Genomic DNA, 56,830 nt, shown 5'->3' with positions numbered 1-56,830 from the left:
CGACGGCATCGGCCCGATGAAGCTCAAATCCGAGTTCGTCAGAAAAGTCTGAATCGGCTGTCATCCATCCCGCGCCAGCCGTGGGATGGAGCTTCACCCTCCCCGCTTTTGCCCCCAGCGAACCGCACAATAGCCAAACGCCAGCCGTCTTGACCTTACGCAATCTTTACCCGGAAAAATCCACAATCTGCCAATAGGCGCTTGCTATTTAGATAATAAGAATTATTCTCATCAAACACCTTCAATGGAGATGAGAACATGACTTATCTGATCGACGCCTGGCTGGATCGCCCACACCCTTACCTCAGAATCCTCCATCGGGAAACCGGTGAAGTCTGCGCGGTGCTTGAAGAAGAAGCCCTGCATGAGCTGCAAGAACAAGGGGATCTGGACGTCAGCGGCCTGAATTCCAGCGAGCCTTTGGTGCTCAAGGAGCTGGTGCGCAATCTGTTCCTGTTCTGCTATGCCCGGGCCTTGCGCCCGACCAGTGAGCTGCATCACAAGATCGAATTATGAAAATGCAATATGTCGGAGCGAGCCCTGTGGGAGCGGGCTTGCTCGCGAAGAGGCCATAACATTCAACATCATCGTTGAATGACACACCGCTTTCGCGAGCAAGCCCGCTCCCACATGCCGAGCCCGCTCCCACATGCCGAGCCCGCTCCAACAATGAGGTCTTACAGAACGTCCAGCAACTCGACGTCGAATACCAGAACGCTGTGCGGCGGGATGCTGCCAACGCCCTGAGCGCCGTAAGCCAGTTCGCTCGGCACGTACAGACGCCATTTGCTGCCGGCATTCATCAGTTGCAGAGCTTCGGTCCAGCCAGCGATCACGCCGCCAACCGGGAATTCTGCAGGCTGGCCACGCTCGTAGGAGCTGTCGAACACAGTGCCGTCGATCAGGGTGCCGTGGTAGTGGGTACGTACTTGGTCTTCACGGGTCGGCTTGGCGCCGTCGCCCTGGGTCAGCACTTCGAATTGCAGGCCGGAAGCCAGCGTGGTGATGCCGTCACGCTTGGCGTTTTCAGCCAGGAAAGCCAGGCCTTCACCAGCAGCGGCTTCAGCTTTGGCAGCGGCTTCGGCTTGCATGATCTCGCGGATAACCTTGAAGCTGGCGGACATTTCTTCCTGACCCACACGGCTTTCCTTGCCGGCGAACGCGTCGGTCAGACCAGCCAGGATCGCGTCCAGGCTAACGCCCGGTGGCGGGTTGTCGCGCAACTGGTCACCCAGCTGACGGCCGATGCCGTAGCTGACGCGGGTTTCGTCGGTGGACAGATTTACTTCGGACATGACACTGCTCCGCTGTGCGGACGGCCACAAGACTTGCCGTGCGTGCACAGCGCGTCCCGGCGCGCCCGGAACCAAAAGGGCGAGCAGACTAGCACAGATGCCCGGCGATGGCGCGCAAGGCCTACAGGGCTGAACGCCAGGCGAGCGGCACCTTCAGGCTTTCATCGATACTGCCGGCCAGGCCACACATTTCGTCATGGACCGAGGTGTGGACAAGGTTGAACGGTGTCTGCGGAAAGCCATGCAGCAAATCCCGCGCATGCTCCACTGAACGCAGCGTCAGCATGTTGCCCTTGAGATCACTCAACGGATACGCCGCCCCGTGCATCCGCGCCTCGAGCAGATAAATTCCGCCTTCCATGGAGATCAGGTTCAACTCATCGACTTTCCTGGCGATGGCAAACGCATTCAGCTCTTGCAGGTTCATGAACGCACCTCACGCAGTGACGAATCAGGACCTCTACAGGGATATGCCCGCGCGCACCAAAGTACAAGCCACAAACGACACCGCCCGTCTGTTTCGCAACAGACGGGCGGTGTTTTGGCATCGATCAACGGGTGATCAGTGTTTGGTGACCTTGTCCAGGTAACCCATGGCGAACGCCGAGATCACGAAGGTCATGTGGATGATCACGTACCACATCAAGTGCTCCGGATCGACGTTCTTGGCGTCCATGAAGATGCGCAGCAAGTGGATCGAGGAAATCGCCACGATCGAGGCCGCCACTTTCATCTTCAGCGACGAAGAATCCATGGTGCCCAGCCAGCTGAGCTTCTCCTTGCCCTCGTCGATGTCCAGTTGCGAAACGAAGTTCTCGTAACCGGAAATCATCACCATCACCAGCAAGCCGCCAACCAGCGCCATGTCGATCAGCGACAGCAGGACCAGAATCAGCTCCGACTCGGCCATGGCGAACACGTTGGGCAGGATATGAATGATTTCCTGGAAAAACTTCAGCGCCAGCGCCAACAGACCGAGCGAAAGGCCGATGTAGATCGGCGCCAACAGCCAGCGCGTGGCGTACATTGCATTTTCGATAAAGCGTTCCATTGAATCTCACACAGGGGGCTGGAAATGGCGGGAGTATACCAGCCCCCTGTGACCGCCAGAAACTGCCCGAAAATCCGCCACCTGCGCGTATGCCTGATTGTTTTCTGCTAGTGTCCAAATCATTGAAAGCCCAGTGACTGCAGACAGGACGTGTGGAAATGGATGTGCGATTATCGATAACGACGGCCGGAATTTGCCTTGCTCTGTTGATCAACGGTTGCTCGCCCGGCGACGACAAACACGCCACCAGCCTTGAAGAAAAAACCGCCAGGTTCGAACAGTCGCTGGATGCCATCACCGATTCAAAACTCAAGGACGCCGTCACCGAACTCGGCGGCTCACTGCTGTTGCTCGAACGCGCCCAGGTCAAACTCGACGACAATCCACCGCGCACCGAATACGGCGAAGACGCCCTCGCCGTGCTCAAGCACTACCCTGCCCCGCAGACACTGGTCGACACCTTCATCAATGGCCTGTTCGTGCTGCACAAGGACGCCAGTTCCGATTACCTCACCGATCTGCAACCGGTGTTCCCGTTCAACCTGAACATTCCCGGCGGCTTCCTGTTCCCCCATGGCGTGGAGTGGCAGTCGGTGACGTTGAGCAACAAACGCGTGATCGCCTATCAGCCGGAATGGTCGGAAACCGATCCGGGCATTCAGCTCAGCCCCTCCAGTTCCAACGTCACCAACCCCGATGATCTGACCGTGACCTACCCGTTCATTGACGGCCTCGACGTGGACAAGAAATCCCTGCCACAACCGGTCAGCCTGCAAGGCCAGATCGAAGTCATTGCGCCGCGCCGCCTGTACAGCTTCGACCTGACGCAAAAGGACGTCGGCCAGACCCGCAGCAATGACAACCTCAGCGTCAAACTGCTGAAGCTCGAAAACAACTACGCCGAAGTCGAATTCAGCAATAACCTGCCACTGGCTGCAGAAGTTGCAGAAACCCAGCTCAATCCGCTGATCGTCCAGGCCCGAGACAAGACCGGGCAATACCTGATACGCGCCGGCTCGATCAACGAAAGTCCGGAGCAAGTGGCCTTTTACGAAAAACAACTGGCCTACCTGCAACAGCAAAAGAGCTGGAGCGATACGCTGGAAAAGCAACTGACACAAGAACAGCAGGCATTCGAGGAACAGCACCCGCGTCGTTACAACAAGGTCTATTTCAATGGTCCGATCGACACGCTGGAAGTCAGCGTGCTCGATTTCTCCCAGGCGACCGTGACCCGTAAATCGCTGGACTTGCCGATTCGCACCTTCAACCCGCACACCACGCAGAAGGCCATCCAGCCGCTGGACCTGCCGGTGACGGTCTACGACGATCTGGCAGCCAGCTGGCTCAAGGGCGCGAGCCTGACCGAGGAGCAATTGAAGGCGGGCATTCGCATCCATCAATCCGTGGAAGAGCCGAGCGCTGCACGCATCGAGTTTTCCCATCGCCGTACGTTCAACGATGAATTACTGGGCGACGACTTCAGTCCGGGTGTCAGCCCTGTCACATTCTTCACCGAAAAACGCAGTGGCAAGCTTGATGAACCGATCGAACTGCCGCCCGAGGCGTACCAGGTCGACCCACTGCGGGCGACGATCACCTACGACCTGAACCTGTTCCCGGAAACCCCGGCGATCGCGGTCGGCTCAATGCCGTTGTTTCTCGCCACGGTGGCCAGACAGACGTATGACGCCAAATCACTGCCCAAAGGCTTGGAGATCAAGAACAACCAACTGGTGGTGGACCTGAAACTGTTTCCACCCAACGAGTGGCGTTTCTTCGTCAAGGATGACAGCGGCAACTACCTCAAGCAGATTCTCTCGGTCAGTCACGATGCGAGCACAGAAGGCCCGGCGCTGTTTGGCGTGCATTATTTCTATGGCCGCCCTAGCCACGTGGAAACCTATCAGCGCACCGACCTCGCCACCGTGCAATACGGCTTTGAGGTCAAACTCGACAAGGCGCCGGTGCCTGAGGCGACCCACTGAAAAGCAAGGACCGTGACAGCGCCTGCGAGGGCAGGCGCTAGTTGAGGCTGCGGCCACGACCGCCGTTGATCTGCCGCAGTTGGGCCTGCAGGTGCAGGCTCCAGATCTGCGGATCGTCGGCCAGTTCATAGCCATGCAACGTCAGGCTTTCGACGATGGTGTCGAGTATCGATTCGGCGGCGACCGGCCCATGAAACGGGCCTTGGGCCTTGATGGCGGAAGGTTGTTCACCGGCCATGCCGGCGGCGAAAAGCAGCGTCCACATGCCGTTATCGCCGGCCAACGGCTTGATGGCGCATTCGATACGGGTCACAAGACCCAGGCATTGACGGGTGAGGCAGAGGTTGCGCGACATGGCGGCGACCCTCGGTGAAGCCGGTATTCAGCCCCCACGGGAGGACTGGCTCGATCCAGTGATACTGTCGATATCCTTGAGCTGAGAATAGAAGAAAAGTTCGCTGCGCAAGCCGAATGAGACCAGCAGGCGCCGAATGGTCATTGTGTGAATATTGGCGCCAGAGTTGTGGCGATTTCCGATGGCGTCACACATAACAAATGTGGGAGCGGGCTTGCTCGCGAATGCGGTGTATCAGGCAACCTGTTTGTCGACTGATAAACCGCATTCGCGAGCAAGCCCGCTCCCACGGTTTTTCACCGCGTTTGAAGTTACGCCGGTTTGGCTTCCGCCAATGCTTCTTGTGCCAGTTCCTTCTCGGCATCCTTGAGATCTTCGTCACTGATCATCTCGGCGATGTCGCGCAAGCGCTCGACCACCCGAGCGTTGACGCTGCCCTCGGGGAATTCGCCGTCGGCATTCGGCTCACCGGCCGGTTCGCCCACCAGTAGACTCAACGCCTCGTCGGCCTGACGCACCGCGTAGACGTGGAATTGTCCGGCCCGCACCGCCGCCAGCACTTTTTCATCGAGCATCAGCGTAGCGACGTTGGCCTGCGGAATGATCGCGCCTTGCTCGCCGGTCAGCCCGCGTGCTTCGCAAAGACGGAAGAAGCCTTCGATCTTCTCGTTGACCCCGCCGACCGCCTGCACTTCGCCGAACTGGTTGATCGAGCCGGTGATGGCAAAACATTGCTTGAGCGGGGTTTTCGACAGCGCCGAAATCAACGTGCACGCCTCGCCCAGCGACGCGCTGTCGCCATCGACGTAACCGTACGACTGCTCCAGCGCGATGCTCGCGGAAATCGCCAGCGGGAATTCCTGGGCGTAACGGCTGCCCAGATACCCGGTGAGGATCATCACGCCTTTGGAGTGAATCGGCTGACCGAGGTTGACCTCACGTTCAATGTCGACAATGCCGCTGCCGCCCGGGTACACGGTGGCAGAGATCCGCGCCGGCACACCGAACGCCGAATCACCGACTTCAAGCACGGTCAAACCGTTGCACTTGCCGACCGCTGCGCCGTCGGTGTCGATCAGGATGATCCCGGCGAGCATGTCGTCGAGAATCCGCGCCGACACACGTCCCGTCCGTGTGGCCTTGGCTTTCAGCGCGCGTTCGATGTGCCCGGCGTCGGTCATTTCATCGCCGGCCAGATGACGGATGAAATCCGCTTCGCTGACCAGCTGAAACAGATCACCGATGCGCGCGGATAAACGTCCTTGGTGTTCGGCCAGTCGTGCGCTGTAAGTTGCCAGGCGCGCCACCGCATCGGCGGTCAGCGGCGCCATGCCTTCTTCCGACGTACGGGTTTTCAGCAGCTGGGCGAACTGTTCCAGGCTCTCGTCGACCATCGGGATGTCTTCGTCGAAGTCCACCAGAACGCGGAACATCTCCTGGAAGTCCGGATCAAGGTCTTGCAGGGTGTAGTACAGCGACCGCGCCCCGATGATGATGACTTTGACCTGCAACGGAATGTGCTGCGGGTTGAGGGTCACGGTGGCGAAACGGCCCATCTCGCCCAGCGGCGATTCCATTTTCAGCTTGCGCGATTGCAGGGCGCGTTTCAGCGCATCCCACACGAACGGCTCGCTGAGCATTTTCTCCGCTTCAAGAATCAGGAAACCGCCGTTGGCGCGGTGCAAGGCACCCGGGCGCAACTGACGATAGGTGGTGTAGAGCGCGCCCTGATCAGTGGTGTACTCGATGCGGCCGAAAAGGTTTTCGTACGTCGGGTGCGGTTCGAACACCACCGGCGCACCGCCGCTGGCCGGATGGCCGACCACCAGGCTTGGCGCGTATTGCTCTTCCAGCAGCTTGCGCGCAACGGCGTCAGTCTTGCTGTCGTCGACCAGTTGCTCGACCACGGTTTTCAGCAGGTACACCTGCATCGCTTGCAGGTAACCGCAGACGGCGGCGTTTTCCGCGTACTTTTCCGACAACGGTGACAGCAGCGGCTGCAAGGCCAGGGTGATGGTTTCTTCGTTGAGCGCACGCAGTTGGTTGTTCGACTCACGCTTCCACTGCGGCAGGCTGGCGAGTTCTTCGTTCAAACGCTCTTCGAGGCCGGAAATGTCATCGTGAAAGCGTTCACGATCGGCTTCCGGCAACTGGGCGAATTCCGCTTCGTCCAGCGCTTTGCCGTCGAGCATCGGCGTGAAGGCGATGTTGCTGCTGTCGCGGTACAGAGCGACGTCTTTTTCCAGGGCCAGACGCTCGATGATGTCGAGGGCCTTGTCGTAGCGCTGGTTGAACGCGCGGTCGATGGCGCTTTTCTTTTGCTGATAGGACGGGTGCTCGAACACGGCTGGAAACGTTGCCAGCAAGTTATCGATCAAACCGTTGATGTCACCGATAAAGGCGCCGGCAGTGCCTGACGGCAATTCCAGGGCGCGAGGTTCGCGCGGCTCATCGAAATTGTTGACGTAGACCCAGTCCGCCGGGGTCTGCAGGCGTTTGCCTTCGGCCTTCAAGTAGCGTTTGACGAACGAGAAACGGCCGGTGCCGGGCTCGCCCATGACGAATACGTTGTAACCGGGGCGTGGCATGGCCACACCGAACTGCAAGGCTTCGACCGCGCGTTCCTGGCCGAGCACACCGCGAAAGGGCTCCAGATCATTGGTGGTAGTGAAGCTGAACTGTTCAGCGGAAAACGGACGGGTCAGCGCTTCAGGCGCGAGACGCAAGCTGGCAGCAACAGGATCAGGCATCGGGCTTCCTTAACAATCAGGCGGGGCGGATAGCGGCATTCTGGCGCTGCCCGTGCCCCACTGGCAAGGCGCGCCACATGACAAAGCATAGACAACCGGCTGCCCATGTCCCGGCGCCCATGAAATCGGGGTTATCGCCAAATCTTTTGTAAAAACTCACGGAACCCCAGGAACGTGCCTAAACTCCAAACTGCGCGGCTGGAACTAATACTGGCCCACTGGCACCGTGAGGTGTCAGAACCCTGTCCATTGGTATGCACACAAAGAGAACAAAGCTATGAAACGGATTCTTCTCGGTACTCTCTTCACCGCTGTATCCATCAACGCAATGGCACAAGCTCCAGGTGGCCCTGATTGCGGTTGGGGCAACATGCTGTTCGAAGGTCAGCGTGGCACCCCTGCTCACTTCCTCGCTTCGACCACCAACGGCACGTCCGGTAACGCCACCTTCGGGATGACGTCCGGCACCAACGGCTGCTCGACCAATGCATCGCTGACCTACGGCGGCAAATCCTGGTTTGCCATGAATGGCATGATGAACGAGCTGTCCGAAGACATGGCCAAAGGCAACGGCGAAGCGCTGACGACTTATGCCGTGGTACTGGGCGTGGCGCCGGAAGATCGTGCGCACTTCGCGGCGGTGACTCACGAGCACTTCCAGCAAATCTTCAGCAAGGCTGACGTGACCGCTGAAGACGTGCATACCAACACCCTGGCCGTACTGAAATCGGACCCACGTCTGGCCAAGTACGCAACTCAGGCTTAAGCTCGACCCCACCCGCTTCCTTCGGGAAGCGGGTTTTGTTTTTTCGGCCCGCCCTCCTTGGGTCTTTATTTCTTTCCTGTTCAAGTTGCCGACTATGCTCAAACGCCTTGCCTGGCTGGCGCTCTGTGTCTGCGCCCCGCTGTCCGCCGCGCCTCACATCGATCCTCAACGTTTGCAGCAACTGGCCAACGACCGCTTCTGGATTTCCCTCGGTCACTACGAAACCGCCAAGCTTGGCGGCTGGCGCAGCTATGTCAGCGACAAGAAATTCTTTCTCGCGCCTGATGGCAATGAACATCCCGACCGCGAACTGGCGGCCACCGTGCAAGCGCTGTACGCCCCGGTCAGCCTCGGCGAGCAACACGCGCAATGCGTTTACCCGGCGCGCACCCGCTGGCTGAAAGCGCAGCTCAATCTCAGCGATCTGCCGGCACCGGCGTGCGCCGAATACAAGAAATGGTTCAAGGACGTCTCGCCGCACAGCGCAGTCATGATCTTCCCGGCAGCTTACTTGAACAGCCCGTCATCGATGTTCGGCCACACCCTGCTGCGCATTGATCAGGCCGATGTGCAGGCCGACAAGACCTCGCTGCTCAGTTACGCAATCAACTTCGGCGCCTACATCGAAGGCTCGGACAACAGCATTCTGTACGCCTGGAAAGGTTTGATGGGGGGTTATCCGGGGCTGTTCGCACTGGTGCCGTATCAGGAAAAGCTTTCCGAGTACCGCAGCCTGGAAAACCGCGATCTGTGGGAGTACCGACTTAATCTGACCCAGGAAGAAACCGCGCGCATGGTCGAGCATGTGTGGGAGCTGAAACAGATCCAGTTCGACTATTTCTTCTTTGACGAAAACTGCTCGTATCGCCTGCTCGAGTTGCTGCAGGTGGCACGGCCGAGCCTGCGCCTGACCGAGCAATTTCCGCTGACCGCCATTCCTACCGACACCGTCAAAGCGGTGAAAGAAGCCGGGCTGGTGGAAAGTATCGAATACCGCCCGTCCCGCGAGCGCGAACTGCTCAGCCGTGCCGAGCCGCTGAGCAGTGATGAACAGCAATGGGTGCTGAACGTCAGCGCCGATCAACAGCAGTTGCAGGCCCCCGTTTTCAAAGCAATGCCCCGTGACCGTCAAGCGTTGATCATCGACGCGGCGTATCGCCTGGAGCGCTACCGCGCCAACGGCCAGGAACGCGATCCGCAACGGGCGCAGCGCAGTTTCGAACTGCTGCGGGCGATCAACAAGAACCCGGCGCCGGAGCTGGAGATTCCGCAACCGGGCCTGCCGGAAGACGGCCACGAATCGCGCACCTGGCAGGCCGGCATCGGCACCCGTGGCGACCGTGCATTCGGTGAGTACGGCTTGCGCATGGCCTACCACGATCTCAATGACAACGCCGAGAGCTTCCCACTCGGCGCACAGATCGAAATCCTGCAGATGAAGTTGCGGCAGTACGAGGGCAATCACTGGCAGTTCCAACGGCTGGATCTGGCGACGATTCGCTCGCTGACACCGCGCAATGAGCTGCTGCAGCCGTTGTCATGGCAAGTCACAGGGGGCCTTGAGCGCGTACCGGGCAAGCATGATGACGAAACGCTGGTCAGCCACGTCAACGGTGGCGGTGGCGGCACGTGGGCGCTGGGTGACGATGTGCTGGGTTTTGCCCTCGGCACCGTGCGCGTTGAACACAACAATGATTTCGCGGAATTCGTGTCTCCGGCGGGCGGTTTCAATACCGGCGTGTTGTGGAAAAACCCGTTGGGCAATTTGAGCCTGGAAGCCAAGGGTGATTACTTCTTCAATGGTGAAGTGCGTCGTAGCCTGAGCCTGAATCAGCAGTGGGAGTTATCGCGCAACCTTGGTTTGCGCCTGAGTGCGCAGCGTGAGTTCAGCCACCTTGCCACGCCGGAAACGGAAGTCATGCTCGAAGTGAAGTGGTATCACTACTGATCCTGAACACAGCACAAAACCAATGTGGGAGCGAGCTTGCTCGCGAAAGCGGTGGGTCAGTCGATATTACAGTTGCCTGACACGACGCCTTCGCGAGCAAGCTCGCTCCCACAGTCGATTTGTGGGGGTAATGGATTTTTCACGGCGCTTCGACATCCGTCTCATGAATACGCTTCTAGACTTTCCCCATAAGCCGGACAACCGGCGCGGGAGAGTGCGATGTGGCGGTGTGCGGGTGTGCTGGGTGTTGTGCTGTTGCTGGGCGGTTGCCAGACCACCCACGAAGATCTGATCGCCAAGGGTTATCCACCGGCCTTCGCCGACGGCTTCGATGACGGTTGTGTCAGTGGTCGGCAGGCGGCTGGTTCGATCAGCGGCGAATTCCGCAAGAACGTGCCGCGCTATCTCAAGGACAAGCAATACGCCGAAGGCTGGACCGACGGCTTTCGCCAGTGTCAGGCGATGCTGGAAAACAAGGATCGCGAACAATATCGCAATGAACACTGGGACGAACGCGAACGCGCCTGGCAGCAGCAGAAAGATCAAGACGCCGGGCGGGCCTATCGCTCGCAATAGGTCGTTTCCAGACATCCAGTGAAACCAAATGCCTGCGAGCATGGCCCAAACCTCATACGAGGAGAACACCATGAGTCGCGCATTCGTCAACGAAGACAACGCCGCCGCACAAGCCGATCAGCCCGTCGAACGGCAAGTCAGCACGCAGCCCAATTACGTCACGCCGCAAGGGCTGGCGCAGTTGCAGGCGAAAGTCGCCGAACTGCAAACCCTGCATGCCGAACAATCGGCCAAAGGTGAACAGGCCGACAAGCAACGGCTGGCGGATCTGCAAAGGGATTTGCGGTATTTCAATCAACGCCTGAGCAGCGCACAAGTGAGCGCTCCAGCGACCGCCACCGACAAAGTGCAGATCGGCAGTTGGGTGACCTATGCCGACGAGCACAACACTGAACGACGGGTACAACTGGTCGGCGAAGATCAGGCCGATGCCGGCAAAGGCCTGATCAATTGGGGCTCACCGCTGGGCCGCGCCCTGCTCGGCGCGCGGCTCAACGACGAGGTGCTGTGGCAGCGCCCCGCCGGCGATCAGATGATTGAAGTGATCCGCATCGAACCGGCTTAAACCACGCCCTGCGCCAGCATCGCGTCGGCGACTTTGACGAAGCCGGCGATGTTCGCGCCTTTGACGTAATTGATCTGCCCGTTCTCTTCGCCGTAGTGCACGCAGGCGTGGTGGATCGACTGCATGATCGCGTGCAGCTTGCTGTCGACCTCGCCCGCCGTCCACAGCAGACGCATGGCGTTCTGTGACATCTCCAGACCGCTCACTGCCACGCCGCCGGCATTGGACGCCTTGCCCGGGGCGAAGAGAATGCCAGCCTCGATAAAGATATCCACAGCCTCCAGCGTAGTCGGCATGTTCGCACCCTCGGCCACGCACACGCAGCCATTGCGCAACAGCGTGCGCGCGGCTTCGGCGTCGAGTTCGTTCTGCGTCGCGCACGGCAGCGCGATGTCGCACGGCAACGACCATGGCCGTTGAGCGGCGCGGAATTCCAGGCCGAATGCCGTCGCCAATTCACTGATGCGCCCGCGTTTGACGTTTTTCAGTTCCAGCAGCGCCAGCCACTGTTCTTCACTCAGCCCGGTTTCGCAATACAACGTGCCTTCGGAGTCGGACAGGGAAATCACCTTGCCGCCCAAGTCCATCACCTTGCGCGCTGCGTATTGTGCGACGTTGCCGGATCCGGAGATCGCCACGCGCTTGCCTTCGACAGTCTGCTCGCGACGCTTGAGCATTTCCTCAGCGAAATACACGCAGCCGAAACCGGTGGCTTCCGGACGAATCAGGCTGCCGCCGTAGGTCATGCCTTTACCGGTCAGAACGCTGCTGAACTGGTTGCTCAGGCGCTTGTACTGGCCGAAGAGGAAACCGATCTCCCGCGCACCGACGCCGATGTCACCGGCCGGCACGTCAACATCAGCGCCGATATGGCGATACAACTCACTCATGAACGCCTGGCAAAAGCGCATGACTTCAGCATCGCTCTTGCCCTTCGGATCGAAGTCCGAGCCGCCCTTGCCGCCGCCCATGGGCAGCGAGGTCAGCGAGTTTTTGAAGGTCTGTTCGAAGGCGAGGAACTTCAGCACGCCCAGGTTCACCGAAGGATGGAAACGCAAGCCACCCTTGTACGGGCCGATGGCGCTGTTCATCTGGATACGGAAACCGCGGTTGACCTGGACTTTGCCCTGGTCGTCGACCCATGACACGCGGAACATCACCGTGCGCTCCGGCTCGCAAATACGTTCCAGAATCCCCGACGTCAGGTAATGCGGATTGGCTTCGAGAAACGGCCACAGGCTGCGCAGGACTTCTTCGACGGCCTGGTGGAATTCGGGTTGATCCGGGTCGCGTTTTTTCAGGCGGGCGAGGAAGGATTCGACGGATTCGGTCATGGGAAAAGTCTCGGCAAATTTATTGTCGTTGGAAGAGATTGGGCCGGACTGTAACAAACGAATTGCGCGCAGGAACAGAGCAAAATGTCGCAATTATGAAATTAAATGGTGCACAGGATATAAATTCGATGGGTTTTTGGAGGATTTTGCACCTGAATGGGGAGGAATGATCCAAGTAATGCACCAACAGTTATTCCGCTATCGCGAGCAGGCTCACTCCTACAGGGGGAACGCATTTCAAATGCAGGAGTGAGCCTGCTCGCGATGGCCACACCTCGGTCCCGCCGAAAAAAACCGGGCAAAAAAAACGGAGCCCGAAGGCTCCGTTCTTTTATGCAACCAACCCGAATCAGGCCAGTTTCTTGTGACGTACCCGATGTGGCTGGGCAGCCGCTTCGCCGAGACGCTTTTTACGATCCGCTTCGTACTCGGTGTAGTTGCCTTCGAAGAACACCGCTTGCGAGTCGTCTTCGTACGCCAGGATGTGGGTCGCGACGCGGTCCAGGAACCAGCGATCGTGAGAGATCACAATGGCGGCGCCCGGGAAGTCCAGCAGGGCTTCTTCCAGGGAACGCAGGGTTTCAACGTCGAGGTCGTTGGACGGTTCGTCGAGCAGCAGAACGTTGCCGCCCTCCTTCAGCGTCAGCGCCAGGTGCAGACGACCGCGCTCACCACCGGACAGGTCTTTGACGAACTTCTGCTGGTCGCCGCCCTTGAAGTTGAAGCGACCGACGTAGGTGCGCGACGGGATCTCGTAGTTGCCGATGCGGATCTGGTCGGAACCGTCGGAGATCTGCTGGAACACGGTCTTGCTGCCATCGAGGTCTTCGCGGCTCTGGTCAACGCAGGCCAGTTGCACGGTTTCGCCGACTTCGATGCTGCCCGAATCCGGGCTTTCCTTGCCCATCAGCATGCGGAACAGGGTCGATTTACCGGCACCGTTACCGCCGATCACGCCGACAATGGCGCCTTTCGGCATGGAGAACGACAGGTTGTCGATCAGCACGCGATCGCCATAGCCCTTGGTGACGTTCTTGAACTCAATGACCTTGTCGCCCAGGCGCGGACCGGCCGGGATGTAGATCTCGTTGGTTTCGCTGCGCTTCTGGAATTCCTGCGATTGCATTTCTTCGAAGCGTTGCAGACGAGCCTTGGATTTCGACTGACGGGCTTTCGCGCCTTTGCGCACCCACTCCAGTTCTTCTTTCATGGCTTTTTCGTGAGCCGACTGCTGCTTGGATTCAGCGGCCAGACGATCGGACTTGGCTTCGAGCCAACCCGAGTAGTTGCCTTCGTACGGAATGCCCGCGCCGCGGTCGAGTTCGAGAATCCAGCCGGCCACGTTGTCGAGGAAGTAACGGTCGTGCGTGATCGCTACCACGGTGCCCGGGAAGTCATGGAGGAAGTGCTCCAGCCACGCCACCGAATCGGCGTCCAGGTGGTTGGTCGGTTCGTCGAGCAGCAGCATGTCCGGCGCGGACAGCAGCAGACGGCACAGGGCCACACGACGTTTTTCACCACCGGACAGGTGTTCCACTTTTGCGTCCCAGGCCGGCAGACGCAGCGCATCGGCAGCGACTTCCAGTTGGCGCTCAAGGTTGTGACCATCGCTGGCCTGCAGGATCGCTTCGAGCTTGGCTTGCTCGGCGGCGAGCTTGTCGAAGTCGGCATCCGGATCGGCGTAAGCGGCGTAGACCTCGTCCAGACGCGCTTGCGCATCCTTGATCACGCTGACGGCTTCCTCGACCACTTCACGCACGGTCTTGGTCGGATCAAGTTGTGGCTCTTGCGGCAGATAACCGATGTTGAGGTCCGGCATCGGACGGGCTTCGCCCTCGAACTCGGTGTCGACGCCGGCCATGATTTTCAGCAGCGTGGACTTACCCGAACCGTTGAGGCCGAGTACGCCGATCTTGGCGCCGGGGAAGAAGGACAGCGAAATGTTTTTGAGAATTTCCCGCTTCGGCGGAACAACTTTGCCCAGCCGATGCATGGTGAAGACGTATTGAGCCATGGAGAACCTTGGGTCAGTGACAGATGAATGATTGCAGCGCAGGCGAAGCCCGGCCAGACCATGCGCGTCGTTCACTTGATGGTTATCAATGCGTGCGCGCTGAAAAAGTCTGAGTCTAGGAGCTGGAACGCTCCCGCGTAACCGGCAAAGCTACCTGAATGATGAAAGGCAGTCCAGCCGCGCGGGGCTGGCACTTCGCCACGACTCAAGGCATGCTAGCCGCCCTTTGGGCGTCCGGCTTATAGTGCACGTCGCGCCAGTCCAGCCAAATCGCAGGATCACAGCTTGTCCAATGTCTCTCCGCCAGCTTCTGTGAGCAGCACCCCACCGGCGCCCGGCTCGTCCCTGCGCGGTACATTAAAGGGTGCGCTGGCGACGCTCGTGCTTTTGTTGCTGGCGTTGCTGTTCTGGCAACTGCTCGATCAACTGCGCGAAACCCAGAAAAACCAGCGTCAATACACCATCGATTACACCGCCGACCTCGCCTCGCAGGTCAGCCTGAACATGGCGCTGAACGCGCAGATCGCCCTCAACCTGCTACCGATCGTCGAACAACCGCAATCAGCCGACGAACAGCAGGCGCTGCTGCGCAAGCTCCAGCAATCGCTGCCCGACCTGCGCAGTCTCGCCTTGCTCAGCCCGTCCGGGCGAGTGATCAGCGACAGCGCGGCCGACAGTCACGACGCCGGATACCTGACTGAACTGGTGCGCCGCAGTCGCGCCCAGGCGCATTATTTCAGCAATGCCGATGACGGCTCGGTGGTGCATCTGTTGCTGCATCAGGCCAGCGGCAGCACGCGCGGTTATTGGGCGTTGCGTCTGACGCCAACGTTCTTCGACTCGTTGACCAAGCAAAGCGAGACTGGCCTGCGCCCACTGTGGCTGGTGGAAAACCGCCTCAACCATCAGATCATCAGTCGCGACGAAGCGCAGTCCTCAGCCAGGCCCGGCGTCTTGAGTCCAGACGACATGGCCAACACGGTGTTGACCGTGCCGCTGAGCAGCAGCGACTGGCAATTGCGCGGGCTGTTCGACCGCCAGCGCGTGCTCGAAGAGTTGCTGCCGGCGTTTATCGGCAAATGCCTGTTGGGCCTGGCGTTCTCGATGCTGCCGGTGATCGCGCTGTTGAACATGCGTCGGCGCCAGCGCCAGTTGCATGAAGGTCGCCGCCGCTATCAGGACATTTTCGAAGGCACCGGGGTGGCGTTGTGCGTGCTGGACCTGTCCGGGCTGAAGCAGGTGTTCGACAAGGCGCAGATCCAGACCAGCGACCAGCTCAAGGCCTGGCTCGACCAACCGCAGCAGCGCCAGCAACTGCTGCAGGAATTGCGCGTCACTGAGGTCAACCAGGTCGCGCTGCAACTGCTCAACGTCAATTCCTGCGAGCACGCCTGGCATCTGTTGATCGACGGCCATCCACATCGCCAGTGCGCCATCGGCAATCAAGTGCTCGACGCTGTGCTGCAGCAACAAAAGCAGCTGGAACTGGAAATCAAACTGCCGGACATCAATGGCCGCGACCAGCACCTGTGGATGGTGTTGCGTCTGCCAACCGAGCAGCACGACTATAAAGCCGTGATTTTGAGCATCAACGACATCACCAGCCGCAAGCTGATCGAATTGTCGTTGCTCGAACGCGAAGGCTTCTGGTCGGACGTGGTGCGCACCGTGCCGGATCATCTATATGTGCAGGACGTAATCAGCCAGCGGATGATTTTCAGCAACCATCACCTCGGCCAGACCCTCGGTTACAACCGCACCGAACTGCACCAGATGGGCGAGTATTTCTGGGAAATCCTCCTGCACCCGGAAGATGCCGACTACTACCATCGCTCGCGGCAGTTGCAGCGCCACGCCGGTTACAGCCAGTTGTTGCAGTGCCAGTTGCGCTTCCGCCATCGCGACGGCAAGTGGCGGCGTTTCGATATTCGCGAACAGGCGCTGGCCCGCGACAAACACGATCAGGTCACGCGGATCATCGGCGTGGCCAAGGACATCACCGAACAGATCGAAGCCAGCGAATCCTTGCGTGACAGCGAACAGCGCTACCGCATGCTCGCCGAAAGCATCAGCGACGTGATTTTCTCCACCGACAGCAAACTCTCGCTGAACTACGTCAGCCCGTCGGTGCAGGCGGTGCTGGGTTACGACGCCGAGTGGATTTTCCAGAACGGCTGGCAATCGACCATCGCCAACCCGCAGCAACTGAGCGGCATCTACACGCTGATGGACCGGGTCAGCAAGGCGCTGGACAAACCCGAGCAATTGGCGGTGTTGCGCAATCAGGTGCAAACGCAACTGTTCCTGTTCGACTGCCTGCGCGCCGATGGCCGCAAAATCCCGATCGAGCTGCGTCTGGTGCTGGTATGGGACGAGCATGGTGCGTTTGAAGGCGTGCTCGGTGTCGGTCGTGACATCAGCCAGCAGCGCCGCGCCGAAAAAGACCTGCGCATGGCCGCTACGGTTTTCGAGCACTCGACGTCGGCGATTCTGATCACTGACCCGGCCGGTTACATCGTTCAGGCCAACGAAGCCTTCAGTCGCGTCAGCGGTTACGCGGTGAGCGAAGTGCTCGACCAGTTGCCGAACATGCTTACCGTCGATGAACAACAGGACGCGCACCTGCGCTACGTGCTCAAGCAATTGCATCAGCACAGCACCTGGGAAGGCGAAGTCTGGCTCAAGCGCCGTAACGGCGAGCATTACCCGGCGTGGGTCGGCATCACCGCCGTGCTCGACGACGAAGGCGATCTGGCCAGTTACGTGTGCTTCTTCAGTGACATCAGCGAACGTAAGGCCAGTGAGCAGCGGATTCACCGCCTCGCCTATTACGACGCCCTGACCCACCTGCCGAACCGCACGCTGTTCCAGGACCGTCTGCACACTGCGTTGCAAGCGGCCGAGCGGCAGAAGTCGTGGGTGGTGCTGATGTTCCTCGACCTCGACCGCTTCAAACCGATCAACGACTCCCTCGGTCACGCCGCCGGCGACCGCATGTTGAAAGACATGGCCACGCGCCTGCTGGCCTGCGTCGACGATGACGACACTGTGGCGCGCATGGGCGGCGACGAATTCACCTTGCTGCTGCAACATCGTTCCAGCCGCGAAATGGCGCTGAATCGGGCGATTCATGTCGCCGAACAGATCCTTGGCAGCCTGGTGCGACCGTTCGTGCTCGAAGGTCGCGAGTTCTTCGTCACTGCCAGTATCGGCATCGCCCTGAGTCCGCAGGACGGCAACGAACTCAGCCAGTTGATGAAGAACGCCGACACCGCGATGTACCACGCCAAAGAGCGCGGCAAGAACAACTTCCAGTTCTATCAGGCCGACATGAACGCCAGTGCGCTGGAACGTCTGGAGCTGGAAAGCGACTTGCGCCATGCCCTCGAGCAGAACGAATTCGTCCTGTATTACCAGCCGCAATTCAGCGGCGACGGCAAACGCCTGACCGGCGCCGAAGCGCTGTTGCGCTGGCGCCATCCGCGTCGTGGACTGGTGCCACCGGGGGATTTCATCCCGGTGCTGGAAGAGCTGGGGCTGGTAGTGGACGTCGGCGACTGGGTGATCAGCGAGGCGTGCCGTCAGTTGAAGACCTGGCACCAGAACCGCGTCCGCGTGCCGAAGGTTTCGGTAAACATCTCCGCGCGGCAATTCTCCGATGGCCAGCTCGGCACGCGGATCGCCACGATCCTGCGCGAAACCGGCCTGCCGCCGGCGTGCCTGGAGCTGGAGCTGACCGAAAGTATCCTGATGCGCGAAGTCAGCGAGGCGATGCAGATACTCGCCGGGCTGAAAAACCTTGGCCTGAGCATTGCGGTCGACGACTTCGGCACCGGTTATTCGTCGCTGAACTACCTCAAGCAATTCCCGATCGACGTGCTGAAAATCGACCGCACGTTCGTCGATGGCTTGCCGTCCGGTGAACAGGACGCGCAGATCGCCCGGGCGATCATCGCCATGGCGCACAGCCTGAATCTGGCGGTGATCGCCGAAGGCGTGGAAACCCATGAACAACTGGACTTCCTGCGCGAGCACGGTTGCGACGAAGTTCAGGGCTATCTGTTCGGACGGCCGATGCCGGCGAGCCGGTTTGAGGCGCAGTTCAGTAACGACGCGCTGTTCATGTTCGACTGAAGTGTTGCGGCGCTGCCCATGACGCCTTCGCGAGCAAGCCCGCTCCCACAGTTGACCGCATCTTTCCTGAAAGAACCGGTTTAACTGTGGGAGCGGGCTTGCTCGCGAAAGGGCCGGTACAGACGCCGGAAAAATCGGCGGTGCAGCCATCGACAGCAGGCTGGCTCCCACAGGGATTTGCCGTGGATCAGTATTCTCCGGTTGAAACGCAGCCATTGTGGGGGTCAGCAAAAGCACCGCACATCTGTCATGAACGCCACTTGTCTGCGACATGATGTCGTTTCATATGCCATCCAAAACCCATTGGGTTAGAATGCCCCCCTTTTCTGCCCCCGATCCTTGAGGACCGCCATGTTCAGCCGTGATTTGACTATTGCCAAGTACGACGCCGACCTTTTTGCCGCCATGGAGCAAGAAGCTCAGCGCCAGGAAGAACACATTGAGCTGATCGCTTCGGAAAACTACACCAGCCCAGCGGTGATGGAAGCTCAAGGCTCGGTCCTGACCAACAAGTACGCTGAAGGCTACCCAGGCAAGCGTTACTACGGTGGTTGCGAGTACGTTGACGTTGTTGAACAACTGGCCATCGACCGCGCCAAGGAACTGTTCGGCGCCGATTACGCCAACGTTCAGCCGCACGCCGGTTCGCAAGCCAACGCTGCTGTTTACCTGGCCCTGCTGCAAGGTGGCGACACCATTCTGGGCATGAGCCTGGCCCACGGTGGTCACCTGACTCACGGCGCCAGCGTTTCCTCCTCGGGCAAGCTGTACAACGCAGTGCAGTACGGCATCGACGCCAACGGCCTGATCGACTACGACGAAGTCGAGCGTCTGGCCGTTGAGCACAAGCCGAAAATGATCGTGGCCGGTTTCTCTGCCTACTCGCAGATTCTCGACTTCCCACGCTTCCGCGCCATCGCGGACAAAGTGGGCGCTTACCTGTTCGTCGATATGGCTCACGTGGCCGGTCTGGTTGCCGCAGGTGTCTACCCGAACCCGGTGCCGTTCGCTGACGTCGTGACCACCACCACCCACAAGACCCTGCGCGGTCCACGTGGCGGCCTGATCCTGGCGCGCGCCAACGCCGAGATCGAGAAGAAGCTCAACTCCGCGGTATTCCCGGGCGCCCAGGGTGGCCCGCTGGAGCACGTGATCGCCGCTAAAGCGATCTGCTTCAAGGAAGCGCTGCAGCCTGAATTCAAGGCCTATCAGGAACAAGTGGTGAAGAACGCCCAGGCCATGGCCGAAGTGTTCATCGCGCGCGGTTTCGACGTCGTCTCCGGCGGCACCAAGAACCACCTGTTCCTGCTGTCGCTGATCAAGCAGGACATCTCCGGTAAAGACGCCGACGCCGCGCTGGGCAAAGCGTTCATCACCGTGAACAAGAACTCCGTGCCAAACGATCCACGCTCGCCGTTCGTCACTTCCGGCCTGCGCTTCGGTACTCCGGCGGTGACCACTCGCGGCTTCAAAGAGGCAGAGTGCAAAGAGCTGGCCGGCTGGATCTGCGACATCCTGGCTGACCTGAACAACGAAGCGGTGATCGACGCCGTTCGTGAGAAAGTCAAAGCCATCTGCAAGAAACTGCCGGTGTACGGCGCTTAAGTGCGACGTTAAACCCGCAGCATGAAAAACCGGCCAAGTGATTGGCCGGTTTTTTTTCGACTGCATTTTTTTCAAACGCCTGAACCGCTCAAGAATGGGACTTGCTGCACAACTGGTCAGACCGGTCATGCCAATCGGTTATTTTCCACTTGCGATTCTGGAAAACCAACGCCTAGACTGCACCCGCACTGGACATACCGGTAAGACCACAATAATTAAGTCCTGAATCTGAGCGTGCAAGCGCCAGCAGCCAGGACACCGACCAGGATTCCTCCCATGCTCAGATGGTGCTCGCGTTCAATCTTCCTCCAAGTGGTTCTCGGACTGGTGCTCGGCATCGTCTGCGGGCTGACCCTTCCTGAATATTCGGCCCAGCTCAAACCGCTCGGCGACGGTTTCATCAAACTGATCAAGATGCTCATCGGCCTGATCGTGTTCTGCGTGGTGGTCAGCGGCATCAGCGGCGCGGGCGATCTGAAGAAGGTCGGGCGCATCGGCCTCAAATCGGTGATCTATTTCGAAGTGTTGACCACAATCGCTCTGGTGATCGGCCTGGTCTTCGCCTTCAGCACCGGCATTGGCAGCGGCGCGAATATCCATCTTGAGCAACTGTCCGCCGCCGACATGGGTGACATCGCCGAACGCGGCCAGCACATGCACACCACCACGCAATTCCTCATGGATCTGATCCCGACCTCGGTGATTGGCGCCTTCGCCGATAACAACATTTTGCAGGTGCTGCTGTTCTCGGTACTGTTCGGCAGCGCGTTGAATCTGGTCGGTGAAGCGGCTTCCGGGATCTCGCGCCTGATCAACGAATTGAGCCATGTGATCTTCCGGATCATGGGCATGATCGTGCGTCTGGCACCGATCGGTGTATTCGGCGCCATCGCCTTTACCACCAGCAAATATGGCCTCGATTCCCTGCAACACCTGGGCAGTCTGGTCGGTTTGTTCTACCTGACCTGTATCGCGTTCGTCAGCGTGATTCTCGGTCTGGTGATGCGTGCCTCCGGCCTGCGTATGTGGCCGCTGTTGAAGTATCTGCGCGAAGAACTGTTGATCGTCATGGGCACCGCATCGTCGGATGCTGTACTGCCACAGATCATGCGCAAACTCGAACACCTCGGTATCGGCAGCTCGACGGTCGGCCTGGTGATTCCCACCGGCTATTCGTTCAACCTCGACGGGTTCTCGATCTACCTGACGTTGGCCATCGTGTTCATTGCCAATGCCACCGGGACACCACTGGCCATGACCGATCTGCTGACGATTCTGCTGGTGTCGCTGATCACCTCCAAAGGCGCCCACGGCATTCCCGGTTCGGCACTGGTGATTCTGGCGGCCACGCTGACGGCGATTCCGGCGATCCCGGTGGTCGGCCTGGTGCTGGTACTGGCGGTGGACTGGTTCATGGGCATCGGCCGGGCGCTGACCAACCTGATCGGCAACTGCGTCGCCACGGTAGCGATCGCCCGTTGGGAAAAGGACATCGATGTGCAACGCGCCAACAAAGTACTCAGCGGTCAGCAGGGCTACACCTTTCAACCGCGTAAACCAGTAACTCCGGCGCACCAGCAGGAGTTCTGATTTCACCCCTGTAGGAGCTGCAGCAGGCTGCGATCCTTTGATCTCGCTTGCGCCGCTCCCAACGGGCTTACGGAGCAAGACCAGTGATTACCACATCAACCGTCGTCAACTCAGTCGTAGAAAAACTCCGCGCCGCATTGGCCCGTGGCCAGTGGCGCTCCGGCGAGATGCTGCCGGGCCAGCGTGAACTGGCCGAGCAACTGGGCATCAGCCGCCCGAGCCTGCGCGAAGCGGTGATCGTTCTGGAAACCCTCGGCCTGGTGCGCTCGATGCCAGGCAAAGGCGTAGTCGTCCTCGACGCGCAACTGACCGACAGCCAGAGCCACGACAGCGCAGTGGCCGGCGCCAGCCTCGAAGACGTCCTGCAACTGCGCTACACCCTTGAGCCGTTTATCGTCGGTCTGGTCGCGCAGTCGATCAGCAGCAAGGAAGTCGGCCAGTTGCGCCTGACCCTGATGGACATGCGCGAAGCCCTTGAAGCCGGCGACAGCGACGCCGGGGTCAGCGCCTACATCGCCTTCCACGAAGAGCTGTTCACCCTGACCTCCAATCCGATCTTTCAGAGTGTGGTGCAGCAGACCAGCAATGCCCTCAAGCAGAGCGCCGAGGTGCTGCGCAATTCCCCGGAACATCTGGCCGAACGGCTGGAAGAAAACGAAGCAGTGGTCCGCGCCATCCGCAGCAAGAACAGCGCTCAGGCCAGTGCCGAAATGCGTCGGCACATTTTGCGCGAAGGTCAGCGCATGGGCGTTGAGCTGAATATTCCGGAAGACAACTTGAGTCGCTGATCCAATGGGAGACCGGTCATGAACAGTTTCGCCTCACCGTCGCACACCCAACCGTCGACTGCGCCCCTGCCCTTCTCCCGCTTCCGCGCATCAGTCGAGGATCTGTATCCGCGACTGTTCGACGCGATTCTCGAACAGCGCATCGATTCGGCCAGCCGTTTTACCGAGGACAGCCTGAAAGACATGTTCGGCGCCAGCCGTGCCGATGTGCGCCGGGTGTTGACGCAGTTGTCTCTTGAACACGTCGTTGTGCTGCGCGCCAATCATCGCCCGCGTGTGGCGGCACCTGATCCGGAACAGACGCGGCAAACCCTGCATGCGCGGCGGCTGGCCGAAAATACATTGGTGCGATTGGTGTGTCAGCGTCCACAGGCAGAGGGTTTGAAACGCTTGCGCACGCTGATCGAACGCGAGCGACAAGCTGTCGAGCAGGGACGGCGTGGTGCGGCGATTCGCTTGTCCGGTGAGTTTCATCTGCACTTGGCGCAAATGGCGGGCAATGCACCGTTGGCGCATTTCCTCGGCAGTCTGGTGCCCCTGACGTCGCTGGCGATTGCACGAAGTGAATGCCAGACGCACAGCTGCTGCGCGTGGCAGGAGCATTTGGCGTTGGTCGAGGCGGTGGAGCGGGGCGATGCTGCCAAGGCCGGAATGTTGATGAACCGGCGTCTAAATCATCTTGAGCAGGCACTGCTGGGTTCAGCCCTTGAAGCTTGTGTTGCCGGGTAGATCGCCTTCGCGAGCAAGCCCGCTCCCACAGGGGAGTGCATTCCAACTGACAGAATGCGGTCTACTGTGGGAGCGGGCTTGCTCGCGAAGAGGCCATCACTGACAACCAAGATCCATCAGGCAGAAGCCACTTTGGCAAACCCCGCCCGAATCTTCTCTTCCGGCAAATCATCAGCGATAAACACAATCACACTTTCCCGCGCCTCACCCTCGGCCCATTCGGTGTCCCAGTCGAAGCCATAGAGCTTCAATACGCCCTGAAACACCAGGCGCCGATCCTCGCCCGCGATGTTCAGCACACCTTTGTACCGCAGCAATTGCTTGCCGTGCTCCTCCAGCAGCTCATTCATGAACTCGCTGAGCTGATCGATATCCAGCGGCTGATCGGTACGCAGCACCAGACTGGAAATACGATCGATCGACGGCGCCTTGCTCACCGGGCGCAAGCTCAAACCGCCACCGAGATCAGCATTGAGGTTGAAGCCGCGTACATCCAGCAGTTCGGCCAGATCAATGTTGCCGTGCTCGACCACACGGATCGGCGCTCGACGGTTGATCCGCGTCAGGCGTTCGCTCAGCGCATTGAACGTCGCTTCATCGACCAGATCGGTCTTGCTCACCAGCAAACGATCGGCGAAACCGATCTGCGCCTGGGCAATGGTCTGGGTCAGGTGCACGTCGGCGTGGGCGGCATCGACCAGGGTGATGATGCCGTCGAGCAGGTAGCGCTCGCGCAGTTCTTCGTCGATGAAAAAGGTCTGCGCTACAGGTGCGGGATCGGCCAGGCCGGTGCACTCAATGACCAGACGATCAAAGGCAATCTCGCCGCTGTCCAGCCGCTCGAGCAGCAAATACAGAGCCTTGGTCAGGTCGGTGTGAATAGTGCAGCAGACACAGCCGTTGGCCAGGGTCATGACTTGCACCGGTTCATCGCCGAGCAATTGGCTATCAATGCCGGCGTCACTGAATTCGTTTTCGATCACGGCGATTTTCAGGCCGTGCTCGGCTTTCAATAAATGGCGCAGCAAGGTGGTCTTGCCGGCGCCGAGGAAACCGCTGAGTACCGTTACCGGAATGGGAGAAGACAAAACAGATCCCCTTCACAAAATGAATGAACAACACACAAACAAATGTGGGAGCGAGCCTGCTCGCGAAAGCGGTGTGCCAGCCAAATTATTCAACTGACATTCCGTATTCGCGAGCAAGCCCGCTCCCACAAGGGATTACCTCAACCTTGCGCTGTCAGCTCAACAGCACTTCGGCCCACCCTTGCCACCGTAACGGGCTTCCTGACGTTCGCGAAAGAACATCTCGTAGCTCATCATCGGTTTGTCCGGGTGTTTGGTTTGCATATGCTCGACGTAGGTGTCGTAGTCGGGCATGCCGACCATCAGGCGCGCAGCCTGACCGAGGTATTTACCGAGGCGACTCAGGTCATTGAACATGGTGCAATCCTCTGGTTACGCATCCGGCAGAGCCTGGAATGGCGATTCTTTATCCGTACGCTCTTTTTTGCCCCAAGCGGCGATGCCGACCTTGAGCGCATAGAACAGGATGCTGAAGACCACGAACAGGAACAGCGCGGTGAGCGTTGCGTTGGTGTAAGCGTTGAAGATCACGTGCTGCATCTGCTCGACGCTTTTTGCCGGTGCCAGCACCTGACCATTGGCCAACGCATCGCTGTACTTCTTGGCCAGCGACAGGAAGCCGATCGCCGGGTTGGCATCGAACAGTTTGATGAAGCCTGCAGTCGTGGTGCAAATCAGCAGCCAGGTAGCCGGCAGCAAGGTGACCCAGATGTAGCGCTGACGCTTCATCTTGATCAGGACCACGGTGCCGAGCATCAGCGCGATGCCGGCCAGCATCTGGTTGGAAATACCGAACAATGGCCACAGGGTGTTGATGCCGCCCAATGGATCGACCACGCCCTGATACAGCAACCAGCCCCACATCGCCACACAACCGGCTGTGGCGATCAGGTTGGCGGTCCACGATTCGGTGCGCTTCAGCGCCGGAACGAAGGAGCCGAGCAGGTCCTGCAGCATGAAACGCCCGGCACGGGTGCCGGCATCGACTGCGGTCAGAATGAACAGCGCTTCGAACAGGATCGCGAAGTGGTACCAGAACGCCATGGTGTTTTCACCCGGCAGGACACTGTGCAGGATCTGCGCAATACCGACCGCCAGGGTCGGCGCACCCCCGGCGCGGGCCAGGATAGTGGTTTCACCGATGTCATGGGCCACCGCTTGCAGCGCTTCCGGCGTGATCGCAAAGCCCCAGCTCGTGACCATTTGTGCCACTGACGCGGCATCACTGCCAACCACGGCCGCCGGGCTGTTCATGGCGAAGTACACGCCAGGCTCGATCACCGAAGCGGCCACCATGGCCATGATCGCAACGAACGACTCCATCAACATGCCGCCGTAACCGATGTAGCGGGCGTTGGTTTCGTTATCCAGCAGCTTCGGCGTGGTGCCCGAGGAAATCAGCGCGTGGAAACCCGATACCGCACCGCAAGCAATGGTGATGAACAGGAACGGAAACAGACCGCCCTTCCACACCGGGCCGGTGCCGTCGACGAACTGGGTCAGTGCCGACATTTTCAGCTCAGGCATGGTCACCAGAATGCCGATCGCGAGGGCGACGATGGTGCCGATTTTGAGAAAAGTGGAAAGGTAGTCGCGCGGCGCGAGAATCAGCCACACCGGTAGCGATGCAGCCACAAAACCGTAACCGACCAGCATCCAGGTGATCTGCACGCCGGTGAAGGTGAACGCCTTGGCCCATACCGGATCAGCGGCAATCTGCCCACCGAGCCAGATCGAACCGAGCAGCAGCAATACGCCAACCACGGAGATCTCGCCAATGCGGCCCGGGCGGATGTAGCGCATGTAGATGCCCATGAACATCGCGATCGGGATGGTCGCCATCACGGTGAAGATGCCCCACGGGCTCTCGGCCAGTGCCTTGACCACGATCAGCGCCAGCACCGCGAGGATGATGATCATGATCAGGAAGCAGCCGAACAAGGCGATGGTGCCGGGAATGCGGCCCATTTCTTCACGCACCATGTCGCCCAGGGAACGGCCGTTGCGTCGGGTCGACATGAACAGCACCATGAAGTCCTGCACCGCGCCCGCCAGCACCACACCGGCAATCAGCCAGAGCGTGCCGGGCAGGTAGCCCATCTGCGCCGCCAATACCGGGCCGACCAGAGGTCCGGCGCCCGCGATGGCAGCGAAGTGGTGACCGAAAAGAATGTGTTTGTTGGTCGGCACATAGTCCAGACCGTCGTTGTTGAGCACGGCGGGGGTGGCCCGACGCGGGTCCAGTTGCATCACGTTGTTGGCGATGAACAGACTGTAGTAACGGTATGCAACCAGATAAATGGCCACGGCAGCGACCACAATCCACAAGGCGTTGATCGCCTCGCCGCGGCGCAATGCCACTACGCCCAGGGCGCACGCTCCTACGATTGCCAGCACTAGCCAGGGTAAGTGGCGTAGCAGGCTATTATTATTTTTCATTTTATTATTCCAGCCAGGGTGGACAAGAAAGACAGCCACCCCGAGTTTAGCGCTTACGGCGCCAAAGGCCATACCCCGACGTTGGTCTAGACGCTTTAGCGATTGGCTGGCGCCCGCATTCGCGGTCTATAGTCAGCGAACCTTCATGAGGACTGCGCCATGAGCGAACACCCAGCCAATCGCCGTCGCTTCAAACGTATTGCGTTCGATGCCAGAACCGAGCTGAGTCAGGGCCAATTCATCTGGCCGGTCAAGCTGATCGATCTGTCGCTCAAGGGACTGCTGATCGAGCGGCCGGAGCCTTGGATTGGGGATCCAACGAAAGATTTTTTTGTCGACATTCATCTGAGCGAGGATGTCGACATCGAGATGGATGTGCAACTCAAGCACGATGATCATGGACAACTGGGTTTTGAGTGCCGGCATATCAGCCTGGAATCGATCCAGCGCCTGCGGCGGTTGATCGAGTTGAATCTGGCGGATGAAGCCGAACTGGAGCGCGAGTTGGGTGCCCTGATCGAAATCTAGAATCCGCCACAGATCAAATGTAGGAGTGAGCCTGCTCGCGATAGCGATTTGTCATTCAACATTTGCGTTGACTGGTTCACCGCTATCGCGAGCAGGCTCACTCCTACAGAGATCGGGGGTTTATTCGAAGAGTGCGTCAAGGGCCTGTTCGAGGCGGGTCACGGCGATGATCTGCAAACCCGGAGGCGATTCCTTCGGCGCATTGCCCTTGGGCACGATCGCCCGTTTGAAGCCATGCTTGGCGGCTTCCTTCAAACGTTCCTGGCCGCTTGGCACCGGACGCACTTCGCCAGACAAACCAACCTCGCCGAACACCAACAAATCATGCGGCAATGGTCGGTTGCGCAGGCTCGACATTACCGCCGCCATCAACGCCAGATCAGACGCCGTCTCTAACACCTTCACCCCACCGACCACGTTGAGGAACACATCCTGATCGTGGGTCGGAATGCCGCCATGGCGATGCAAAACCGCGAGCAACATCGCCAGACGGTTCTGATCCAGCCCCAACGTCACGCGACGCGGGTTGGCCAGATGGCTGTCATCGACCAGCGCCTGCACTTCCACCAGCATCGGCCGCGTGCCTTCCCACGTCGCCATGACCACACTGCCCGGGACTTCTTCCTGCGCGCGTGTCAGAAAAATCGCTGACGGGTTGGAGACTTCTTTCAGGCCCTTGTCGGTCATGCCGAACACACCCAATTCGTTGACCGCGCCGAAACGGTTTTTTACTGCGCGTAGCAAACGCAAACGACCATCAGATTCACCTTCGAAATACAGCACGGTATCGACCATGTGCTCGAGAACACGAGGACCGGCCAACGCACCCTCTTTGGTGACGTGGCCGACGAGGAAAATCGCCGTGCCGCTCTGCTTGGCGTACCGCACCAGCAGCGCCGCGCTCTCACGTACCTGGGAGACGCCGCCGGGTGCCGATTGCAGTTGTTCGGTGAAGATCGTCTGGATCGAGTCGATCACCATCACCTTGGGTTTTTCCTGACGGGCGGTGGCGATGATGGTTTCGATGCAGGTTTCGGTCATCACCCGCAGTTGATCCTGGGGCAAGCCGAGACGCCGCGCACGCATGGCCACCTGTTGCTGGGATTCCTCACCGGTGACGTACAGCGCCGGCATGCTCTTGGCGAGGTTGCACAAGGTCTGCAACAGGATCGTCGATTTGCCGATGCCGGGATCGCCGCCGATCAGCACCACCGAGCCGTCGACCAGACCGCCACCCAGGACCCGGTCCAGTTCACCGGACGCGGTGGAAAAGCGTGGAATCTCTTCGATGCTGACTTCGGCCAAAGTCTTGATCTGCGCCTGCTGCCCGGCCCAGCCGGTACGCCCGGTGGGCGCCGTGGCCCCGCCGCTCTCGATCATGGTTTCAGTCAGGGTGTTCCAGGCGCCGCACTCGCCGCACTGGCCCGCCCACTTGGGAAAGGTTGCGCCGCACTCAGTGCAGCCGTACATGCGCTTGGCCTTGGCCATCTGGATCCCCCGGCAAAAACCGCGATGATAACGCAGCCACCGCTCAGCGCGGCGCAGCGGTGCGGATTTCGCCGTTGGCCAGACGCGCGGCGCTGTTGCCCAGCGGATCTTCGGCATTCAAGTCGGCGCCTTTGGCCTTGAGCGCATCGAGCAGTTCGACGCGTTTGAACAAGCCGGCGTACATCGCGGCGGTCTGACCGGCGCCGTTACGCTGATCGGGGCTGCAATCGGTGGCCATCAAGCGCCGGGCGATCTGCAGTTCACCTTTGAAAATCGCCCCCATCAGCGCGGTGTTGCCGCGTTGATCCTGGGCACAGGCATCGGCACCGGCAGCGAGCAACCGCTCCACTGCTGACGCCTGACCGTGATACGCCGCCAGAATCAGCGCGGTGTAGCCCTTGCTGTCGCGGGTGTCGAGGGAATAGCCGGATTCGATGAAGGTGTCGAGCATCGGCACATCACCGCGCCGGGCGGCATCAAAATAGTAATCCTGCAATTGGGCCTTGATCGCCTCAGGACTTGGCCCGGCCTGCGCCGTCAAGGACAGGCATCCGAGCAACAGAAAAAAACAGGGACGCATAAATGCTCTCCTTGGGCAGAACGGGGCCCGAATCAGGCCCCGCATTGCATGGCGTCGAGATCAGTCGACCAGTTTGGCTGCCAACGCCTTGACCCGGCTCAGGTCGCCCTTGGCCACATTGGTTACGCCGGTCCCGTATTCAGGGTCGGCCTTATAAAGGAAGGACAGGATGATGTGTTTGCTCTCATCATCAGTGGTTGCCAGCGAGCCGCCGAAGCTGTCGATCAGGTCCTGACGCTCCTGCTGGCTGAACGAACGATACAGATCACCGGCCTGCTTGAAGTTCTGCTCACGCTGGATCTTCGCCTGCTGCGTGCTGCCCGACAGCGCCAACTGGCTGTAACGCGCACCTGGCGTCTCGTCACGGGGTTGCAGTCGGCTTGGCTGATAGTTCACGCCGCTGTTGCTGGCGCCGAAGTTCATTGCACCATCCTGATTGCCATTGTTCACGGCAACTTTCGGCGCATTGATCGGCAACTGCAGGGCATTGGCACCCAGGCGATACATTTGCGTATCGGCATAAGAGAACACTCGACCTTGCAACAAACGGTCTTCGGAAGGTTCGATACCCGGAACAACATTGGCCGGCGCCATGGCCACTTGTTCAGTTTCCTGGAATACATTTGCCGGATTACGGTTCAACACCATTTGTCCAACTTTTCGCTCAGGAACACCCGGCCAGATTTTGGTTGCGTCTAACGGATCAAAATCAAACTTGGACAAATCTTGTGGTTTCAGCACTTGAATGTACAAGTCCCATTTAGGGAAGTTACCTTTGTTTATATTGCTCACCAGATCATTGGTCATATGACTGTAGTCTTGACCCTGAACTTTCACGACTTGTTTTGGCGTTAGGTTATTGAGCCCCTGCAAGCTCTTCCAGTGAAACTTTACGTAGTGAACTTCGCCCTTGGCGTTAATCAACTTGTAAGCGTGAACCCCGTTACCGTCCATTTCCCGATAACTGGCTGGTGTTCCCGCGTTCGAATACAACTCGGTCAACGTGCGGGTGGCTTCCGGTACATGAGAGAAGAAGTCGAATCGACGGGAGTCGTCATCGAGGTTTGTCCGCGGATCCGGTTTGAACGCATGCACCATGTCGGGAAACTTGATCGCGTCGCGGATGAAAAAGGTCGGAAAGTTGTTGCCGACCAGGTCCCAGTTGCCGTCGGCCGTGTAGAACTTGGTGGCGAAACCGCGTGGGTCGCGCAGGGTTTCCGGCGAGTGATTGCCATGCACTACCGCAGAGAAGCGCACGAATACCGGCGTGATCTGGCCGGCGGCAAACACTTTGGCCTTGCTCAGGTCGCTGAGATCGTTGGTCACGGTGAAGGTGCCATGAGCGCCGGTACCGCGGGCGTGAACCACACGCTCGGGAATGCGCTCGCGGTCGAAGCGCTGCAGCTTCTGAATCAATTGCACATCCTGCAGCAGCACCGGGCCGTTGGCGCCGGCGGTCTGCGAGTTCTGATTATCGCCGACCACGGCGCCGTTATCGCGGGTCAGGGGTGCGGCGTTTACGGTGAAAGTCATCAGGCTGGCGGTGAGCACGCCGAAGGTGCGACGACGGGGAAAAGCCCCCAGTCCAAGTGCGGAGTTCATATCAGGATCCTCTGGTTTTTTTGGGCGCATCCAGGTGCGCCAATCCAAGGCTAGAGGCCTGCGGCGCCGAACATAAATAGAAAGAACGTAACGCCATGATTGAGAAAATTGGCTTTTCGATCAGCGGGTTACAGTGTATTTCGCGCGCGATTGCTGGCACTTTGCAAACTAATCGTCGATTGATGTGTCGATAAAAACGGGGATTGTAAGAAGGTGTTTCGCGCATGACGCGTTTTGCTGATTTACACTGCCTACACCAAACTCATCTGTAACAAGGAAATAACTATGGGCGTGCTAAGCGAGTTCAAGGCCTTCGCGGTCAAAGGCAATGTGGTCGACATGGCCGTCGGTATCATCATCGGTGCTGCCTTCGGCAAGATTGTTTCGTCGTTTGTCGGTGACGTCATCATGCCGCCAATCGGCCTGTTGATCGGTGGGGTGGACTTCAGTGATCTGGCCGTCACGCTCAAGGCCGCCGAGGGTAACGCGCCTGCCGTGGTGCTGGCCTATGGCAAGTTCCTGCAGACCGTACTCGACTTCATCATTGTCGCGTTCGCCATCTTCATGGGTGTCAAAGCGATCAACCGCCTGAAACGCGAAGAGGCCGTGGCGCCCACCCTGCCACCGGTTCCGACCAAGGAAGAAGAGTTGCTGGGCGAGATCCGCGACTTGCTCAAGGCCCAGAACACCCGGCCCTGAAGTCTGCGCACGATAGAGAAACGGCGCCTTCGGGGCGCCGCTTTTTTTACCAGTAGTTTTCCACGGCCACCTGACCGGGTCGGCGGGTCAGGCTGAGGCTCATGTGGCGTTTTTTCAATAACGCGCGAGTGTCATCGATCATCTGCGGATTGCCGCACAGCATGACGCGCGAGTGTTCTGCCGACAGTTCTACCCCCGCTGCGCGCTCCAACTCACCATTTTCAATCAAGGTGGTAATGCGCCCGTGCAACGCGCCAGGGTGCACTTCACGCGTCACCGTCGCGATGAACCGAAACTTGTGCGCATAGTCACTGAGGTATTCACGCTGCGTGAGTCCGGCGATCAACTCTTGATAGGCCAACTCCCGCGCTTCGCGCACGCTGTACACCAGAATGATGCGCTCGAATTTTTCCCAGACTTCGAAGTCCTGCAGAATCGACAGGAACGGCGCCACACCCGTGCCTGTGGATAACAGCCACAGATCACGTCCGTCGACAAAGCGATCAAGCGTCAGGTACCCGAAGGCTTGGCGATCCACCAGCAAAGTGTCACCGATCTGCAACCTGCTCAGCTCACTGGTGAATTCCCCGCCCGGCACCACGATGGAAAAGAATTCGAGAAATTCGTCAAACGGCGACGACACCATCGAATACGCACGCCATACGATACTGCCATCGGCCTTGGTCACACCGAGCCTGGCGAATTGCCCGGCACGGAAGCGAAAACCTGAATCCCGAGTGGTGCGTAAGGTAAACAGGCTTGGCGTGAGGGGGTGCACATCGAGCAAGGTCTGAGTGGTGTACTTCTGTGCGCTGGCAGTCATGGGGCGCTCCATTGGACGGTGTTTGCCAGTGTCCCGCAAATTGCTGCCGCTAAACACCGGTGATTGGTAATGGTATTCAGCCTCGCGCCTGAGAGCCACGACCAGTCTGCCCCCTTTATGAACGTTATTATTTGAGTAATTACTTTAGATTACGCATTCAATATAAACCGTTCTAATATTAAGAACTTTTTATCGCCAGATAACCCAGTTCAATATCGAAAAAATTTAAAGCTCGCCGCAGGATTCGTCCTACACTGCGTTGCGTGCTCGGATCTTTTGGATCCATTCGGCGCCCCCTGAAATACCAATGGAGTGTTCAGAGATGGAAACGTGGAAGGAATCACAGTTAAAAAGACTGACTTTTGCCAAAGGAGTGGAAACTGCATATCCGATACTGTTGCAATTTGCCGAAAATCTCGGCTTCAATTTTTGTGCGATTTCGGTTGTTTCCCTTCATCGCGAGATGCCTGTTAAAACTGTGCAAATCAATAACTACCCCGACGAATGGAACTCACAATATGAAAAAAACAATTACAGCAAAACTGACCCACTAATAGCACATTGCAACCACTCAATGACGCCTATTGTCTGGTGCGAGTCTGTGTTCGCTGAGACCCGACCGTTGTGGCAAGGATTACAACGATATGGGCTGCAACATGGCTGGTCACAGTCGTTCCATCACGAACCGAGTGGCTTGTGCAGCATTATCAGCCTGGCGCGCAAACACTGTCCGATCAGTCCTCTGGAGCTGTATGAACATTTTGGCTATATGTTCTACGCCACCAGTCACTTGAGCGAGCTGTTCGCCCGGACGCTGCCACCCGATTCTCTCAAACGCCGGCAACCGCACCTTTCGCCGCGAGAGCTGGAAATTCTTGACCTGTCGGCGAAGGGCAAGACCGCCTATGAGATTTCGAAAATCCTCAGCTTGAGCGAACGTACCGTGAATTATCACGTACAGAACGTCATCGAGAAGCTCAACGTCTGCAACAAGATTTCCGCAGTCATCGCGGCCGCCAGAGCCGGTATCATCTAGGCGATCAGCCTTGCCTTCTTTACAAAACGTGCGGGTAATGACAAAGAAAAAAACGTACCATTTGTGCCCTCCTGAGTGATGACGCGAACATTCTGCGTCGCATTACACTCGGTCGGTTCCGCCGCCTACCTTGAAGGCTGCGGAACACCCCGTTGATTACTCTGAGTCGCGCCCCATGCCTCTGCTTGAAACCCCCTTCGCCCAACTCGATCTGATTCGCCAACCGGAACAGCAGAACGAACCGCTGCAAGCCTTCGATGCCGCCGACGAATACCTGCTCAACCATCTGGCGGCGCAGCAACCGGCGACCGACACGCGCGTATTGGTGCTCAATGACAGTTTCGGCGCGCTGGCTGCCAGCCTGCTGGGCAAGGTCAAGGTCAGCAGCAGCGGCGATTCGTTTCTGGGTTTTCAGGGGCTGGGAAAAAACCTGCTGCGCAATGGCCAGGCGTTCGACGCTGTTCGCGGGATCCCCGCCAGCGAGCCATTGCCCGGCCCCTTCGACCGGGTGCTGATCCGCGTACCGAAAACCCTCGCGCTGCTGGAAGAACAACTGATCCGCTTGCAGGGTCAACTTGCCCCCGGCGCCGAAGTGATCGCAGCCGCCATGGTCAAACACCTGCCACGCGCCGCCGGTGATCTGCTGGAACGCTACATCGGTCCGGTGCAAGCCTCGCTGGCGGTGAAAAAGGCCAGGCTGTTGATCGCCACGCCAGAAGCAAAAACCCCGGTCGTGTCGCCCTACCCGTCGCGCTATCGCCTCGACGAGCCGCCGATCGAGTTGCTCAACCACGCCAATGTCTTCTGCCGCGAGGGCCTGGACATCGGCACGCGTGCGTTCTTGCCGCATCTGCCGAAAAACCTGGGCAATGCCCGGGTTGCGGATCTGGGCTGTGGCAACGGTGTGCTGGCCATTGCGAGTGCCCTGCAAAATCCCGATGCACAGTACACGCTGGTCGACGAGTCGTTCATGGCGGTGCAATCGGCCGCCGAAAACTGGCGCGCAGCACTGGGCGATCGCGAAGTGATCGTGCGGGCCGGCGATGGTCTGGCCGGACAGGAGCCGCAGTCGCTGGACGTGGTGCTGTGCAACCCACCGTTCCATCAGCAGCAGGTGGTGGGCGATTTCCTGGCCTGGCGCATGTTCCAGCAGGCTCGCGAAGCGCTGGTCGTGGGCGGCGCGCTGTACATCGTCGGCAACCGTCATTTGGGCTACCACAGCAAACTGGCGCGATTGTTCCGGGGCGTCGAGCAAGTGGCCGCCACACCGAAATTCGTCATCCTCAAAGCGCGCAAGTAAACCTCAGGCATAAAAAAACCCTCCGCGAGGAGGGTTACAAAGCCGTACCCGAAGGCGCCGGGACGGGATGATTCAGTGCGTGGTCAGGCCCGCCGCATTCATGAACATGCGCATCAGGCTGGCAGCGATGAACAGCACACCGACGCTACCGACCCAGATCAAGGCCAACCAGCCGAGCCGCTGCCACAGCGGTTTTTTTTCGGCTTCTTCAATGTCGTGCAGGGAATGTTTGCCGGTCATTGTCTCGATCCTCCGTCAGATCGATGGCGCCGCTACCGACGCCATCGCGGGCAAGCCCGCTCCCACAGTTTTAGTGATAACCGTCTTCGTGGGTGACCTTGCCGCGGAACACGTAGTAGCTCCAGAAGGTGTAACCCAGGATGAACGGAATGATGAACAACGTACCCACCAGCATGAAGCCCTGACTTTGCGGGGGTGCGGCGGCGTCCCAGATCGAGATCGACGGCGGCACGATGTTCGGCCACAGGCTGATACCCAGGCCGCTGTAGCCGAGGAAGATCAACACCAGGGTCAGCAGGAACGGCGTGTAGTTGGCGTTACGTGCCACCGCGCGCATCAGGCCATACAGGGTGACCAGCACCAGAATCGGCACCGGCATGAACCAGAACAGATTCGGCATGCTGAACCAGCGTGAAGCGATTTCAGGATGCGACAGTGGCGTCCACAGGCTGACGATACCGATCACTGCCAGCAGGACGAACGCCAGCGGCCGCGCCAGATCATGCATCTGTTCCTGCAGCTTGCCTTCGGTCTTCATGATCAGCCAGGTGCAGCCGAGCAAGGCATAGGCCACCACCAGCGCCGCGCCGCAGAACAGCGTGAACGGTGTCAGCCAGTCCAGTGAACCACCGGCAAACTGGCGGTTGACCACCGGAAGGCCATCGATGAACGCACCGAGCGCCACGCCCTGAAAGAACGTCGCCGCGATCGAACCACCGATGAACGCCTTGTCCCACAGGTGACGTTTTTCGTCCTTGGCCTTGAAGCGGAACTCAAAGGCAACCCCGCGGAAAATCAGGCCCATCAGCATGAAGATCAGCGGCAGGTACAGCGCCGACAGCACCACCGAATAAGCCAGCGGGAAGGCACCGAACAACGCCGCACCGCCCAGCACCAGCCAGGTTTCGTTACCATCCCAGACCGGCGCAACCGTGTTCATCATCACGTCGCGGTCGGTTTTGCCGGGCACGAACGGAAAAAGAATGCCGATGCCCAGGTCGAAGCCGTCCATCACCACGTACATCATGATGCCGAAGATGATGATCACGGCCCAGATCAGCGGAAGATCAATACCCATGAGTCAAATCTCCTTGGTCAAGCGAGTGTTGTCTTCGTGCTCGCCCTCGGCCGGATCGTCGGCTGCGGACAACGGACGCGCCGGTGTACGTTTCTTGCCTGGACCACCGTCCGGCGTCTCGGCGCCTTCGCTGATCTTCGGCCCCTTGCGCACCAGGCGCATCATGTAGCCGAGGCCTGCGCCGAACAGGGCGAAATACACCACCACAAACATGATCAGGGTGATGCTCATCTGCATGAAGCTGTGGTTGGACGAAGCATCCGCAGTGCGCATCAAGCCGTAAACCACCCACGGCTGACGACCGATCTCTGTGGTGAACCAGCCCGCGAGAATCGCGATCAGGCCGGACGGCCCCATCCACAGCGCCAGATACAGGAAAGGTCGCGAAGTGTAGAGCGAGTCGCGTTTACGCAGCCACAGGCTCCACAGACCGGTGAAAATCATCAGCAGACCGAGGCCGACCATGACCCGGAACGACCAGAATACGATGGTCGAATTCGGCCGGTCTTGCGGCGGAAATTCCTTGAGCGCCGGCACTTGTTTGTCCAGCGAGTGGGTGAGGATCAGGCTGCCGAGGTACGGGACTTCCACGGCAAATTTGGTTTTCTCTTCTTTCATGTCCGGCCAGCCGAACAGGATCAGCGGCGTCGCCTCGTCGCCCTTGTTTTCCCAGTGGCCTTCGATCGCGGCGATTTTCGCCGGCTGATGCTTGAGGGTGTTGAGGCCATGGAAGTCACCGATGACCGCCTGGATCGGCGCAACGATCAGCGCCATCCACATCGCCATCGACAGCATGGTGCGGATCGCCGGGTTGTCCTTGCCGCGCAGCAAGTGCCAGGCCGCAGAGGAACCAACGAAGAACGCCGTGGCGACGAAGGCCGCAGTCGCCATGTGCATCAGGCGATAAGGGAACGAAGGGTTGAAGATAATCGCCAGCCAGTCGGTGGGAATGACCTGACCGTTGATGATTTCAAAGCCCTGTGGCGTCTGCATCCAGCTGTTGGAAGCGAGAATCCAGAACGTCGAAATCAGCGTACCGATCGCCACCATCACGGTGGAAAAGAAGTGCAATCCGCGTCCGACCTTGTTCCAGCCAAACAGCATCACCCCGAGGAAACCGGCCTCGAGGAAAAACGCCGTGAGCACTTCATAAGTCAGCAACGGCCCGGTAACGGCGCCGGCGAAGTCAGAGAAGCGGCTCCAATTGGTGCCGAACTGATACGCCATGACCAGACCGGAGACCACGCCCATGCCGAAGTTGACGGCAAAGATCTTCGACCAGAAATGGTAGAGGTCACGGTAGGTATCGTTACGGGTTTTCAGCCACAGGCCTTCGAGCACCGCCAGGTAACTCGCCAGGCCGATGGTGATGGCCGGGAACAGGATGTGGAACGAGATGGTGAACGCGAACTGAATTCGGGCGAGATCTAGCGCCTCTAAACCGAACATATGGCTTCCTCTGTCAGGTAATACCGGCTGCGGACCCGGAGGCCTGCACCCACTGCCCCCACGGATATGGAGTGCGGCGAATTCGGATTCGTTCTTTTTAAACAACCATCGCAACGCAGGGAGTCTGGCCAACTGGCCACCGGATCAATTCCTTTTGGGTCTTGATCTGGATCAAGCAACGTTGAAAGAGTAGTCCCATTTTTGCCGATGAACTGCGTGGTCGTTTGCCGCGTGACAAGTTGCCTCATCGGCGGAGCCAATGGTGAGCATGGATTTGCTGCGGCGCGCCTGAAGAAAGTCGATGTCTGGCTAACTAAATTCATTGTCATAGCAACTTCCTGTTACAGAGTGGTGATAATCTCGCGGTTCCCCTCGAGCCAGACCTGCCTTCAGATGCCCAGCCAAGAGCCCCTGCTGTTACGTCACCATCGTCCGTTTCTCGCTTTCTGGTTCGCGCGGATCTTTACCGCCAGCGGATTTCAGATGCTCACCGTGGCAATCGGCTGGAACCTCTACCAATTGACCGGCAACGTCCTTGATCTGGGTCTGGTCGGACTGGTCGAATTCGCCCCGCGTGTGCTGTTCATGCTGCACACCGGGCATGTCGCCGACCGCTACGACCGGCGCAAAGTCGCGGCGATCTGCCAGTCGTTACAGGCGTTGATCGCGCTGGCACTGGTCATCGGCAGCGCCACCGACCACGTGACCCGCGAGATGATCTTCATCCTCGCCTTCCTGCTCGGCGCGGCGCGTTCGTTCGAGATGCCGACCACCCAGGCCTTGCTGCCGAGCATCGTGCCCAGCGCCCTGTTTCCACGGGCGGTCGCAGCAGCACAATCGGCTCAACAGTCAGCAACCATCGTCGCCCCGGCCCTCGGCGGACTGCTCTACGCATTCGGCAGCGTCTGGGTCTATGGCCCGACGGTATTGCTGTATGTCATTGCCTGCACCTTGATGCTCAACCTGCCCGCGCGGCAAACGCCGCTGAATAAAGGCAAAGCCACGCTGGATTCGTTGTTGGCGGGGATTCGTTTTATCCGCAGCCGTCCGGACATCCTCGGCGCGATTTCGCTGGATTTGTTCGCGGTCCTCCTCGGTGGCGCCACGGCGTTACTGCCGGTATTCGCCAAGGACATCCTGCTGACCGGGCCGTGGGGCCTCGGCCTGCTGCGTTCGGCGCCGGCGGTCGGCGCACTGGGGATGTCGCTGTTCCTCGCCCGGTTTGCCGTAGAGCGCAATGTTGGCCGGGTGATGTTCACGGCGGTCGGGGTCTTCGGCGTCGCGACCATCGCCTTCGGCCTGTCGACCTCGTTCTGGTTCTCGCTGGCGGTGCTGGTGGTGCTCGGCGCGGCAGACATGATCAGCATGGTGATTCGCGCCTCCTTCGTACAACTGGAAACCCCGGACGAAATGCGCGGCCGGGTCAGCGCGGTGAACGGGCTGTTCATCGGTGCTTCGAATCAGCTCGGCGAATTCGAATCCGGCGTCACCGCCCACTGGTTCGGCACGGTGCCGGCGGTGGTCATGGGCGGGATCGGTACGCTGGTAGTGACGGGGACGTGGATCAAGTTGTTTCCGACACTGGCTAACCGGGACCGGATGCATGTGCCGGTGGAAGAGGTGAAGGTCTGAAACGATCCAGACCTACAACTCCCCCGCCACTTGCGCCCGCAAGGCCTTGCCGCCGAGTTGCTCGACCAGCGTCAAGGCAAATTCCAGCGCAGCGCTGGAGCCTTGGGCAGTGATGCAGTTGCCGTCGACCAGCACCGATTGATCAACAAACGTACAGCCCGAGAGTTGATGACTGGCGCCGGGCAGGCAGGTCATGCGCCGCTGGCGCAGTACACCGAAGCTTTGCAGGGCGACGGCCGGGGATTCGGCGATGGCGGCGAACAGGCGTCCGGCGCTGGCCTGATCCTTGAGCAGTTGATTCAGCGGTTGGTGCGCGGCCAGGTGCTGTGAACCGACGGCGCCGCCGGGCAGGACGATCAGGTCGAAGCTTTGCGCCAGCACATCGACCAGCATGCCGTCGGCGGTCAGGCGTGTGCCACGGGCGCAGGTGAGCATGCGTCGTCCTTCAATGCTGGCCGCCACCACTTCGATGCCGGCGCGGCGCAGCACGTCGATCAGGGTCACGCTTTGCAGATCATCGATGCCCTCGGCGAGGGTGATCAGGGCTCTAAAGGTCATGGGCGTTATCCGCTGGGAGATCTTCCAAGCGTAGTCAGCTTTGTCCGGACCTGTTCGCAGACAGCCGTTACTTGATGTAAAGCTGGGTCGACAGGGTGTTGCGTGGCGCGTTGATCGAGGTGTTGCTGAAGCTGAAGGTGCCTTCCTGCTTGCCCGCCAGATCGAAGGTATAAAGAGACCCGACGGTGCTGCGGCCCGGACTGCATTCGGTCAGGTTGCCATTATCGAAGGCACAGACCGGCGCCCGGGTGCCGTTCACTTCGAAACCATCCAGCGTGGCATGCGGCTGGCTCTGGCCGTATCCGACCTCCAGAACATAGACCTTGATGCTCGGCCCGTTGTGATTGCATTGGGTCTGCGCCTGGCCATCGCCAATGTCTTCCAGGCCACAGGCCGGCGATTGCACCTTGATCACTTTCACCTGGGTTAACGGCTGCGCCGAGGCCGCCAGCGCTACCGGCGTCACGGCCATCAGCGCTGCACTCACCCCCAAAACCTTCATCCAGCACTTGCTCATGCGCTTCCCGCCCCGAAAAAATCAGCGCGCAGTATGGCGCAGTTGCCCTCAACGCAAAACTTCGCCGACGATCGACACCAACAACCGCCATATTCCTCACGCTGCTGGTATGATGCGCGGCTTTTTCCGGCCCACCACAATTTTCCAGGCGCTTGCGACGGTCTGTGCTTTGCTGTTGAGGTCGATACATTCACGGCGCCACGCGCGCCACGGGGAGCAGACATGCTGGAAAGGCTGTTTCAACTCAAGGCACACAACACCAACGTGCGCACCGAGATTCTGGCGGGCATCACGACTTTCTTGGCCATGGCCTACATTCTGTTCGTCAACCCGAGCATCCTCGGCGAGACCGGCATGGACAAGGGCGCGGTGTTTGTCGCCACCTGTCTGGCCGCCGCGATCGGTTCGACGATTATGGGGCTGATCGCCAACTACCCGATTGCCCTCGCTCCGGGCATGGGCCTGAACGCCTTCTTCACTTACACCGTGGTCCTGCACATGGGCCACACCTGGCAAGTGGCGCTGGGCGCGGTATTCATCTCGGCGGTGTGCTTTTTCCTGCTGTCGATCTTCCGCATCCGTGAATGGATCATCAACAGCATCCCGCTGCCACTGCGCTCGGCGATTGCCGCTGGCATCGGCCTGTTCCTGGCGCTGATCGCCCTGCACAACGCCGGCATCGCGGTTAGCAACCCGGCGACCATGGTTGGCCTCGGCGACTTGAAAGCCCCGGCCCCAATCCTCGCCACCCTCGGTTTCGCCCTGATCGTCGCCCTCGAAGCACTGAAAGTGCGCGGCGCGGTGCTGATCGGCATTCTGGCGGTGACCATTGTCTCGATCGCCATGGGCTTCACCCCGTTCAACGGCGTCACCTCGATGCCACCTTCGCTGGCCCCGACCTTTCTGCAACTGGACATCAAAGGCGCACTGGACATTGGTCTGGTCAGCGTGATTTTCGCCTTCCTGTTCGTTGACCTGTTCGACAACTCCGGCACCCTGATCGGCGTGGCCAAACGCGCCGGCCTGATGGGCAAGGACGGCCACATGCCGAAAATGGGGCGTGCGCTGATCGCCGACAGCACCGCGGCCATGGCCGGCTCGTTGCTGGGTACTTCGACCACCACCAGTTATATCGAATCCGCTGCCGGCGTGAGTGCTGGCGGGCGTACCGGTCTGACAGCCATCGTAGTCGCGATCCTGTTCCTGCTGGCGCTGTTCTTCTCGCCACTGGCGGCCAGTGTTCCGGCCTTCGCTACGGCACCGGCACTGCTGTTCGTCGCCGTGTTGATGACGTCGGGCCTGGCGGAAATAGACTGGGATGACATCACCGTCGCCGCGCCGGTGGTGGTCACCGCGCTGGCCATGCCGTTCACCTATTCGATCGCCAACGGCATCGCCTTCGGCTTCATCTCCTGGACCGTGATCAAACTGTTGTCCGGCCGCGCTCGCGAGCTGAACCCGGCGCTGGTGATTCTGTCGATTCTGTTTGTGATCAAGTTGGGTTGGTTCAACGCATGACATTCGATTCCCAGGCTTACGCCGAGCAACTTGAAGCCAAGGTCACGCGTTTGCGTGATCTGCTGGCGCCGTTCGATGCCCCCGAGCCGACCGTGTTCGACTCGCCGCTGCAGAACTTCCGTCTGCGCGCTGAATTCCGCCTGTGGCGCGAGGGTGGCGAGCGGCATTACGCGATGTTCTCCCAGGACGACAAACGCACGCCGATCCTCATCGAAGAATTCCCGATTGCCAGCCTGCGCATCAACCAGTTGATGCCGCAACTGAAAGCGGCATGGCAAGCCAGTTCGGCGCTGAGCCACAAGCTGTTTCAGGTCGAGTTCCTGACCACGCTGTCTGGCGATGCGATGATCACCCTGTGCTATCACCGTCCATTGGACGAGCACTGGCACGCGGCTGCAACCAGGTTGTCGGCGGATCTCGGCGTGAGCATCATTGGTCGCTCGAAGGGCAAACGCGAAGTGCTTGGCCTCGATTACGTGGTCGAGAAACTTGACGTCGGCGGTCGTACCTTCAGCTATCGCCAGCCGGAAGGCGCGTTCACCCAGCCGAACGGCACCGTGAACCAGAAGATGTTGAACTGGGCGTATGAAGCACTCGGCGATCGCACTGACGACTTGCTGGAGCTGTATTGCGGCAACGGCAACTTCACCCTGCCGCTCGCCACTCGAGTGCGCAAAGTACTGGCCACTGAAATCAGCAAGACCTCGGTCAACGCCGCCCTGAGCAACCTCAGCGAAAACGCTGTGGATAACGTCACCCTGGTGCGCTTGTCCGCCGAAGAACTGACCGAAGCGCTCAACGAAGTCCGCCCGTTCCGCCGCCTGCAGGGCATCGACCTGAAGAGCTACGAGTTCGGCAGTGTCTTCGTCGACCCGCCGCGCGCCGGCATGGACCCGGACACCTGCGAGCTGACCCGGCGCTTCGACAATATCCTGTACATTTCCTGCAATCCGGAAACCCTGGCGGCGAATATCGCCCAGTTGCACGACACGCACCGCATTACCACATGCGCGTTGTTCGACCAGTTCCCGTGGACGCATCACATGGAATCGGGTGTGTTGCTGACTCGCCGTTGATGCGAATAGCGGATACGAAAAAGCCGTCGTGATGACGGCTTTTTTGTGAGTGATGATTTTTGTTTGTGCGATCACCGAACAAAAAACACAAAGGCAAACCAGGTTCAATTGACCCATGTAACCATCTAGTACATTTTATCTCCACAGGCCAATACCCTCGGCCAAAGCCAAAAACAATAAGTGGAGTTCCCCCTCATGCCCCCTATCGTTCTGGTGCTTAACGGCCCGAACCTGAACCTGCTCGGCACGCGCGAGCCGGCAACTTACGGTCACGAAACCCTGGCGGATATCTCGGCGTTGTGCGGTCGCGCTGCCGAGGAATTCGGCCTGGCCGTGGAGTTTCGCCAGACCAATCACGAAGGCGAACTGCTCGACTGGATTCACGCGGCCCGTGGCCGTTGCGCCGGGATCGTGATCAATCCGGCGGCGTGGACGCACACTTCGGTGGCGATTCGCGACGCGCTGGTGGCCAGTGAGTTGCCGGTGATCGAAGTGCACCTGTCCAACGTCCACGCCCGTGAGCCGTTTCGTCATCACTCGTTCGTCTCGGCGATTGCCACGGCGGTGATGTGTGGATTTGGCAGTCATGGCTATCGCCTGGCGCTGGAGCATTTCAGCCAGCGGTTGAAGGGGTAACGCGCATGTCTCGCTCTAAGGTGATACTCGCCGGACTGATCGGTGCGGGCATTCAGGCCTCCCGCACACCGGCGCTGCATGAGCACGAAGGTGATGCGCAAGGCATGCGCTACCTGTATCGATTGATCGATCTCGATCAACTGAAAATGGACACGACTGCCCTGCCCGACCTGCTGCTGGCGGCCGAGCGGATGAATTACACCGGACTGAACATCACATTCCCGTGCAAGCAGGCAATCATCCCGCTACTCGACGAATTGTCGCCGGAAGCCAAGGGCATTGGCGCGGTGAACACGGTGGTATTAAAAGATGGCAAGCGTGTCGGTCACAACACCGACTGCCTTGGTTTCGCCGAGGGTTTTCGTCGGGGTCTGAAGGACGCTGCCCGTGAGCGCGTCGTCCAGATGGGCGCCGGTGGCGCGGGTGCAGCAGTGGCCCACGCGTTATTGAGCGAAGGCGTACAGCAACTAAGCATTTTCGACGTCGACAGTGAGCGCGCCGAAAGCCTGGCGAACAATCTCAATCAGCATTTCGGCTTTGGTCGGGCCGCGGCCGGGCGGGATCTGCCGGGCACGCTGAATCGGGCCGACGGTCTGGTCAACACCACGCCGATGGGCATGGCCAAGCTGCCGGGCATGCCGGTGCCGGTCGAACTGCTGCGCAAGGAATTGTGGGTCGCGGAGATTGTGTACTTCCCGCTGGAAACCGAACTGCTGCGCAATGCCCGCGCGCTGGGTTGCCGGACGCTGGATGGCGGCAATATGGCGGTTTTTCAGGCGGTGAAGGCGTTTGAATTGTTCAGTGGCGTGGTGCCGGATGCGCAGCGGATGCTCGCGCATTTTCAAAGCATGAATGGTTGAAGATCAACCTTATTCCCCTGTGGGAGCGAGCTTGCTCGCGAAAGCGGTATATCAGTCAGCAGAGGTATAACTGACCAGACGCTTTCGCGAGCAAGCTCGCTCCCACAAAGGTCGGTGTCAGCCTTGCAGATAGCGCAGAACCGATTCGCAAATCATCTCGCGATGCCGCTGTTTGATGCTTTCATCCGGCAGATCGATTTGAAAGATCTCGCCAAACGTGTGCCGGTTCGACACGCGGTAGAAGCAGAACGAACTGATCAGCAAATGCACATCCAGTGCATCAAGGCCTGCACGGAACACGCCCTCTTCAGCACCACGACGCAGAATCTCGCCGAGTGAATCGAGGATGGTGTTGTTCATCGCCTTGATCGCGTCGGAACGCTTCACGTATTCGGCATTGTGGATGTTTTCGATGCTGACGATGCGCACGAAATCGACGTTGCGATCGTGGTGATCGAAGGTGAATTCCACCAGTCGGCGGATTGCCTCCACCGGCGCCAGCTCGGCCAGGTGCAGACGGTTTTCGGTGTTGCGGATATCGCCGTAAAGCTTCTCCAGCACCTCGACGTACAACTGCTCCTTGCTGCCGAAGTAGTAATAGATCATGCGCTTGGAAGTGTGGATGCGCTCGGCGATCGCGTCGACGCGGGCACCGGACAAGCCTTGCTGGACGAACTCGACGATCGCCTCCTGCAAGATGTTCTCGCGGGTCTTTTCCGGGTTGTTCTTGCGACTCTTGCGCGGCTCGACGGCGGATACGGCAGGAGCTGCGGAAAGTTCTGGATTCATCGTCATTGCGGGCTCACGGCCATCACTGCACAGGTTGGCGATTATGGGCCGCGCTGCACAGTGAAGGAAGCCACGCGGCCCGTGTTTAATCCCGCGTTTACGAATTTCCTACAACTTCGCCTGGCGCACGGCGCCACTGCGTGATTTGGCCATCGCCGCCAGACGCACCGCGACGTTCGCTGCGCCGTAACCGGCATAGCCGTTCTTGCGCTGAATGATCTCGAAGAAGAAGCGCCCCTCGAATGGTTCGGTGTAGACGTGGAACAACTCGCCACCCTGCGCATCACGGTCGTAGAGCACGTTGTAATACGCCAGTTCGCTAAGGAACTCGTCGTCGAAATCGAAGCGCGCGGCGAGGTCGTCGTAATAGTTGAGCGGGATATCCAGCAGCGGAACGCCGGCCTCTTTGGCGCGACTGACTTCGGCGAAGATGTCGTCACAATCGAAGGCAATGTGGTGCACACCGGAGCCGCGATAACTCGACAGCGCATGGGAAATCGCGGTGTTGCGGTTCTCGGAAATATTCAGCGGCAGGCGGATCGAACTGTCGCGGCTACGCAGTGCGCGGCTTTTCACCAGCCCATAGGGATCGGGCAGCACCACTTCATCGTCCGCTTCGAAATCCAGCAGGCTCTTGTAGAACAGCACCCAACTGTCGAGACTGTCGGCCGGCAGCGCCATGGCCATGTGGTCGATGCGTTTCAGACCGCCACGGGTCGGAGCATCTGCCAGCAGATTGAAGTCAGTACCATAAACGTCGGCCTGTTCATCCACCAGATAAATCAGGCTGCCGTCCGGCGCACGTACCGCCGCCAGTTCGAGTTCGTTAGGGCCGACCAGTCCACGATAGGGCTGACCTTTGTAAGCGACGGCGCGGGCCAGGGCACTGGCGCTGTCCTTGACCCGCACAGCCGTGGCACACAGCGACGGGCCGTGAGCTTCGAAGAAACTGTGAGCAAAGGAATACGGTTCGGAATTGAGGATCAGATTGATGTCGCCCTGACGCAACAGGCTCACACTCTTGGAACGATGCTGCCCGGCCTTGACGAAGCCGAGGCGCTCCAGCCAATGACTGAGTTTGGCGCCGAGCGCATCGTCGACGGCGAATTCAAGAAACTCGACGCCGTTGTACTCGCTGGCCTTGGGTGTTTCGAAAAGGATTTCACGGTTGGCCACAGGCTGGGCTTCTTGCTCCAGGCGCTGGCGGGTTTTCTCTTCCAGATACAGCAGCGAGCGCAGGCCATCCGCAGCATTGGCCCGCGGCGGTGCGGCGCGGAAGCCGTCGTTGAAGATTTCCAGCGACAGCGGTCCGGTGTAACCACTCTGAATGATCGGCGCGAGGAAGCCCGGCAGATCGAATTCGCCCTGCCCCGGGAAGCAGCGGAAATGTCGGCTCCACTCCAGCACATCCATCTGCAGAATCGGCGCGTCGGCCATCTGCACGAAGAAGATTTTGTCGCCGGGAATGTCAGCGATAGCACGCGGATCGCCCTTCAACGACAGCGTATGGAAGCTGTCGAGCAGCACGCCGAGGCTTGGGTGATCGGCCTGACGCACGATGTCCCAGACCTGTTGATAAGTATTCACGTGACGGCCCCAGGCCAGCGCTTCGTAGCCGATGCGCAAGCCACGCGCGCCGGCATGCTCGGCCAGCAGGCGCAGGTCATCGACAAGGATTTGCTGATCGCCGACGCTGTCGGCAGAGGCGTTACTGCAGACCAGCACCAGATCGGTGCCCAGTTCCTGCATCAGGTCGAACTTGCGCTCGGCCCGCTCGAGATTGCGCGCCAGCCGATCGCGGCGGCAACCTTCAAAATCGCGGAACGGCTGGAACAGGGTGATGGCGATGCCGAGATCGGCGCACATCTGTTTAATTTCCCGCGGGCTGCCGTCGTAGTACAGGAGGTCGTTTTCGAAAATCTCCACCCCGTCGAACCCGGCGGCGGCGATCGCTTCGAGTTTTTCCGGCAGGGTGCCGCTCAAGGAAACGGTGGCAATGGAACGCTGCATGTTTCAACTCCCGGACTGCGCCGCTTTATCTTTACTGTAGGAGCCGCCGAAGCCTGCAATCGTTTGATCTTTATTGCTGAAAAGCAAAATCAAAAGATCGCAGCCTGCGGCAGCTCCCACACAGGATGGTTTTTATAGTGAGGGAAATTATTGGCTGCATCCCCGCGCGCAGCAATTTAAAGTGTACTACCCGGTTAGTTTTGCGTGCGATTATCGAACACAATGGCGGTTTGGCGAATTGACGATTTTTCGTCCACTGCCCAACATCGACCGCACATTGAGTCCGGATCTGAACCGCCGGTCGCAGCGTGCAAGTAACAAGCACACCAAATAACAAATCCAAAAACGGGTGGAACACATGATTCCTTCACAGACTTCCCGCATGGCTCCGGCCATGAGCACTGCCACGGGTGGCATCGGCGACAAGATCCGCGGCGCCATGGCCGTCGGCAAAACCCGTTGGGGCATGCTGGCGCTGGTGTTTTTCGCCACTACCCTGAACTACATCGACCGCGCCGCGCTTGGCGTCATGCAGCCTATCCTCGCCAAGGAAATGAGCTGGACGGCGATGGATTACGCCAACATCAACTTCTGGTTTCAGGTCGGCTACGCGATCGGTTTCGTCCTGCAAGGTCGCTTGATCGACCGGGTCGGCGTGAAACGCGTGTTCTTCTGCGCCGTGCTGCTCTGGAGCCTGGCCACCGGTGCCCACGGTCTGGCAACCTCAGCCGTAGGCTTTATGGTCTGCCGGTTCATCCTCGGCCTGACTGAAGCGGCAAACTACCCGGCCTGCGTGAAAACCACACGCCTGTGGTTCCCGGCCGGTGAACGCGCCGTCGCCACCGGCATCTTCAACGCCGGCACCAACGTCGGTGCGATGTTCACGCCAATGCTGCTGCCACTGGTCCTGCACGTCTGGGGCTGGCAAGCGGCGTTCCTGTGCATGGCGGCACTCGGCGGGATCTGGTTGCTGTTCTGGGGCTTGAAGTACTTCAACCCGGAAGATCACCCGAGCGTCAAACAGTCGGAACTGGACTACATCCAGCAAGAAGTCGAACCGGAACAGGCGCGCGTGCCGTTCTCGAAGATCCTGCGCATGCGCGGCACCTGGGCCTTCGCCCTCGCCTACTCGCTGACCGCGCCGGTGTTCTGGTTCTACCTGTACTGGCTGCCGCCGTTCCTCAATCAGCAATACAACCTGGGCATCAACGTCACCCAGATGGGTATTCCACTGATCATCATCTACGTCACGGCCGACTTCGGCAGCGTCGGTGGCGGCATTCTGTCTTCGTTCCTGATCGGTCGCGGGATGAACTCGATCAAGGCGCGGCTGCTGTCGATGTTCCTGTTTGCCTGCTGCATCATCGGCGTGGTCATGGCCGCCGGCTCTGCCAATCTGTGGGTCGCAGTGGCCGCGATTTCTCTGGCGATCGGCGCACATCAGGCGTGGACGGCGAACATCTGGAGCCTGGTGATGGACTACACGCCCAAGCACATGATGAGCACGGTATTCGGTTTCGGCGGCATGTGCGCAGCGATCGGCGGGATGTTCATGACCCAGATCGTCGGTCACATCCTCACCGTCACCAACAATAACTACACCGTACTGTTCACCCTGATTCCGGCGATGTACTTCATTGCGCTGACGTGGATGTACTTCATGGCACCGCGCAAGATTCCTACCGTCACCGAATAACCTGGCCACTATATTGGCCCCTTGTGGGAGCGAGCTTGCTCGCGAATGCGGACTGACAGTCGAAACAAATGTGACTGACACACCGCTTTCGCGAGCAAGCTCGCTCCCACAGTTTCTTGTGTTGTCAGCTCAACGACGACTCTGCTGCCACGCTGCCGCCAGTCCGCTGCAACAGATCACCGCAATGCCGATAACCGTCAACAGACTTGGCGTGTGATTGAACAGCAGCCAGCCCAACAACCCGGCAAACACGATCTGGCAATAACCGAACGGTGCCAGCAGCGCTGGTGCGGCATGGCGGAACGCCTGGGTCAGAAACAAATGCGCGGTCATCCCGCAACTGCCCAGCGCCAGCATCAATCCGGCATGGGTCAACGTCGGCACCTGCCAGAAGAACGGCACCAATGCACTCATCACCAGCGTGTTGCATAACCCGGCGAAAAAGTTGCTGGTGGTCGGGCTATCGACTTCGGCGAGCTTGCGGGTCAGCAGTTGATAGAAGCAGAAAAACAGCGCCGAACAGAACGGCAGCAACACCGCCGGTGTGAACAGTTCACCGCCCGGGTGAACGATGATCAGCACGCCGATAAAGCCGCAGATCACCGCGATCCATTGGCCGCGTGTCACTCGCTCCTTGAGCAGCGGCACCGACAACGCGGTCACCAATACCGGCGCGAGAAAGTTGACCGCAGTGGCTTCCGCCAGCGGGATGTACAAAAGCGCCGTGGTGAAAAACAGGCTGGTACCGAGCAGACAGAGTGCCCGGACCAACTGCCATAACGGCTTCTTGGTGCGCAGGACGCGCAACCCGGATTGCGGCAGAAAAATCCCCGCCATCAGCAGCGTGTGCACCAGATAGCGCGCCCAGACCACCATCACGATCGGATAGAAACCGGACAGGTATTTCGACAGCGCGTCGTGACTGGAGAACAGGAAGGTTGCCACGACAATCAGCAAGATCCCCTTGAAGGGTTGGTTGACACCGGAGAGCGGAGTGCTGACGGTCATTGGATTTCCTTGTGTTGCCCAAAAAACAAAAATCTTCCCAGGCAAGTTCTGCCACCACAGGAACGGTCCATGTGGGAGCGGGCTTGCCCGCGACAGGTGCACAGCACCGCTTACAGTCGCGCCAACAATTCCCGGGTTCTGTCGATCGCCATCTGTGCCCGCTGGAGTCCGCTCACGCCCTGCTTGAGCAGTTTCACCGTGGGAATTTCCAGACTCAGTGGAATATTAGTCGGCAGTGCTTTCAACAACCCGAGCAGATCGCAATCGCCCTCGCCAGGAAACCGCCGCTCGTTGCGCGCCTGACGCAAGATCTCGGCCATGTCTGCCGGCCTCGGTCCCGCCACATCACATAATTGCGCATAACGCAGGCGCGACCCCGGTACCTCTGCCAGATCCTCCAGGCGTGACGCCGAACGATCAAAGTGAAACGCATCGACCAGCACCCCAGCGTTTGTGCGATCAGCATTTTCAACAATTCGCAGCGCTTGTTCGAGATTGCACGCATCGGTCCAGGGCATGAACTCCAGATGCGGGTGCAAACCGTATGGCGCAGCCAGATCGCAAAGTTGCGCAAAGTTATCGGTAAGCCGTTGCTCGTCAGGATCGTTACCGGCGACCAGCAATTCAGTAGCGCCAAATTCCGCACCGACCGTAAGAAGCTTCTCGAAATCGGCGACGACGGTCTGCGGCTTCAAACGCAGGATTTCCACGTCGAGTACGCGCATACCGGTATCGCGCAGGCGCTGCAACGTCTGACGGCGCAAATCAGCATCGGCCACCAGCGGGAAGTGATACTCCTCGGACGTCGCCGGCTCCAGGCGCAAGCCGACATGGCTGTATCCGGCACGCGCAGCGACTTCGACCATGTGCGGTGGCGATAACTCCAGCACAGTGAGGCTGGCCAGGGACAGGATTCGTTCGCTCATGTTCAAGCCTCAATCAGTGCGGGGGTGCAGGCACGGCCAGTGGCGGCGGCTTCGCGGATCGCTTCGACCAGCGCAAGGGTGCGCGCGGCATCGGCAGCGCTCACCAGTGGCTCGACTTCACGCCGCGCCACACGTACGAAATGCTGTAACTGCAGGCGTAAAGCGTCTTCACCGCTGTAGGACTCTTCGACCATCAACAAGGGTTCATGCCAACCGGCGTCGGGCTGATCAGCGGCGTAATACCAGCGCTTGAGTTGCGGGATGCTCAAGGCGCCGGCAGTCCCGGCCAGCAGATAACACGGCTGATCGGCCTGACGCGGGTACACCGGGTTCTCACCGGAACCCAGCTCCCAACTCCACGGCGCCGCTACTGCATCGGATCCGCTCAGGGTGCCTACTGTGCCACCTTCGAATTGCAGCAACACCGCTGCGCTGTCCGCGTTGGCAAAACCGCGCACGCTGTTGTCAGTGATCGCTTGCACCGTGCGCACCTCTCCGCACAGATGCCGTAACAGGTCGAGGTCGTGAATCAGGTTGGTCAGCAACATCCCGGCGCCCGGTTCGCGGCGCCACGGAATCTCGAAATAGCTGTCGGGTTTGCGCAACTGGAACAGTGCGGTGACCGTGGTCAGACGCCCGAGTGCCCCGCTCTGCACAAGTTCATGGGCACGCACGATCAGCGGATTGTGGCGCCGATGATGGCCGACCAGCACCGGCACGCCGCTGCTTTTAACCGCAGCAACCAGTTTGCGCCCTTCATCCATGTGCACCCCGACCGGCTTCTCCAGAAGCACCGGCACACCCGCCGCCAGACAATCGAGCGCGGTGCTGACGTGTTGATTATTCGGGTTGGCGACGATGACCGCGTCCGGCCGGACAAGCTCCAGCATCTGACGGTGATCGACGAAACGCCTTACACCCCATTCAGCCGCAAGCCCTACTGCTTGCGGCCCAGGATCTGCCACCGCGCACAGCGTTGCTTCGCTAAGGGTTTGCAGATGCCGATAATGCTGCTGGCCCATGTTGCCAGCGCCGATCAGGGCAATTCGAAGGGGCAAATTCAAGGTGCGATCCTCTTGTGATTGTTGTTGGAATATCACTCCGGCAACAATTTAGAACCGAGTTCCACAATCAAACACCCATCCATCCTGAAACCGTGCGAACACCGCACAATTTCTTGAAGAACCCAAAATCAAATGTGGGAGCGAGCTTGCTCGCGAAGGCGGATTTTCAGCTGACTTAAATGTTGAATGACAGAACGCATTCGCGAGCAAGCTCGCTCCCACAGAGGCCTATGTGAATTCAGATTAGATAAACAGTTCTGAGGCCAGGCTTGCCGCAGATAACTCTTCGGTGAATGTCAGCAACAACGGCGCCAGCTCATGCAACCGCGCCCCCGGCATCCGCGCACTCGGCCCGGCGATACTCAGCACACCAATCACCCGACCATCCGTTGGATGCCTCACCACTGCCGCAATCGCCGAAGTGCCGACTGCCGAACTCTCCTCGACCCAGGCATACCCCTGCTCGCGGGCCAGACGCAAGCGTTCCAGCAACTCGATATTGGAGCGCGGCGCATTCGGCCCGATCCCCACCGGCACCTCCGCCGCCTGCCGCTCGACCAGTGACAACGCCTCGGCGTCACTCATGCACGCCAGCCACGCATGCCCTGACGCGGTGTAGAACAGCGGCGCATCACGCCCCATGTCCGGGTCATAACGCAGGCCGGTGCGCGCACCTTGGGCCTTGGCAATCCAGGTCTGCCGCTCGCCGTCGATCACGCCCAGGCGCACCAGCTCGCCGGTTTCCTGCGCCAGTCGATCGAGCACCGGCTGGACGATATCGGCACCGCTGCTCGACAAATACTGGAAGCCCATCGCGACCAGTTTGGTCGACAGATGATAGCGCAAGGTGTCCGCATTCTGCCGCACGTAGCCCAAGCGGATCAGCTCAGCGAGTAAGCGGTGCGTGGCGCTTTTGGGGATATCCAATTGCTCGGCCAGGGTCTGCATCGGCAGCCCGCGCGGATCACTGGTGAGGCTTTCGAGCACGCTGAAAACCCGTTCGATTTGACTGCCAGCCATGGGAGTATCCAAAGGAAATTTCGCCGATTCTAGAAGACATCGCTGGTAAAGCGAAATATGGAACAGGCTGTTCGATAACCGCCCGTTTTATAGGAGCAAGACTTGTCGGGCCACTAGTGCGCTGGTTATTTTCTGGAATCAAATTCCAAAAATTATTTAGCATTGGAGCGTTGTTTGATGCCTGCCGAACACCCCGATATCGACTGCGACGTATTGATCGTCGGTTCTGGTGCCGCTGGTCTGTCGGCCGCCGTGACCGCCGCATGGCATGGTCTGAAAGTCATCGTCGTCGAGAAAGACCCGGTATTCGGTGGCGCCACGGCGTGGTCCGGTGGGTGGGCGTGGGTGCCGTGCAATCCGCTGGCCCGCCGCGCCGGGATCGTCGAAGACATCGAACAACCGCGCACCTATTTACGCCATGAACTGGGCGAACACTATGACCCGGCGATGATCGACGCCTTCCTGGAAGCGGGGCCGCGCATGGTCGCGTTTTTCGAGCAACACACCGCGCTGCAATTTGCCGACGGCAATGCCATTGCCGACATCCATGGCGACACGCCGGGTGCCGGCACCGGGGGCCGCTCGGTCATCGCTGCACCTTACGATGGACGCAAAGTCGGACGCCTGCTCAAGCGCCTTCGTACCACGATGCGCGAAACATCCTTCATGGGCATGCCGATCATGGCTGGAGCCGATCTGGCGGCGTTCTTGAATCTGACGCGCTCGCTCAAGGCTGCATGGCACGTGACCCGTCGTTTCACTCGGCACGTGTGCGACCTCGCGGTGCATGGCCGGGCGATGCAACTGGTCAATGGCGTGGCGCTGGTGGCAAGGCTGGCGAAGTCCGCCGAAGACCTTGGCGTTCTGCTCTGGGAATCAGCGCCCGTGACGGAACTGTTGCGTGATGGTTCGCGCGTTTCGGGCGCCGTGATCAATACCCACAAAGGCAACGTGCGCATTCATGCAGGCAAAGCCGTGGTACTCGCTGCCGGCGGTTTTGCCAATGACATCGAGCGGCGCAAGGCCCTGTTCCCGCGCACGCCCACCGGCCACGAGCATTGGGCGCTGCCACCGCTGGGCGTCAGCGGCGATGGCTTGCGTCTGGGCGAAAGCGTCGGCGCACGGGTCAATTCCAATGTGGCTTCGCCCGTGGCCTGGGCACCGGTATCGCAAGTGCCACATTCCGACGGCAGCACCGGCCATTTCCCACACATCATTGAACGCGGCAAACCCGGGATCATCGGCGTGCTGAGTAACGGCCAACGGTTCGTCAACGAAGCCAACGGTTACTACGACTACGTCAGTGCCATGGTCGCCGCGGCAGCGGAAGGTGAAGAAGTCGCCTCTTGGCTGATCTGCACCCATGCCTTTCAACGGCGTTATGGCTTGGGCATATCCCGGCCGTTTCCGCTGCCAGTGTCAGAATTTATCCGCAGCGGTTATCTGAAAAGCGGCAACACCCTTGAAGAATTGGCGCGCGCCTGCGGCATCGACCCGCACGGATTGCGCAATACCCTCGACGATTACAACCGCCATGCCCGCCATGGCGACGACCCGTTGTTCGGGCGCGGTACAACGCCCTACAACTGCAAACAAGGTGATCCGGCGAACCGTCCCAACCCCTGCGTTGCCCCAATCGAAACCGGACCGTTCTACGCCGTAAAAGTCCAACCCGGTTGCTTCGGCACCTTTGCCGGACTCAAGGTCAATCCCCACGCGCAGGTGCTGGACGCCCACGAACAGCCCATCGTCGGCCTCTACGCCGCTGGCGGCGACATGGCCAGCATCATGGGCGGCCACTACCCGGCGGGCGGGATCAACATCGGCCCGGCGCTGACTTTCGGTTACATCGCCGCCCGGCACATTGCCGGCGTGACTGCGTTCGAACAGGAGACCGTTCCTGCAGCCGTTCCTTAATAGCCATGGCTTAAATATTGTCGCGAGATTGAATTCACAGGCCCTGTGACCGTCAATAACAGGCCCGACCTCGTCAGCACGAGGCCGGGCCTGTTTGCGTGTGGCCAATAGACGGACGACCGGACTGGCGCCACACTCACACACCAGCAACACTCATCACCACGATCAGATAGAGGATTCCCACATGCTATGGAAAAAAGGCCGACGCAGTGACAACGTCGTCGATGCCCGTGGTGATGATGCCGGTGGTGGCGGCGGCATGCGCTTCGGCGGCGGCAAAGGCCTGAGCCTGGGGGCCATCCTGTTGATCGTCGGCATCGGTTGGATCACCGGGCAGGATCCGTTGCAGATTCTCGGTCAGCTCGCCGGGCAATCCACACAACAAGCGGCGCCGACCTCGCAAACCCGTCAGGCGCCGCCGGCCAACGATGAACAAGCCGAATTCGTCCGCTCGATCCTCGGCGATACCGAAGACACCTGGGGCGCAATTTTCCAGCAGGGCGGCCGGCAATATAAGGACCCGACCCTGGTGCTGTTCAGCAATCGGGTGAATTCCGCCTGCGGTCTGGCGACCTCGGCCACCGGCCCGTTCTACTGCCCGGCCGACCAGAAGGTCTATCTGGACATGGCGTTCTTCCAGGAAATGTCCCAGCGCTTCAAAGCGGCTGGCGATTTCGCCCAGGCCTACGTGATCGCTCACGAAGTCGGACACCATGTGCAGACGCTTCTTGGCGTCTCGGCGAAAATTCAGACAGCCCGCCAGCAAGGTCGGCAGATGGAAGGCGATGGCGGCTTGCTGGTGCGTCAGGAATTGCAGGCCGATTGCCTCGCCGGTGTATGGGCCTACAACGCGCAGAAGCGTTTGAACTGGCTGGAACCGGGCGATATTGAAGAAGCCTTGAACGCGGCCAACGCCATCGGTGATGATCGCCTGCAACAACAGGGTCAGGGCCGTGTGGTCCCGGACTCGTTTACCCACGGTACGTCGGCGCAAAGAGTGCGCTGGTTCAAAACCGGATTCGCACAGGGCCAGGTCGGCCAGTGCGACACCTTCGCGGCGAAAAACCTGTAAATGCACAAATGGCTTTTGGCGTTACTGATCGTTGCAAGCACCGCGCACGCCGCCGGTGTCGATGCGATCAGCTCCGGTCGCTTGCAACTCAAGGCTGGGGAAATGGCGGTAGGCATTGGTCCTGCGCCGGAGAAGATCGAGCGTGTGCTGATCGTCATTCATGGCCGTTTGCGCAACTCGGAAACCTATCGCAAAAGCGCCGAAAGCGCCGCCGAACTGGCGGGACAAAGCGCCCACACGCTGGTGATCGCGCCGCAGTTCCTAAATGAAAGCGATGTCGCGCTGTATTCGCTCCCCGCCACGTTGCTGCGCTGGCAAGGCAACGACTGGATGGGCGGAGGGTTGTCCGCAGGGCCGAACCCGTTGAGTTCCTATGCTGCGCTTGATGAGATCGTCGGACGGATCAGTGATCGCAAACAGTTTCCGGACGTGAAGCAAATCGTGATCTTCGGGCACTCTGGCGGCGGTCAGGTGGTGCAGCGTTATGCCCTGCTCGCCAAGGATCAGCCGGCCCTGAAGGCTAACGGCATTCGTCTGCGCTATGTGGTCGCCAATCCGTCGTCGTACGCCTATTTCAATGAGCAACGGCCAGTGGCGTTCGATCACGCCAAGTGCGCGGGTTTCAATCGCTGGAAGTACGGTCTGTCAGACATGCCGGTGTATGCCGGTGGGCAAACGCCGTTGCAGCTTGAG

Annotated in this window: 50 protein-coding genes (2 of these 50 running past the window's edge); 25 read left to right on the top strand and 25 right to left on the bottom strand. The window is 59.5% G+C overall.

Annotated elements, in window-relative coordinates:
- Positions 1-52 carry the end of a zinc ribbon domain-containing protein YjdM gene (locus ACM6IV_RS25275; protein WP_016986200.1) on the top strand. The gene continues 290 nt to the left of window position 1, outside the view, so only the last 52 of its 342 coding nucleotides appear in the window; its start codon lies off the left edge, out of view; it ends in the stop codon at positions 50-52.
- Positions 53-258: 206 nt separating this feature from the next.
- On the top strand, positions 259-516 hold the full coding sequence (locus ACM6IV_RS25270) for a hypothetical protein (RefSeq protein ID WP_414872111.1): 258 nt from the start codon (positions 259-261) through the stop codon (positions 514-516).
- A gap of 161 nt (positions 517-677) precedes the next feature.
- Here the strand turns inward: ACM6IV_RS25270 and ACM6IV_RS25265 are convergent, their stop codons facing one another.
- The 3 genes from ACM6IV_RS25265 to ACM6IV_RS25255 all read right to left on the bottom strand — a co-directional run bounded on the left by ACM6IV_RS25265 (position 678) and on the right by ACM6IV_RS25255 (position 2,346).
- On the bottom strand, positions 678-1,295 hold the full coding sequence (locus ACM6IV_RS25265; protein WP_093098187.1) for an FKBP-type peptidyl-prolyl cis-trans isomerase: 618 nt from the start codon (positions 1,293-1,295) through the stop codon (positions 678-680).
- 121 nt (positions 1,296-1,416) lie between these two features.
- Positions 1,417-1,722 carry a DUF6482 family protein gene (locus tag ACM6IV_RS25260; RefSeq protein WP_414872110.1) on the bottom strand — a complete coding sequence of 102 codons (306 nt, stop codon included), beginning with the start codon at positions 1,720-1,722 and terminating at the stop codon, positions 1,417-1,419.
- 135 nt (positions 1,723-1,857) lie between these two features.
- A complete protein-coding gene (locus ACM6IV_RS25255) occupies positions 1,858-2,346 on the bottom strand; it encodes a TIGR00645 family protein (RefSeq protein ID WP_414872109.1) in 489 nt (162 codons plus the stop codon).
- A 158-nt stretch (positions 2,347-2,504) separates the two neighbouring features.
- Here ACM6IV_RS25255 and ACM6IV_RS25250 point away from each other — a divergent pair, with 158 nt between their 5' ends.
- Positions 2,505-4,334, top strand: a complete 1,830-nt coding sequence (locus ACM6IV_RS25250) for a hypothetical protein (RefSeq protein ID WP_414872108.1) — start codon at positions 2,505-2,507, stop codon at positions 4,332-4,334.
- 37 nt (positions 4,335-4,371) lie between these two features.
- Here the strand turns inward: ACM6IV_RS25250 and ACM6IV_RS25245 are convergent, their stop codons facing one another.
- Both ACM6IV_RS25245 and ACM6IV_RS25240 read right to left on the bottom strand, forming a co-directional pair.
- Entirely contained in the window at positions 4,372-4,689 is a 318-nt protein-coding gene (locus ACM6IV_RS25245) for a hypothetical protein (protein WP_095121723.1), read from the bottom strand.
- Positions 4,690-5,000: 311 nt separating this feature from the next.
- Complete coding sequence (locus tag ACM6IV_RS25240; protein ID WP_414872107.1) at positions 5,001-7,439, bottom strand: Lon protease family protein; 2,439 nt, start codon at positions 7,437-7,439, stop codon at positions 5,001-5,003.
- Positions 7,440-7,716: 277 nt separating this feature from the next.
- On the opposite strand from ACM6IV_RS25240, the gene ACM6IV_RS25235 reads away from it, so the two are divergent.
- The 4 genes from ACM6IV_RS25235 to ACM6IV_RS25220 all read left to right on the top strand — a co-directional run bounded on the left by ACM6IV_RS25235 (position 7,717) and on the right by ACM6IV_RS25220 (position 11,294).
- Positions 7,717-8,205, top strand: coding sequence for a DUF3015 domain-containing protein (locus ACM6IV_RS25235; protein WP_007909797.1), 489 nt, complete (start codon positions 7,717-7,719; stop codon positions 8,203-8,205).
- A 94-nt stretch (positions 8,206-8,299) separates the two neighbouring features.
- Complete coding sequence (locus tag ACM6IV_RS25230) at positions 8,300-10,153, top strand: DUF4105 domain-containing protein (RefSeq protein WP_414872106.1); 1,854 nt, start codon at positions 8,300-8,302, stop codon at positions 10,151-10,153.
- A gap of 219 nt (positions 10,154-10,372) precedes the next feature.
- Entirely contained in the window at positions 10,373-10,729 is a 357-nt protein-coding gene (locus ACM6IV_RS25225; protein ID WP_414872105.1) for a hypothetical protein, read from the top strand.
- A gap of 70 nt (positions 10,730-10,799) precedes the next feature.
- On the top strand, positions 10,800-11,294 hold the full coding sequence (locus tag ACM6IV_RS25220) for a GreA/GreB family elongation factor (protein WP_414872104.1): 495 nt from the start codon (positions 10,800-10,802) through the stop codon (positions 11,292-11,294).
- Here ACM6IV_RS25220 and gdhA read toward each other — a convergent pair.
- Entirely contained in the window at positions 11,291-12,628 is a 1,338-nt protein-coding gene (gene gdhA / locus ACM6IV_RS25215; RefSeq protein ID WP_414872103.1) for an NADP-specific glutamate dehydrogenase, read from the bottom strand. The genes ACM6IV_RS25220 and gdhA overlap by 4 nt on opposite strands.
- 349 nt (positions 12,629-12,977) lie before the next feature.
- Positions 12,978-14,642, bottom strand: a complete 1,665-nt coding sequence (gene ettA / locus ACM6IV_RS25210) for an energy-dependent translational throttle protein EttA (RefSeq protein ID WP_414872102.1) — start codon at positions 14,640-14,642, stop codon at positions 12,978-12,980.
- Positions 14,643-14,927: 285 nt separating this feature from the next.
- On the opposite strand from ettA, the gene morA reads away from it, so the two are divergent.
- The 5 genes from morA to ACM6IV_RS25185 all read left to right on the top strand — a co-directional run bounded on the left by morA (position 14,928) and on the right by ACM6IV_RS25185 (position 23,488).
- Positions 14,928-18,776 (top strand): cyclic di-GMP receptor MorA, encoded by a 3,849-nt coding sequence (morA, locus tag ACM6IV_RS25205; protein ID WP_414872101.1) that lies wholly within the window; start codon positions 14,928-14,930, stop codon positions 18,774-18,776.
- Positions 18,777-19,127: 351 nt separating this feature from the next.
- On the top strand, positions 19,128-20,381 hold the full coding sequence (gene glyA / locus ACM6IV_RS25200; protein ID WP_123463984.1) for a serine hydroxymethyltransferase: 1,254 nt from the start codon (positions 19,128-19,130) through the stop codon (positions 20,379-20,381).
- A 276-nt stretch (positions 20,382-20,657) separates the two neighbouring features.
- Positions 20,658-21,971, top strand: coding sequence for a C4-dicarboxylate transporter DctA (locus ACM6IV_RS25195; RefSeq protein ID WP_414872100.1), 1,314 nt, complete (start codon positions 20,658-20,660; stop codon positions 21,969-21,971).
- Positions 21,972-22,054: 83 nt separating this feature from the next.
- A complete protein-coding gene (locus ACM6IV_RS25190; protein ID WP_414872099.1) occupies positions 22,055-22,759 on the top strand; it encodes a FadR/GntR family transcriptional regulator in 705 nt (234 codons plus the stop codon).
- A gap of 18 nt (positions 22,760-22,777) precedes the next feature.
- On the top strand, positions 22,778-23,488 hold the full coding sequence (locus ACM6IV_RS25185) for a GntR family transcriptional regulator (RefSeq protein ID WP_414872098.1): 711 nt from the start codon (positions 22,778-22,780) through the stop codon (positions 23,486-23,488).
- 116 nt (positions 23,489-23,604) lie between these two features.
- Here ACM6IV_RS25185 and yjiA read toward each other — a convergent pair whose 3' ends face one another.
- From yjiA to ACM6IV_RS25170, 3 genes are all read right to left on the bottom strand, one after another.
- Positions 23,605-24,576, bottom strand: coding sequence for a GTPase (gene yjiA / locus ACM6IV_RS25180; protein ID WP_414872097.1), 972 nt, complete (start codon positions 24,574-24,576; stop codon positions 23,605-23,607).
- Between the two features lie 159 nt (positions 24,577-24,735).
- Complete coding sequence (locus ACM6IV_RS25175) at positions 24,736-24,933, bottom strand: YbdD/YjiX family protein (RefSeq protein ID WP_201228575.1); 198 nt, start codon at positions 24,931-24,933, stop codon at positions 24,736-24,738.
- 15 nt (positions 24,934-24,948) lie between these two features.
- On the bottom strand, positions 24,949-27,015 hold the full coding sequence (locus tag ACM6IV_RS25170; protein WP_414872096.1) for a carbon starvation CstA family protein: 2,067 nt from the start codon (positions 27,013-27,015) through the stop codon (positions 24,949-24,951).
- Positions 27,016-27,174: 159 nt separating this feature from the next.
- On the opposite strand from ACM6IV_RS25170, the gene ACM6IV_RS25165 reads away from it, so the two are divergent.
- A complete protein-coding gene (locus tag ACM6IV_RS25165; protein ID WP_414872095.1) occupies positions 27,175-27,543 on the top strand; it encodes a PilZ domain-containing protein in 369 nt (122 codons plus the stop codon).
- A gap of 120 nt (positions 27,544-27,663) precedes the next feature.
- Here the strand turns inward: ACM6IV_RS25165 and radA are convergent, their stop codons facing one another.
- Genes radA through katB form a run of 3 tightly spaced genes read right to left on the bottom strand, consistent with a single transcriptional unit; the run spans position 27,664 to position 31,213 of the window.
- Positions 27,664-29,031, bottom strand: coding sequence for a DNA repair protein RadA (gene radA, locus ACM6IV_RS25160; RefSeq protein ID WP_007909773.1), 1,368 nt, complete (start codon positions 29,029-29,031; stop codon positions 27,664-27,666).
- Between the two features lie 43 nt (positions 29,032-29,074).
- Entirely contained in the window at positions 29,075-29,611 is a 537-nt protein-coding gene (locus tag ACM6IV_RS25155) for an ankyrin repeat domain-containing protein (protein WP_414872094.1), read from the bottom strand.
- A gap of 60 nt (positions 29,612-29,671) precedes the next feature.
- On the bottom strand, positions 29,672-31,213 hold the full coding sequence (gene katB / locus ACM6IV_RS25150) for a catalase KatB (RefSeq protein ID WP_414872093.1): 1,542 nt from the start codon (positions 31,211-31,213) through the stop codon (positions 29,672-29,674).
- A gap of 285 nt (positions 31,214-31,498) precedes the next feature.
- On the opposite strand from katB, the gene mscL reads away from it, so the two are divergent.
- Entirely contained in the window at positions 31,499-31,912 is a 414-nt protein-coding gene (mscL, locus tag ACM6IV_RS25145) for a large-conductance mechanosensitive channel protein MscL (protein ID WP_122607880.1), read from the top strand.
- Positions 31,913-31,958: 46 nt separating this feature from the next.
- Here mscL and ACM6IV_RS25140 read toward each other — a convergent pair whose 3' ends face one another.
- A complete protein-coding gene (locus ACM6IV_RS25140; RefSeq protein WP_414872092.1) occupies positions 31,959-32,735 on the bottom strand; it encodes a ferredoxin--NADP reductase in 777 nt (258 codons plus the stop codon).
- A 322-nt stretch (positions 32,736-33,057) separates the two neighbouring features.
- Here ACM6IV_RS25140 and ACM6IV_RS25135 point away from each other — a divergent pair, with 322 nt between their 5' ends.
- Both ACM6IV_RS25135 and ACM6IV_RS25130 read left to right on the top strand, forming a co-directional pair.
- Positions 33,058-33,771, top strand: a complete 714-nt coding sequence (locus ACM6IV_RS25135; protein WP_414872091.1) for an autoinducer binding domain-containing protein — start codon at positions 33,058-33,060, stop codon at positions 33,769-33,771.
- A 175-nt stretch (positions 33,772-33,946) separates the two neighbouring features.
- The gene (locus ACM6IV_RS25130) at positions 33,947-35,071 is read left to right on the top strand and encodes a methyltransferase (protein ID WP_414872090.1); all 1,125 of its coding nucleotides are present in this window, start codon (positions 33,947-33,949) and stop codon (positions 35,069-35,071) included.
- A 72-nt stretch (positions 35,072-35,143) separates the two neighbouring features.
- On the opposite strand, the gene ACM6IV_RS25125 is transcribed toward ACM6IV_RS25130, so the two are convergent.
- The 3 genes from ACM6IV_RS25125 to ACM6IV_RS25115 all read right to left on the bottom strand — a co-directional run bounded on the left by ACM6IV_RS25125 (position 35,144) and on the right by ACM6IV_RS25115 (position 37,838).
- Entirely contained in the window at positions 35,144-35,311 is a 168-nt protein-coding gene (locus tag ACM6IV_RS25125; protein WP_016773090.1) for a DUF2474 domain-containing protein, read from the bottom strand.
- A gap of 70 nt (positions 35,312-35,381) precedes the next feature.
- Positions 35,382-36,389, bottom strand: a complete 1,008-nt coding sequence (gene cydB / locus ACM6IV_RS25120) for a cytochrome d ubiquinol oxidase subunit II (RefSeq protein WP_414872089.1) — start codon at positions 36,387-36,389, stop codon at positions 35,382-35,384.
- A gap of 3 nt (positions 36,390-36,392) precedes the next feature.
- Entirely contained in the window at positions 36,393-37,838 is a 1,446-nt protein-coding gene (locus ACM6IV_RS25115; protein ID WP_414872088.1) for a cytochrome ubiquinol oxidase subunit I, read from the bottom strand.
- A gap of 393 nt (positions 37,839-38,231) precedes the next feature.
- Here ACM6IV_RS25115 and ACM6IV_RS25110 point away from each other — a divergent pair, with 393 nt between their 5' ends.
- Positions 38,232-39,470, top strand: coding sequence for an MFS transporter (locus ACM6IV_RS25110; RefSeq protein WP_414872087.1), 1,239 nt, complete (start codon positions 38,232-38,234; stop codon positions 39,468-39,470).
- 12 nt (positions 39,471-39,482) lie between these two features.
- Here ACM6IV_RS25110 and ACM6IV_RS25105 read toward each other — a convergent pair whose 3' ends face one another.
- Positions 39,483-40,028 (bottom strand): DJ-1 family glyoxalase III, encoded by a 546-nt coding sequence (locus ACM6IV_RS25105; RefSeq protein WP_414872086.1) that lies wholly within the window; start codon positions 40,026-40,028, stop codon positions 39,483-39,485.
- 67 nt (positions 40,029-40,095) lie between these two features.
- Positions 40,096-40,545, bottom strand: a complete 450-nt coding sequence (locus ACM6IV_RS25100) for a DUF4879 domain-containing protein (RefSeq protein WP_414872085.1) — start codon at positions 40,543-40,545, stop codon at positions 40,096-40,098.
- 222 nt (positions 40,546-40,767) lie between these two features.
- On the opposite strand from ACM6IV_RS25100, the gene ACM6IV_RS25095 reads away from it, so the two are divergent.
- The 4 genes from ACM6IV_RS25095 to ACM6IV_RS25080 all read left to right on the top strand — a co-directional run bounded on the left by ACM6IV_RS25095 (position 40,768) and on the right by ACM6IV_RS25080 (position 44,635).
- Complete coding sequence (locus tag ACM6IV_RS25095; RefSeq protein WP_414872084.1) at positions 40,768-42,063, top strand: NCS2 family permease; 1,296 nt, start codon at positions 40,768-40,770, stop codon at positions 42,061-42,063.
- Positions 42,060-43,139 carry a tRNA (uridine(54)-C5)-methyltransferase TrmA gene (gene trmA, locus ACM6IV_RS25090; protein WP_414872083.1) on the top strand — a complete coding sequence of 360 codons (1,080 nt, stop codon included), beginning with the start codon at positions 42,060-42,062 and terminating at the stop codon, positions 43,137-43,139. The genes ACM6IV_RS25095 and trmA overlap by 4 nt, the downstream gene beginning before the upstream one ends.
- Positions 43,140-43,334: 195 nt before the next feature.
- Positions 43,335-43,775, top strand: coding sequence for a type II 3-dehydroquinate dehydratase (gene aroQ, locus ACM6IV_RS25085; RefSeq protein WP_102899935.1), 441 nt, complete (start codon positions 43,335-43,337; stop codon positions 43,773-43,775).
- Between the two features lie 5 nt (positions 43,776-43,780).
- Positions 43,781-44,635 carry a shikimate dehydrogenase gene (locus ACM6IV_RS25080; RefSeq protein WP_414872082.1) on the top strand — a complete coding sequence of 285 codons (855 nt, stop codon included), beginning with the start codon at positions 43,781-43,783 and terminating at the stop codon, positions 44,633-44,635.
- A gap of 117 nt (positions 44,636-44,752) precedes the next feature.
- On the opposite strand, the gene ACM6IV_RS25075 is transcribed toward ACM6IV_RS25080, so the two are convergent.
- Together ACM6IV_RS25075 and quiC are read right to left on the bottom strand one after the other, a co-directional pair.
- Complete coding sequence (locus tag ACM6IV_RS25075; RefSeq protein ID WP_414872081.1) at positions 44,753-45,430, bottom strand: TetR family transcriptional regulator; 678 nt, start codon at positions 45,428-45,430, stop codon at positions 44,753-44,755.
- Positions 45,431-45,532: 102 nt separating this feature from the next.
- Positions 45,533-47,434, bottom strand: a complete 1,902-nt coding sequence (gene quiC / locus ACM6IV_RS25070; protein ID WP_414872080.1) for a 3-dehydroshikimate dehydratase QuiC — start codon at positions 47,432-47,434, stop codon at positions 45,533-45,535.
- A 358-nt stretch (positions 47,435-47,792) separates the two neighbouring features.
- Here quiC and ACM6IV_RS25065 point away from each other — a divergent pair, with 358 nt between their 5' ends.
- Positions 47,793-49,130, top strand: coding sequence for an MFS transporter (locus ACM6IV_RS25065; RefSeq protein ID WP_122599766.1), 1,338 nt, complete (start codon positions 47,793-47,795; stop codon positions 49,128-49,130).
- Between the two features lie 129 nt (positions 49,131-49,259).
- Here ACM6IV_RS25065 and ACM6IV_RS25060 read toward each other — a convergent pair whose 3' ends face one another.
- From ACM6IV_RS25060 to ACM6IV_RS25045, 4 genes are all read right to left on the bottom strand, one after another.
- Positions 49,260-50,138, bottom strand: a complete 879-nt coding sequence (locus tag ACM6IV_RS25060) for a DMT family transporter (protein WP_102899931.1) — start codon at positions 50,136-50,138, stop codon at positions 49,260-49,262.
- A gap of 110 nt (positions 50,139-50,248) precedes the next feature.
- A complete protein-coding gene (locus tag ACM6IV_RS25055; protein WP_414872079.1) occupies positions 50,249-51,064 on the bottom strand; it encodes a sugar phosphate isomerase/epimerase family protein in 816 nt (271 codons plus the stop codon).
- A gap of 2 nt (positions 51,065-51,066) precedes the next feature.
- Positions 51,067-52,128, bottom strand: coding sequence for a Gfo/Idh/MocA family protein (locus ACM6IV_RS25050; protein ID WP_414872078.1), 1,062 nt, complete (start codon positions 52,126-52,128; stop codon positions 51,067-51,069).
- A gap of 243 nt (positions 52,129-52,371) precedes the next feature.
- Positions 52,372-53,148 carry an IclR family transcriptional regulator gene (locus tag ACM6IV_RS25045; RefSeq protein ID WP_414872077.1) on the bottom strand — a complete coding sequence of 259 codons (777 nt, stop codon included), beginning with the start codon at positions 53,146-53,148 and terminating at the stop codon, positions 52,372-52,374.
- A 177-nt stretch (positions 53,149-53,325) separates the two neighbouring features.
- On the opposite strand from ACM6IV_RS25045, the gene ACM6IV_RS25040 reads away from it, so the two are divergent.
- From ACM6IV_RS25040 to ACM6IV_RS25030, 3 genes are all read left to right on the top strand, one after another.
- Positions 53,326-55,065: an FAD-dependent oxidoreductase gene (locus ACM6IV_RS25040; protein ID WP_414872076.1), complete on the top strand. Its 1,740-nt coding sequence runs from the start codon at positions 53,326-53,328 to the stop codon at positions 55,063-55,065.
- Between the two features lie 184 nt (positions 55,066-55,249).
- Positions 55,250-56,137, top strand: coding sequence for a neutral zinc metallopeptidase (locus ACM6IV_RS25035; protein ID WP_414872075.1), 888 nt, complete (start codon positions 55,250-55,252; stop codon positions 56,135-56,137).
- Positions 56,138-56,830, top strand: partial view of an alpha/beta hydrolase gene (locus tag ACM6IV_RS25030; protein WP_414872074.1) — the 5' portion only. The gene runs 261 nt beyond the window's last position; only the first 693 of its 954 coding nucleotides appear in the window; the start codon lies at positions 56,138-56,140; its stop codon lies off the right edge, out of view. It begins immediately after the preceding gene.

The sequence above is a fragment of the Pseudomonas sp. IT-347P genome (assembly GCF_949768005.1).
Lineage (GTDB): Bacteria > Pseudomonadota > Gammaproteobacteria > Pseudomonadales > Pseudomonadaceae > Aquipseudomonas.
Note: the sequence above shows the minus strand (reverse complement) of the source record. Positions and strands in the feature narration are given on the sequence as shown.

Bases quoted from the DNA above. Each gene is read 5' to 3' on its own strand.
- ACM6IV_RS25140 (WP_414872092.1), bottom strand. From the start codon at position 32,735: ATGACTGCCAGCGCACAGAAGTACACCACTCAGACCTTGCTCGATGTG.
- ACM6IV_RS25250 (WP_414872108.1), top strand. From the start codon at position 2,505: ATGGATGTGCGATTATCGATAACGACGGCCGGAATTTGCCTTGCTCTG.
- ACM6IV_RS25175 (WP_201228575.1), bottom strand. From the start codon at position 24,933: ATGTTCAATGACCTGAGTCGCCTCGGTAAATACCTCGGTCAGGCTGCG.
- glyA (WP_123463984.1), top strand. From the start codon at position 19,128: ATGTTCAGCCGTGATTTGACTATTGCCAAGTACGACGCCGACCTTTTT.
- ACM6IV_RS25115 (WP_414872088.1), bottom strand. From the start codon at position 37,838: ATGTTCGGTTTAGAGGCGCTAGATCTCGCCCGAATTCAGTTCGCGTTC.
- gdhA (WP_414872103.1), bottom strand. From the start codon at position 12,628: ATGACCGAATCCGTCGAATCCTTCCTCGCCCGCCTGAAAAAACGCGAC.
- ACM6IV_RS25045 (WP_414872077.1), bottom strand. From the start codon at position 53,148: ATGGCTGGCAGTCAAATCGAACGGGTTTTCAGCGTGCTCGAAAGCCTC.
- ettA (WP_414872102.1), bottom strand. From the start codon at position 14,642: ATGGCTCAATACGTCTTCACCATGCATCGGCTGGGCAAAGTTGTTCCG.
- ACM6IV_RS25220 (WP_414872104.1), top strand. From the start codon at position 10,800: ATGAGTCGCGCATTCGTCAACGAAGACAACGCCGCCGCACAAGCCGAT.
- ACM6IV_RS25105 (WP_414872086.1), bottom strand. From the start codon at position 40,028: ATGACCTTTAGAGCCCTGATCACCCTCGCCGAGGGCATCGATGATCTG.
- ACM6IV_RS25100 (WP_414872085.1), bottom strand. From the start codon at position 40,545: ATGAGCAAGTGCTGGATGAAGGTTTTGGGGGTGAGTGCAGCGCTGATG.
- ACM6IV_RS25195 (WP_414872100.1), top strand. From the start codon at position 20,658: ATGCTCAGATGGTGCTCGCGTTCAATCTTCCTCCAAGTGGTTCTCGGA.
- ACM6IV_RS25080 (WP_414872082.1), top strand. From the start codon at position 43,781: ATGTCTCGCTCTAAGGTGATACTCGCCGGACTGATCGGTGCGGGCATT.
- ACM6IV_RS25075 (WP_414872081.1), bottom strand. From the start codon at position 45,430: ATGACGATGAATCCAGAACTTTCCGCAGCTCCTGCCGTATCCGCCGTC.
- ACM6IV_RS25265 (WP_093098187.1), bottom strand. From the start codon at position 1,295: ATGTCCGAAGTAAATCTGTCCACCGACGAAACCCGCGTCAGCTACGGC.
- ACM6IV_RS25135 (WP_414872091.1), top strand. From the start codon at position 33,058: ATGGAAACGTGGAAGGAATCACAGTTAAAAAGACTGACTTTTGCCAAA.
- cydB (WP_414872089.1), bottom strand. From the start codon at position 36,389: ATGGGTATTGATCTTCCGCTGATCTGGGCCGTGATCATCATCTTCGGC.
- ACM6IV_RS25040 (WP_414872076.1), top strand. From the start codon at position 53,326: ATGCCTGCCGAACACCCCGATATCGACTGCGACGTATTGATCGTCGGT.
- ACM6IV_RS25155 (WP_414872094.1), bottom strand. From the start codon at position 29,611: ATGCGTCCCTGTTTTTTTCTGTTGCTCGGATGCCTGTCCTTGACGGCG.
- ACM6IV_RS25035 (WP_414872075.1), top strand. From the start codon at position 55,250: ATGCTATGGAAAAAAGGCCGACGCAGTGACAACGTCGTCGATGCCCGT.
- ACM6IV_RS25245 (WP_095121723.1), bottom strand. From the start codon at position 4,689: ATGTCGCGCAACCTCTGCCTCACCCGTCAATGCCTGGGTCTTGTGACC.
- ACM6IV_RS25060 (WP_102899931.1), bottom strand. From the start codon at position 50,138: ATGACCGTCAGCACTCCGCTCTCCGGTGTCAACCAACCCTTCAAGGGG.
- ACM6IV_RS25260 (WP_414872110.1), bottom strand. From the start codon at position 1,722: ATGAACCTGCAAGAGCTGAATGCGTTTGCCATCGCCAGGAAAGTCGAT.
- mscL (WP_122607880.1), top strand. From the start codon at position 31,499: ATGGGCGTGCTAAGCGAGTTCAAGGCCTTCGCGGTCAAAGGCAATGTG.
- ACM6IV_RS25110 (WP_414872087.1), top strand. From the start codon at position 38,232: ATGCCCAGCCAAGAGCCCCTGCTGTTACGTCACCATCGTCCGTTTCTC.
- ACM6IV_RS25170 (WP_414872096.1), bottom strand. From the start codon at position 27,015: ATGAAAAATAATAATAGCCTGCTACGCCACTTACCCTGGCTAGTGCTG.
- ACM6IV_RS25270 (WP_414872111.1), top strand. From the start codon at position 259: ATGACTTATCTGATCGACGCCTGGCTGGATCGCCCACACCCTTACCTC.
- ACM6IV_RS25125 (WP_016773090.1), bottom strand. From the start codon at position 35,311: ATGACCGGCAAACATTCCCTGCACGACATTGAAGAAGCCGAAAAAAAA.
- ACM6IV_RS25230 (WP_414872106.1), top strand. From the start codon at position 8,300: ATGCTCAAACGCCTTGCCTGGCTGGCGCTCTGTGTCTGCGCCCCGCTG.
- ACM6IV_RS25225 (WP_414872105.1), top strand. From the start codon at position 10,373: ATGTGGCGGTGTGCGGGTGTGCTGGGTGTTGTGCTGTTGCTGGGCGGT.
- ACM6IV_RS25185 (WP_414872098.1), top strand. From the start codon at position 22,778: ATGAACAGTTTCGCCTCACCGTCGCACACCCAACCGTCGACTGCGCCC.
- ACM6IV_RS25255 (WP_414872109.1), bottom strand. From the start codon at position 2,346: ATGGAACGCTTTATCGAAAATGCAATGTACGCCACGCGCTGGCTGTTG.
- ACM6IV_RS25165 (WP_414872095.1), top strand. From the start codon at position 27,175: ATGAGCGAACACCCAGCCAATCGCCGTCGCTTCAAACGTATTGCGTTC.
- ACM6IV_RS25055 (WP_414872079.1), bottom strand. From the start codon at position 51,064: ATGAGCGAACGAATCCTGTCCCTGGCCAGCCTCACTGTGCTGGAGTTA.
- ACM6IV_RS25065 (WP_122599766.1), top strand. From the start codon at position 47,793: ATGATTCCTTCACAGACTTCCCGCATGGCTCCGGCCATGAGCACTGCC.
- ACM6IV_RS25235 (WP_007909797.1), top strand. From the start codon at position 7,717: ATGAAACGGATTCTTCTCGGTACTCTCTTCACCGCTGTATCCATCAAC.
- quiC (WP_414872080.1), bottom strand. From the start codon at position 47,434: ATGCAGCGTTCCATTGCCACCGTTTCCTTGAGCGGCACCCTGCCGGAA.
- ACM6IV_RS25095 (WP_414872084.1), top strand. From the start codon at position 40,768: ATGCTGGAAAGGCTGTTTCAACTCAAGGCACACAACACCAACGTGCGC.
- ACM6IV_RS25130 (WP_414872090.1), top strand. From the start codon at position 33,947: ATGCCTCTGCTTGAAACCCCCTTCGCCCAACTCGATCTGATTCGCCAA.
- trmA (WP_414872083.1), top strand. From the start codon at position 42,060: ATGACATTCGATTCCCAGGCTTACGCCGAGCAACTTGAAGCCAAGGTC.
- ACM6IV_RS25240 (WP_414872107.1), bottom strand. From the start codon at position 7,439: ATGCCTGATCCTGTTGCTGCCAGCTTGCGTCTCGCGCCTGAAGCGCTG.
- aroQ (WP_102899935.1), top strand. From the start codon at position 43,335: ATGCCCCCTATCGTTCTGGTGCTTAACGGCCCGAACCTGAACCTGCTC.
- katB (WP_414872093.1), bottom strand. From the start codon at position 31,213: ATGAACTCCGCACTTGGACTGGGGGCTTTTCCCCGTCGTCGCACCTTC.
- radA (WP_007909773.1), bottom strand. From the start codon at position 29,031: ATGGCCAAGGCCAAGCGCATGTACGGCTGCACTGAGTGCGGCGCAACC.